Source organism: Bacteroidota bacterium (genome assembly GCA_026391695.1).
GTDB lineage: Bacteria > Bacteroidota > Bacteroidia > Bacteroidales > JAGONC01 > JAPLDP01.
Genome location: JAPLDP010000068.1, coordinates 1 through 57,671, shown reverse-complemented (window position 1 = coordinate 57,671; position 57,671 = coordinate 1). Strand labels below are relative to the sequence as shown.

At 40.4% G+C, this 57,671-nt stretch carries 39 protein-coding genes and 1 pseudogene (1 of these 40 running past the window's edge); 18 read left to right on the top strand and 22 right to left on the bottom strand.

The features are described 5' to 3' along the window. Window positions 1–281, bottom strand: partial view of a hypothetical protein gene (locus NT175_09155; protein MCX6234871.1) — the 5' portion only. 199 nt of this gene lie to the left of the window's left edge; the window shows 281 of its 480 coding nt (coding positions 1–281); it begins with the start codon at window positions 279–281; the stop codon falls past the left edge of the window. A gap of 176 nt (window positions 282–457) precedes the next feature. On the opposite strand from NT175_09155, the gene NT175_09150 reads away from it, so the two are divergent. The 7 genes from NT175_09150 (at window position 458) to NT175_09120 (ending at window position 14,988) form a co-directional block, all read left to right on the top strand. Next, window positions 458–3,646 (top strand): histidine kinase, encoded by a 3,189-nt coding sequence (locus NT175_09150; GenBank protein MCX6234870.1) that lies wholly within the window; start codon window positions 458–460, stop codon window positions 3,644–3,646. Between the two features lie 83 nt (window positions 3,647–3,729). After that, the gene (locus tag NT175_09145) at window positions 3,730–4,479 is read left to right on the top strand and encodes a LytTR family DNA-binding domain-containing protein (GenBank protein MCX6234869.1); all 750 of its coding nucleotides are present in this window, start codon (window positions 3,730–3,732) and stop codon (window positions 4,477–4,479) included. 310 nt (window positions 4,480–4,789) lie between these two features. Beyond that, complete coding sequence (locus tag NT175_09140; GenBank protein MCX6234868.1) at window positions 4,790–8,485, top strand: carboxypeptidase-like regulatory domain-containing protein; 3,696 nt, start codon at window positions 4,790–4,792, stop codon at window positions 8,483–8,485. Between the two features lie 35 nt (window positions 8,486–8,520). After that, on the top strand, window positions 8,521–12,840 hold the full coding sequence (locus NT175_09135) for a T9SS type A sorting domain-containing protein (GenBank protein MCX6234867.1): 4,320 nt from the start codon (window positions 8,521–8,523) through the stop codon (window positions 12,838–12,840). Between the two features lie 65 nt (window positions 12,841–12,905). Continuing rightward, window positions 12,906–13,964 (top strand): PorV/PorQ family protein, encoded by a 1,059-nt coding sequence (locus tag NT175_09130; protein ID MCX6234866.1) that lies wholly within the window; start codon window positions 12,906–12,908, stop codon window positions 13,962–13,964. Window positions 13,965–14,071: 107 nt separating this feature from the next. Further along, window positions 14,072–14,545: a transcription elongation factor GreA gene (greA, locus tag NT175_09125; protein ID MCX6234865.1), complete on the top strand. Its 474-nt coding sequence runs from the start codon at window positions 14,072–14,074 to the stop codon at window positions 14,543–14,545. 38 nt (window positions 14,546–14,583) lie between these two features. Further along, entirely contained in the window at window positions 14,584–14,988 is a 405-nt protein-coding gene (locus NT175_09120) for an HIT family protein (GenBank protein ID MCX6234864.1), read from the top strand. A 23-nt stretch (window positions 14,989–15,011) separates the two neighbouring features. Here the strand turns inward: NT175_09120 and NT175_09115 are convergent, their stop codons facing one another. Next, on the bottom strand, window positions 15,012–16,913 hold the full coding sequence (locus tag NT175_09115; protein ID MCX6234863.1) for an amidophosphoribosyltransferase: 1,902 nt from the start codon (window positions 16,911–16,913) through the stop codon (window positions 15,012–15,014). Window positions 16,914–17,070: 157 nt separating this feature from the next. Between NT175_09115 and NT175_09110 the strand changes: the two genes are divergently transcribed. The 3 genes from NT175_09110 (at window position 17,071) to NT175_09100 (ending at window position 20,455) form a co-directional block, all read left to right on the top strand. Then, a complete protein-coding gene (locus NT175_09110) occupies window positions 17,071–18,669 on the top strand; it encodes a C69 family dipeptidase (protein ID MCX6234862.1) in 1,599 nt (532 codons plus the stop codon). A 140-nt stretch (window positions 18,670–18,809) separates the two neighbouring features. Continuing rightward, entirely contained in the window at window positions 18,810–19,964 is a 1,155-nt protein-coding gene (locus NT175_09105) for a metallophosphoesterase (protein MCX6234861.1), read from the top strand. Between the two features lie 17 nt (window positions 19,965–19,981). After that, window positions 19,982–20,455 carry a methylated-DNA--[protein]-cysteine S-methyltransferase gene (locus tag NT175_09100; GenBank protein ID MCX6234860.1) on the top strand — a complete coding sequence of 158 codons (474 nt, stop codon included), beginning with the start codon at window positions 19,982–19,984 and terminating at the stop codon, window positions 20,453–20,455. Here NT175_09100 and NT175_09095 read toward each other — a convergent pair. The 6 genes from NT175_09095 to NT175_09070 all read right to left on the bottom strand — a co-directional run bounded on the left by NT175_09095 (window position 20,448) and on the right by NT175_09070 (window position 29,640). Further along, window positions 20,448–22,217 carry a M14 family metallopeptidase gene (locus NT175_09095; GenBank protein MCX6234859.1) on the bottom strand — a complete coding sequence of 590 codons (1,770 nt, stop codon included), beginning with the start codon at window positions 22,215–22,217 and terminating at the stop codon, window positions 20,448–20,450. The genes NT175_09100 and NT175_09095 overlap by 8 nt on opposite strands. A 20-nt stretch (window positions 22,218–22,237) precedes the next feature. Beyond that, entirely contained in the window at window positions 22,238–24,421 is a 2,184-nt protein-coding gene (gene scpA, locus NT175_09090) for a methylmalonyl-CoA mutase (protein ID MCX6234858.1), read from the bottom strand. An 18-nt stretch (window positions 24,422–24,439) separates the two neighbouring features. Then, entirely contained in the window at window positions 24,440–26,335 is a 1,896-nt protein-coding gene (locus NT175_09085) for a methylmalonyl-CoA mutase family protein (GenBank protein ID MCX6234857.1), read from the bottom strand. A 56-nt stretch (window positions 26,336–26,391) separates the two neighbouring features. Continuing rightward, complete coding sequence (locus NT175_09080; protein MCX6234856.1) at window positions 26,392–26,865, bottom strand: hypothetical protein; 474 nt, start codon at window positions 26,863–26,865, stop codon at window positions 26,392–26,394. A gap of 124 nt (window positions 26,866–26,989) precedes the next feature. Further along, window positions 26,990–29,161 carry a S46 family peptidase gene (locus NT175_09075; protein MCX6234855.1) on the bottom strand — a complete coding sequence of 724 codons (2,172 nt, stop codon included), beginning with the start codon at window positions 29,159–29,161 and terminating at the stop codon, window positions 26,990–26,992. 98 nt (window positions 29,162–29,259) lie between these two features. Next, a complete protein-coding gene (locus NT175_09070; protein MCX6234854.1) occupies window positions 29,260–29,640 on the bottom strand; it encodes a Rid family detoxifying hydrolase in 381 nt (126 codons plus the stop codon). Between the two features lie 195 nt (window positions 29,641–29,835). Here NT175_09070 and NT175_09065 point away from each other — a divergent pair, with 195 nt between their 5' ends. Further along, window positions 29,836–30,813: an ornithine cyclodeaminase family protein gene (locus NT175_09065; protein ID MCX6234853.1), complete on the top strand. Its 978-nt coding sequence runs from the start codon at window positions 29,836–29,838 to the stop codon at window positions 30,811–30,813. A gap of 77 nt (window positions 30,814–30,890) precedes the next feature. On the opposite strand, the gene NT175_09060 is transcribed toward NT175_09065, so the two are convergent. After that, entirely contained in the window at window positions 30,891–33,458 is a 2,568-nt protein-coding gene (locus tag NT175_09060; protein MCX6234852.1) for a putative LPS assembly protein LptD, read from the bottom strand. A gap of 229 nt (window positions 33,459–33,687) precedes the next feature. Between NT175_09060 and NT175_09055 the strand changes: the two genes are divergently transcribed. Continuing rightward, window positions 33,688–34,782, top strand: a complete 1,095-nt coding sequence (locus NT175_09055) for an N-acetylmuramoyl-L-alanine amidase (protein ID MCX6234851.1) — start codon at window positions 33,688–33,690, stop codon at window positions 34,780–34,782. Between the two features lie 103 nt (window positions 34,783–34,885). Further along, window positions 34,886–35,878, top strand: coding sequence for an MlaD family protein (locus NT175_09050; GenBank protein MCX6234850.1), 993 nt, complete (start codon window positions 34,886–34,888; stop codon window positions 35,876–35,878). A 32-nt stretch (window positions 35,879–35,910) separates the two neighbouring features. Here the strand turns inward: NT175_09050 and NT175_09045 are convergent, their stop codons facing one another. Continuing rightward, window positions 35,911–37,437, bottom strand: coding sequence for an organic solvent tolerance protein OstA (locus NT175_09045; protein MCX6234849.1), 1,527 nt, complete (start codon window positions 37,435–37,437; stop codon window positions 35,911–35,913). A 444-nt stretch (window positions 37,438–37,881) separates the two neighbouring features. On the opposite strand from NT175_09045, the gene NT175_09040 reads away from it, so the two are divergent. Both NT175_09040 and NT175_09035 read left to right on the top strand, forming a co-directional pair. Beyond that, window positions 37,882–38,469, top strand: coding sequence for a hypothetical protein (locus NT175_09040; GenBank protein MCX6234848.1), 588 nt, complete (start codon window positions 37,882–37,884; stop codon window positions 38,467–38,469). Between the two features lie 10 nt (window positions 38,470–38,479). Beyond that, a complete protein-coding gene (locus NT175_09035; GenBank protein MCX6234847.1) occupies window positions 38,480–39,040 on the top strand; it encodes a PepSY-associated TM helix domain-containing protein in 561 nt (186 codons plus the stop codon). A gap of 14 nt (window positions 39,041–39,054) precedes the next feature. Here NT175_09035 and radA read toward each other — a convergent pair whose 3' ends face one another. The 12 genes from radA to NT175_08975 all read right to left on the bottom strand — a co-directional run bounded on the left by radA (window position 39,055) and on the right by NT175_08975 (window position 53,193). Next, window positions 39,055–40,425, bottom strand: a complete 1,371-nt coding sequence (radA, locus tag NT175_09030; GenBank protein MCX6234846.1) for a DNA repair protein RadA — start codon at window positions 40,423–40,425, stop codon at window positions 39,055–39,057. Next, window positions 40,425–40,916 carry a D-glycero-beta-D-manno-heptose 1-phosphate adenylyltransferase gene (rfaE2, locus tag NT175_09025; GenBank protein ID MCX6234845.1) on the bottom strand — a complete coding sequence of 164 codons (492 nt, stop codon included), beginning with the start codon at window positions 40,914–40,916 and terminating at the stop codon, window positions 40,425–40,427. The genes radA and rfaE2 overlap by 1 nt, the downstream gene beginning before the upstream one ends. Continuing rightward, window positions 40,903–41,919 carry a lysylphosphatidylglycerol synthase transmembrane domain-containing protein gene (locus NT175_09020; protein ID MCX6234844.1) on the bottom strand — a complete coding sequence of 339 codons (1,017 nt, stop codon included), beginning with the start codon at window positions 41,917–41,919 and terminating at the stop codon, window positions 40,903–40,905. Before NT175_09020 ends, rfaE2 begins: the two co-directional genes overlap by 14 nt. A gap of 6 nt (window positions 41,920–41,925) precedes the next feature. Next, window positions 41,926–42,273: an aspartate 1-decarboxylase gene (locus tag NT175_09015; protein ID MCX6234843.1), complete on the bottom strand. Its 348-nt coding sequence runs from the start codon at window positions 42,271–42,273 to the stop codon at window positions 41,926–41,928. 12 nt (window positions 42,274–42,285) lie between these two features. Further along, complete coding sequence (gene panC, locus NT175_09010; protein MCX6234842.1) at window positions 42,286–43,131, bottom strand: pantoate--beta-alanine ligase; 846 nt, start codon at window positions 43,129–43,131, stop codon at window positions 42,286–42,288. 22 nt (window positions 43,132–43,153) lie between these two features. Beyond that, window positions 43,154–43,678 (bottom strand): thioredoxin, encoded by a 525-nt coding sequence (locus NT175_09005; GenBank protein ID MCX6234841.1) that lies wholly within the window; start codon window positions 43,676–43,678, stop codon window positions 43,154–43,156. Between the two features lie 158 nt (window positions 43,679–43,836). Beyond that, complete coding sequence (locus NT175_09000) at window positions 43,837–44,145, bottom strand: hypothetical protein (GenBank protein MCX6234840.1); 309 nt, start codon at window positions 44,143–44,145, stop codon at window positions 43,837–43,839. Window positions 44,146–45,097: 952 nt separating this feature from the next. Next, window positions 45,098–46,174 carry an aminoglycoside phosphotransferase family protein gene (locus tag NT175_08995; protein ID MCX6234839.1) on the bottom strand — a complete coding sequence of 359 codons (1,077 nt, stop codon included), beginning with the start codon at window positions 46,172–46,174 and terminating at the stop codon, window positions 45,098–45,100. Continuing rightward, the gene (locus NT175_08990) at window positions 46,174–47,082 is read right to left on the bottom strand and encodes a sugar phosphate nucleotidyltransferase (protein ID MCX6234838.1); all 909 of its coding nucleotides are present in this window, start codon (window positions 47,080–47,082) and stop codon (window positions 46,174–46,176) included. Before NT175_08990 ends, NT175_08995 begins: the two co-directional genes overlap by 1 nt. A gap of 3 nt (window positions 47,083–47,085) precedes the next feature. Further along, window positions 47,086–48,879, bottom strand: a complete 1,794-nt coding sequence (locus NT175_08985) for a Na+:solute symporter (protein MCX6234837.1) — start codon at window positions 48,877–48,879, stop codon at window positions 47,086–47,088. Window positions 48,880–48,932: 53 nt separating this feature from the next. After that, entirely contained in the window at window positions 48,933–51,620 is a 2,688-nt protein-coding gene (locus NT175_08980; protein MCX6234836.1) for a chitobiase/beta-hexosaminidase C-terminal domain-containing protein, read from the bottom strand. Between the two features lie 637 nt (window positions 51,621–52,257). Beyond that, window positions 52,258–53,193 carry a DUF3800 domain-containing protein gene (locus NT175_08975; GenBank protein ID MCX6234835.1) on the bottom strand — a complete coding sequence of 312 codons (936 nt, stop codon included), beginning with the start codon at window positions 53,191–53,193 and terminating at the stop codon, window positions 52,258–52,260. 1,147 nt (window positions 53,194–54,340) lie between these two features. Between NT175_08975 and NT175_08970 the strand changes: the two genes are divergently transcribed. The 3 genes and pseudogenes from NT175_08970 to NT175_08960 all read left to right on the top strand — a co-directional run bounded on the left by NT175_08970 (window position 54,341) and on the right by NT175_08960 (window position 57,530). Further along, a complete protein-coding gene (locus NT175_08970) occupies window positions 54,341–55,036 on the top strand; it encodes a hypothetical protein (GenBank protein MCX6234834.1) in 696 nt (231 codons plus the stop codon). Window positions 55,037–55,038: 2 nt separating this feature from the next. Then, a complete protein-coding gene (locus NT175_08965) occupies window positions 55,039–55,557 on the top strand; it encodes a DUF4145 domain-containing protein (GenBank protein MCX6234833.1) in 519 nt (172 codons plus the stop codon). 150 nt (window positions 55,558–55,707) lie between these two features. Continuing rightward, a pseudogene (locus NT175_08960) lies at window positions 55,708–57,530 on the top strand (SNF2-related protein). Window positions 57,531–57,671 lie beyond the last annotated feature (141 nt).

Genomic DNA, 57,671 nt, shown 5'->3' with positions numbered 1-57,671 from the left:
GGATCATAAGTACAAGTTCGTTCATAAGCTTTAAAACTCTCATGAAATAACCTGTAAACTATAATACCGCGACTGGGAGTATTTGCTGTAACATATACCCATCCTCCATCCTCAATATAATCCATGCTATTGGGACGCAGATAGATATTCACATACGCTGTAGGGATATCAGGTCCGCTATTCTTATGACAAAAAGGCATCACAAGTAATATCAGAACAATGGATAACAGCACGCCTCCCGTAATTATCCTTTGCGAAATAATGAAAATGGATTTTAACATGTATTTATTTGTCAACTGCAAAAGTAATATATTGAAATGATATTATTCATTTGTCAGGTCCTCCAATCGAAAACAGTTTTTTTCCTGCAATTTTTACCTGGTTTGCAGCGCATTCAGTTACGTATCGTAATTTAGCTGTGAATAAATTTATGTTAAGATTCCCGTAAACTTCAGCTATGATACGGTGGTGGATAATTAAAATCGCTTTATCAGTTACTCTGATTGGGATTTTTTTGCTCACTGTCCCTGCCGGTTTAGCACAGATCCAGGATCTTGAAAATATTAAATTCGAAAGAATAACATCTGAAAACATTAAAATTGAAAAGGGACTTTCCCAAAATTCCATTCAGTGTATACTCCAGGATAAAACAGGATACATGTGGTTTGGCACATGGGACGGTTTAAATAAATATGACGGCTACAGGTTCATTATTTTCGACAAGGAAAATAAAATCAGCGGACAGACAGTTAATTGTATGATCGAGGATAGTGAAGGCTATCTATGGATTGGCACCGATGAAGGTTTAGACAAATACGATAGAACCATTAATGATTTCACTGAATTCAAACATAATCCATCCGACCCAGGGAGCCTTGTTAATGATTTCATCACAGCTATCATCGAAGACAGCACAGGCTGCCTTTGGATTGGTACTCAGAGTGGATTAAGTAAATTCGACAAGAAGACCGGACTGTTTGAATCCTATTTGAATAAACCGATAGATAACACGCCACTTAAAAGTAATTATATCAACAGCCTATGCTTTGACCGTCAGGGGTTTCTTTGGATTGCCACTCGCATTGGCCTTATCCGGCTTGATACACAAACCTTGATAGTGACCCGCCTCTATAATAAACAGGATGATAATCACAGTTTACCGGATAATTTTGTAAAATCTATCTTATGCGATCATAATGGAAACCTATGGACTGGCACCAACAGAGGGTTAGGAAAGCTTAATCTGACCGACTTTTCCTTTGATAACTATTTTCAGCCGGCAGAAATCGCGGAAAACCAAAATGTTTTTGTTATTAACACCCTCTATGAAGACAGTCAGCACTTCTTATGGTTAGGAACAGATGGTAAGGGATTGAAAATTTTTAATCCTTCAACTGGCGAATCCGTTCAATATGACCGCCAGGGTTATGATGTGAACAGTTTGAGCGATAATCGAGTTTTATGCATTTATGAAGACCGCGTTGGAACTATATGGATCGGTACATTTATTGGCATTAATAAATTCAACAGGCATGCCAGTAAGTTTTCGGTGTACCGGAATATTTCCAATGATGATAACTCCCTGAACAGCAATTATATCATGTCGCTTTATGAGGATAAAAACCAGAAAGTCTGGATTGCTACAAACAACGGTATTAATATACTGGATCGTAAGACCGGTCTGTTCAGGCATATTATGCACATCCCCGGCGATATCAAAAGCCTTGTCAGTGATAATCTCCGGGTAATCACCGGGGATAAATCGGGTTTGCTCTGGATAGGCACTCAAAATGATGGTCTTGAATGTTATGATCCGCTGAAAAGCAAATTTACCCACTACCAACATAATCTCAAGGATAAACATAGTCTTAGCAGTAATAATGTGCTGTCGATCTATGAAGACAGCTTTGGTTTGCTCTGGATAGGCACAGGACATGGTGGTTTGAACTTGTTCGACCGGGCAACAAACAAATTCATTTCCTTTAAAAATAATCCAGAAGATCCCACAAGCCTTAGCAGTAACCTGATATGGACTATTTATGAAGACAGGGAAAAGAACTTATGGTTAGGAACTGGCGACGGGCTTAACCTGTATAAAAGGGACACTCATGAATTCGTTTCTTTCCGTTATGAACAGGGTCATCCTAACGGACCAAATGCCAGGGAGGTTTTCTGCATGTGCCAGGATTCAGGGGGAATTTTCTGGGTAGGGACCAAAGGCGGGGGATTAAACCGTTTTGATAAAGAATCGGGTAAATTTTCATACTTTACCGAAAAAGATGGTTTGCCCAATAATGTCATATATAGCATCATGGAGGATGAAAATGGCTTCTTATGGCTGACCACCAATTGGGGATTATCCAAATTCGATCCTCGCAAAGAAACCTTTATCAATTATGACATTCAGGATGGACTCCAAAGTAATGAGTTTAATCTGGGTGCCTACTATAAGAATGACCAGGGTGAAATGTATGTGGGAGGAATGAACGGTTTTAATCTCTTTCAACCCTCAAAAATAAAAACAAACCCTTTGAAACCTAAAACCGTTATCACATCTTTCAAGGTTTTCAACCGCGAAATTGAAGGTGAATTCAATGATGGACAAAGGATCAGGCTTTCAGCCAACAACAACTTTTTCACCATCGAATTTTCAGCCCTGGATTTTACTAATCCTGCTAAAAACAAATACCAGTTCATCCTTGAAAATTACGATAAGATGTGGACTAGTGTTACCTCGGATAAACGATTTGCCGATTACACAAATGTCAGGCCCGGGATCTATTACTTCCGGGTCATGGGATCAAATAATGATGGGATTTGGGATGATAGAGGTGTTACTCTGACCATCATCATCAAACCACACTGGTATCATACATGGTTTTTCCTAATCCCGGTTTTATTAGTTGCCATATTCACCCTCTGGTATCTGATCAACAGGCGAATCAGAATCATACGCAATCGTCATGAAGTTGAGAAAAAAGTTCTGGCTATCGAAAAACAATTATATGATACAGAATTACAGGCCTTGCGCCTGCAAATGAACCCTCATTTCATTTTCAACACATTAAATTCAATACAGAGCTTCATTCTCACAAAAAATACTGATATGGCTGTGAATTATCTTGGAAAATTCTCACAGCTGATGAGGCTGATCCTCACCCATTCCACAGAAGCTACCATTTCTATAGAAGAAGAACTTAAGGCCTTACGATATTATCTGGATATCGAGATGTTACGATTTGAGCATAAATTCACCTATACAATTCATGTCGATCCTGCAATAGATGAAGAATTCACAGAGGTTCCACCGATGATTGTTCAGCCTTATGTTGAGAACGCTATCATTCATGGCCTTATGCATAAGAAAGGTGACCGACATATAAAGATTGCACTGAAATTAGAGGATAACTCGATCCTATGGATCATTGAGGATAATGGAATAGGAAGGGAGAGAGCGATGCAGATCCAGAAGGAATCAGGTTTGCAGCGCAAATCAAGAGGCATGCTGATCACCATGGAACGTCTTGAGGTTCTTCACAGGAAAAATAATGAGAACTTCTCGATTGAAGTCATCGATCTGAAGGATGAGAATGATCATCCGACCGGCACCAGAGTCGAATTACGCATGGCTTATAGAGAAAGTTAATTGATCATTGTCTGGCCAGGTCTTCAAAACATTGCTATGCTTTATTAAAAAATATTTACTTTTACACGATAAGACACATCTTCATGTTAAAAGCAATTATTATCGAGGACGAAAAGACATCACGTGATACGCTGAAAGCCCTGTTATCACGATATTGCCATCAAGTCGAGGTCATTTCGGAGGCTGATGGCGTACAAACCGGCCTGGAAGCTATATATATGGAGCATCCTGACATCGTTTTCCTGGATATACAGATGCCCGACGGCAGTGGATTTAAATTGCTGGAAGGACTTAAAAAGATTGATTTTGAGATCATCTTTGTGACCGCTTTTGATCAGTATGCCATTCAGGCTATAAAATACAGTGCACTTGATTACCTGTTGAAACCGGTTATCCCTGAAGAACTCATTAATTCGGTTGAGAAGGCTGAGAAAAAGAAAATAACAGCCCAGATCAATAAAAACATACAGGTACTGCTTGAAAACATCCGGGCTCCGGGTGAAAAACCACACAAGATTGTTTTGTCAACAGCCGACAAGATTCATGTTGTGGAAGTTGATCATATACTCCGTTGCGAATCGGATAATTATTATACACGCTTTTATTTCACCGACGGCAAGTCACTCCTGATATCCAAAACGCTTAAAGAAAATGAGGAACTGCTGCGTGATCACAATTTTATCCGTACTCATAAATCTCACCTCGTCAATACAAAATATATTTCCACTTATTTTAAACATGACGGAGGTTATATACAAATGTCGGATGGTGCTAAAATACCTGTATCGCGAAGAAAAAGGGAACAAATCATGAAAGTCATCAGTCATCTATAAGCTGTTCAAGATATTCCGATAGTAGCCGGTAACTGACCTGCTCCAACCGAAAACTTGTTAATCCTTTTATTTATTTTGCATTTATCATATCTTTACCCGCTATTTGAACGGATCTAAACAAACCTAAACATGAAGTGTTCAAGTCCTCACCAGCTGAATATAGCAGGTGAAACGAATATATTTTTCAGACAATTTGGTGGTTTTTTGAAACTCGTGACTAAAATATTTTGGTTGAAAAATATTTTTATTATTAACTTTACCGGCTCTCAATGGTTCCAAAATTTTTGCATAAAAAATAATACCAACTGATATGATGAGAAATTTACTCTTTACTTTTTGCTTTTTATTAGGTGCGAGCCTGTTAGCCTTTTCACAATCAGGGACACTAAAGGGAAAGGTTATCAACAGAGACACTAAAGAACCTATTCCTTTTTGCAATATTATTATTGAAGTTGCAGGCGCACAGAAGGGGGGTGCAACATCCGACTTTGAAGGGAATTACACGATTAAGCCCATTATCCCCGGCACTTATGATGTCAAAGCCACCTATGTCGGATTTAGACCCATGAAGATCACTGGTGTCAATGTCAGGGCTGATAAAATCACATTCAATGACATTGAGATGGAAGTAACTGCGACTACCCTTGAGACATTTGAAGTTGTCGATTACAAAGTCCCTCTTATCAACAAGGACCAGACTTCATCAGGGGCCACGGTGACGTCCGAAGAAATTGCCAAAATGCCCAACCGTTCTGCAGCCGCTGTTGCTACCACGGTGGGTGGTGTCTTCTCCAGAGACGGAGAAGTCGGAAGTATCCGTGGTCAGCGTTCCGATAATACTGTCACCTATATTGACGGTATCCGTGTAACTGGTTCATCTGCACTCCCCGAATCTGCTATCGACCAGGTATCGGTTGTCCTTGGCGGTATCTCGGCACAATATGGTGATGCTACAGGAGGTATTATCAATGTTACAACCAAGGGACCCTCCAGAATTTTCGGCATGGGCATCGAGGCGCAGACTTCACAATACCTCGACTATTATGGATCTAACCGTGTCGGATTGAATCTTAACGGACCTCTCATTAAAAGTAAAGACCCAAAAAATCCCGTTTCCCTTCTGGGTTATTTTATCGCCGGTGACGTCATATATAATAAGGACGGCGCTCCATCAACCGAAGGCCTTTATAAGGTTAACGATGACAAACAGGCCCAGCTTGAAACCAGGCCTCTCCGCCCTACAGGTTTAGGTTATGGAACATATTATGAATCACTCTTTCTTACTAAATCTGATTTAACACATATTAATACAACCCTCAATTCCTCCAATCTCGGCGCCAATGTAACTGCAAAACTGGACGTCAGGACAGGACCAAATATCAACCTGTCATTCGGAGGCACATTGAGCTATAACAGCGGCCATGGCTTCAATTATTATCATTCCCTCACCAATTACGACAGAAATGGGTCATACCAAAATATGACCTGGAGGGTCTTTGGAAAATTCACACAACGCTTCCCAACCGAAAGCGACAGTAAATCCAAAATCAAGAATGTCTTTTATACTATTCAGGCCGACTACTCTAAAGTCACTGGAAAAAGCGAAGATGCCGACCATCTGGAGAATTTCTTTAATTACGGTTACATAGGGAAATTTACAACATACAAAATCAAGTCCTATACACCTACCCTTGAATACGACTCTGTCGCGGGTCTTTACGCCCACCTGATGAATAATTTCCAGGATACCCTGTTTGCTTTTGAAAGGTCGGAAATCAACTCTATTCTGGCAAATTATACTACACAGTATTATGAAATGCATCAGAATATCTATAACCAGGAAGCAGTGGTCACCGGTGAGGGTGGCCTGATCAATGGCCGCGGACCCGATAACATTTATGGACTTTATGCAAATGTCGGTACCCTCCAGACAGGATTCGGAAAAAATGAATCAGCACAGATAGGTATTGATGTGTTAGGATCGGCCGACATCGGCAACCATGCCCTTCAATTCGGCATTCAATATCAGCAAAGAAGCTACAGTGGCTGGAATATCGGCCCTACAGGCTTATGGACAGTGATGCGCGGTTTCACCAACTGGCACATCAGGGAGCTTGACCTCGCTAATCCTATGCCCGTTTACCTTGAGGGAGTGTTCCAGGATACTATAAATTATTACCGCAGATATGACCCACAAACCCAATACTACTTCGATAAAAGCATCCGGGCTAAAATGGGATTGGCTGTCGACGGCACTGATTGGATTGACGTTGATTCTTATGATCCGAATACCAATTCAATTTATTACTATGATAAAGAAGGAAACCACCGGTTGGCATATATTGATGGTGGCCTGAATATCAACATGTTCAGCCCGGATGAACTACTTAATGACGGCGATCAGATTGTCGCCTATTATGGTTACGATGCTTATGGTAATAAACTGACTACCCGTCCCAGTTTTGAAGATTTCTTTACTAAAAAAGACGCCAATGGGAATTATTCCAGGGATATCGGTGCCTATGAACCGATTTATATGGCTGGATATCTGCAGGATGTCTTTGCATTCAAGGATCTGATTTTCAATGTTGGCGTCCGTGTTGACCGTTTCGATGCCAACCAGAAAGTGTTAAAGGATCCTTATCTGCTTTATGAAGCCAAAACGGTGAAAGAAGTCAATGACTTGGGATTACACCCGTCAAATATGGGTTCCGACTATATCGTATATGTCGACAATGTGAATAACCCGACGACTATAACGGGATACAGAAATGGTAATGTGTGGTATAATGCCCAGGGAGCTGTTGTTGTTGACCCTGAGGAATCCCTTGACGTCGGCAACGGCATATCGCCTTACCTTGTAAATCCCGACAATCAGGTTGTCAGCGGAGGGGCATTTGCCGACTATGATCCGTCAATCAATGTGATGCCCAGAATTGCTTTCTCTTTCCCTATTTCAGATGAGGCATTGTTCTATGCTCACTATGATATTTTAACACAGCGGCCAACCAGTAACTTTTTTTCCACTCCCACCGACTATTATTTCTGGCCCGTGCGGAGTAATCCAACCATTAATAATCCTAATCTCAAGCCTGAAAAAACCATTGATTATGAACTTGGATTCCAGCAGAAGCTGAGTGCCTCTTCATCCATTAACCTCTCGGCATTTTACCGTGAAGTCAGAGACCAGATACAGAGTTATCGATTCACAGGCGCTTACCCGAAGACTTATTATTCCTGGAATAATCTTGACTTCGGTACAATCAAGGGATTGACGGTAACGTATGATCTCAGACGCACAGCCAATGCCAGGTTGAGGGCCAGCTATACCTTGCAGTTTGCAGATGGCACCGGTTCCGACCCAAATACAGCTGCCGCTTTTATCCGTTCCGGACAGCCAAATCTCAGAACTCTCAATCCATTAGATATTGACCAGAGACACAGGATTAATATTTCTCTCGACTACCGCTGGGGTGAAGGGAACGAATATAACGGGCCTGTGACATCCAAAACTTCAAAAAAGACCGGTAAAACCAAGAATATTTACTGGCTCCAGAATACAGGAATTAATGTTACTATGTTTGGCGGATCCGGCACACCCTATACCAGATCAGCTACTATTTATCCGTCATTGATCAGTACTGCCGGCAGAGCCATCAAAGGCTCTATCAATGGCTCACGTCTTCCCTGGCAATTCAGGATTGATATGAGAATCGACAGAGACTTTGGCTTTGCAATGGGTAAAGGTGACAACGCTAAAAATGCCTACCTGAATGTCTTCTTCCAGATTCTGAATGTCCTGAATTCGAAGAATGTAATGGGTGTATACGCTGCTACTGGAAATCCTGATGATGATGGCTATCTCTCTGCAGCTGAATGGCAAACACAGATCAACCAGCAATTGAATGCTGAATCATACCGGGATATGTACTCCATGGCTGTAGCAAATCCTTATAATTATAGTTCACCCCGCCAGATACGGTTTGGCATTAGCTTCAACTTTTAATCGATAATAACACGAAAATCATAAAATATATAGATATGAAAAGCATACTCCGTTATCTTCTGATATGTTTGGCCGGTATCCTCATTTACGGTACTTGTTATGCTGATAAAGTGCCTGTCCCATCAGGCCAAAAACGTACAGCACAACTGAAGTCTACAGCTTCGGGATGTTTACCTGGGGCCGGTTTTAAATATATGGACATTAATAATATCAGAACACGTATTAATACCGGTGGCGACATGTGGTGGAATTTTGAAGTGGCTGATTATGAGATACCCAAAGGATCCGGTAAAATGTCCATGTTCTCGGCTTCACTCTGGCTGGGTGGTATCGACGTTAACGACCAGTTGAAACTGGCTGCTCTCCGGTATCGCCAGGGACCTAACTTCGGTGGAGGTAACGATTATTGGCCCGGACCACTTACAGTGGATGGTACAGCAGCTATTACAGCCGACGAATGCTCCAAATGGGATAAATTATTCCCAATGACACGCAAAATGATAGATGAATACCTTGCCTGGTGGGATAATAAAAAAGACTATCCAAATTATACAATCCCTCCCGAAATCAAGGATTGGCCTGCACATGGTGATGTATCCAGAAACCAGAGCTACTATCTTGCTCCCTTTTTCGACCGTGATCAGAATGGAGAATATGATCCTAACCAGGGAGACTACCCATATTATGACGTTACCAACGCTTTGTGTAAAAGCGATATTAGACCTATGGAAGGTATAGGTATCCTCGCTGACCAGGTCATCAAAGGCGACCAGACCTTGTGGTGGGTCTTTAATGATAAAGGAAATATTCATACTGAAACGGAAGGGGATCCTATTGGTGTTGAAATCCGTGGACAAGCTTTTGCATTCGCCACCAACGATCAAATCAATAACATGTCGTTCTATAGCTATGAAATCATCAATAGGTCCACTTTTGTTTTAAGGGATACATATTTCAGCCAATGGGTTGACACCGACCTGGGTTATGCAAATGACGACTATGTTGGTTGCGACGTATTACGGGGATTGGGTTATTGTTACAATGGCCGTGCTGCTGATGGCACAGGACAAGCCTGGGCTTATGGAAACCAGCCCCCGGCTATCGGCGTTGACTTTTTCCAGGGACCTTATATGGACCCGGATGGAAAAGACAATCCAAAATTTACAGGCAGCAATTGCGAAATTATTAAAAGCCCTGACACTCTTGACCAAATGGCTATTAACGGGGTGAACTTTGGCGATGGTATTGTCGACAATGAACGTTTTGGTATGCGGAGGTTTGTGTATCACAATAACAGCAACTCCGGTGTTCCCCCTTATATGTTTGACCCAGCCTATGCTCCTGAGTACTATAATTTCCTCAGAGGCATATGGAGAGATGGCACCCGAATGGAATATGGCGGCAATGCCCATAGGACAGCAGGTGCTTATGGTCCCCAATGTGACTTCATGTTCCCTGGTGATTCGGATCCCTGCTTCTGGAGCACCGCCGGAAATCCACCCAATGGACCTGTATACTGGACTGAGGTAACTGCAAATAATAATCCCCAGGACCGCCGTTTTATGCAATCGGCAGGCCCATTCCGCCTTGAACCCGGAGCGGTCAATTATATCACAGTCGGGATCCCCTGGGCCAGAGCAGGCTCCGGAGGACCCTGGGCTTCCGTGGAATTATTACGAGTCGTCGATGATCAATGCCAGTCTCTGTTTGATAACTGTTTCCAGGTCGTCAGTGGTCCGAATGCACCAGACCTGACTATCCGTGAAGTCGACAAGTCATTGATATTCTATATCACCAACCGGAAAACCAATGATGTTGGTAACAACTTCAACGAATCCTATAAAGAGATCGATCCTAACATCAAGAGCCCGGATTCGCTCGGTCCTGACGAAAGGTATGACTCGACATACAGATTCGAAGGATATCAGGTGTTTCAACTGGCCAATGCCAGTGTTTCTGTTGCAGATCTCTTCGATCCCATATTGGCCCGTCAGGTTTTTCAGTGTGATGTGCAAAATAGCGTTACTCAACTTGTTAATTTTCATTTTGACCAGGCCCTGGGAGCAAACGTTCCGGTTGAGGAGGTCAATGGCGCTGACGGAGGCATTGTTCATTCTTTCACTATCACCGAGGATGCCTTTACCGGCGAAGCTTTGGTTAATCATAAACAATATTATTATATAGCTTTGGCATATGGCTATAATCAATTTATGAAGTACTCCCAGGATCCGGGAGCACAGGATCCACCTGTCAGCGGCCTTGATGGGCAAAAAGAACCTTATCTTGCAGGACGTAAAAATATTAAAATGTATACCGCTATTCCACACATTCAGGTCGGCGATATCAAGGCCAACTCACAATATGGTGACATCCCGAAGGTTACACGTCTTGCCGGCCAGGGTAATGGAGGCAACAGACTGATCATGACCCAGGCCAGCATCGAGAAGATACTTGCTCAGCCACCATATGATATCACCGATACGATAAATCCCAATGTATATGGTAAAAGTGATTATCCGATTAATTATACACCCGAATATGAAGCGGGTTCAGGTCCTGTTGAAGTGCGTGTTATTGACCCATTGAATGTGAAAACCGGCACTTTTAAAATTTTATTTGATTCGTTATACCTTGTCAGGTTCTATAATATTACCGGCGTCCCGAATACCGATGGTGATACAGCAAGCAAATGGATCTGCCGCTGGATGCTGGTTGACGAATCATCCGGAAAAGTTTATAAATCAGATACAGTTATTTCATATCCAAATGAACAGCTTTTCCTTGATCTGGGACTTTCAGTGACCTTAAGCCAGGTATATTACCCCGGAACGTACCAGGTCGGGCAGACGACAAGTGGGAACACGCAATCTCCCATATATGTTCCTTTGGAAACAAACAATGGCTTGATTGAAGCCAGTATGATTTACGCAGATAGTTCACGGCGCTGGTTAGCCGGCGTTCCTGATGATGATTATCCGTATGCTTCTAACTGGATACGTGCCGGTGCGTTCACCGACCCTGACAACTCCGCCTATAATGACTGGAGACTTCAGGTCGGAAGCAGTGGCACACCGATCGGACAAGCATTTGACCCGGACGGCGCCTATGAAACCATATTAATGGGTACCTGGGCACCCTATAACCTGTGTGCATCCCATATCCAGAATTCTGCCGGTCCTGCCTATGGTGGTGATAATAACAGGTCGAAGGATAACATGAGAATGGCTGATCTGGCCAGCATCCAACTTGTTATTACATCCGATAAATCCAAATGGTCACGTAGCCCTGTCATTGAGATGTGCCCTGATCCTACCCTGTCAGAAAATAATGCCAGACAATTCGATATCAGGTCAGCTCCATCGGTTGATAAAGATGGCAATCCTGTTCCTCCGACAGCACTTGCTGATACAAGTAATAATCCGGATGATCCTAATTACATTTGCCCAACAGGTATGGGATGGTTCCCGGGATATGCCATTAACCTGGAAACCGGCGAACGTTTGAATATTGTATTCAGCGAAGATTCATGGCTCGTTGGTAACAATGGCCGCGACATGAAATGGAATCCTTCCTCACGCATGTGGGACTTCACTGATCCTTTGAACCTCAAGGCGATCTTCGGAGGTAAACATTATATTTATGTATTTGCCCATACCAAAGGCAAGTTTTCATTCAGTGGACAAACCGATCCAAGCTATGATGTTCCTGCCTATGATGCAGGCAGAAGACTCAGGGAAGCTATACCTATCACCACACTATTCAAAAGGGATTTCATTTACTCGAGTTGCATGTGGGTTAATATACCTTTGGCTATAGAAGGTCAGGAATGGCTGTCGAATGATGTGACGATCCGCATATTGGTAGCTAAGCCCTATTTCAGATACTTCTCAACCGATCTTCAGGACACATTATATATGCCGGATTCTTCCACATACATTCTCCCGGACGACATCAAGTATAACCGCTATTATCCGGCCTATTCTTTTAGTACTGAAGGAATTGCTACTACAGCCAACAATATGGAAAAAGCTAAAAGTGATCTTGACCTGATCAATGTAGTTCCGAATCCTTACTATGGGTATGCACCATATGAAACCGACCAGCTGGATAACCGCATTAAAATTGTCAATTTACCACAGAAATGTACGGTTACCATTTACAATATGAGTGGAACGCTGATACGGCAATTCACTAAGGATGAAACGAAGACTTCTATTGACTGGGATTTGAAGAATCATGCGGGTATTCCTATTGCCAGCGGGATTTATTTGATTCATATAAAGGCTAATGGTGTGGGTGAACGGGTGATCAAGTGGTTTGGTTCATTAAGGGCTCCCGACTTTAATGCATTCTGATAAAAGACTAATATATCATTATAAAACGTAAAGAATTCGATTATAAAATTATAAACCGTTATACGATGAAAAAATATATCAAATGTCTCGCAGTGGTTCTGTTGATTGGGTTTTTTGCCTCCACCGACCCTGATCTGTTTGCAGGGAATAAAGACAGGTCAGGAGAGGCTGGTGCATCAGAATTATTGATTAACCCATGGGGACGAAGCGCTGGATGGGGCAATGCAAGCACGTCTAATGTCCGTGGTGTGGAATCCATGTTTATCAATGTGGCTGGAACAGCATTTACACAAAGAACCGAAATCGCCTTCAACCATACTCAATGGCTCAAAGGTTCGGAAATCAATGTCTTTGCATTTGGATTAAACCAGAAGATCGGTGAATCAGGTGTTCTGGGCCTTGCTGTAATGTCGATGATGTTTGGAGATATTCCTATCACAACTGTTGATTTGCCTGAAGGTGGCATTGGAAATTTCTCTCCCAGCCTGATGAACATTTCCCTGTCATATGCCAGGATTTTCTCAAACAGCATATATGGCGGAATGCAGATCAAAATTATCTCCGAAAGTATTTCCGACATGTCAGCCCAGGGAATTGCCATTGATGCTGGCATACAGTATGTTACAGGAGAGACCGAAAATGTTCACTTCGGTATTACATTAAAAAACTGGGGACCTACGATGAAATATTCGGGTGATGGCCTATCGATCCGAACACTTCTCCCTGGCCAGGAAAGCCAGTTTACAGTAGAACAGCGTGCAGCAAAATACCAGTTGCCATCCCAACTCAATATTGGTGCGGCTTATGATATAAACTTTGCAGGTGACTACCGCCTGACTTTTGCCGGTAACTTTATATCCAATGCCTTTACAAAAGATCAGGTTACCCTTGGAATGGAATTTTCGCTCAAATCGTATCTGATGCTCAGAGGTGCTTACACATATGAAGACGGGATAACCGAGGACGCAAACAGAGACACGGTTTTTACAGGTCCCAGCGCTGGTTTTTCTGTTCAGGTACCTTTTAACAAAGAAAAAGGAACAAATTTCGCTGTTGACTATTCATATACGGATACGGAACCCTTCGAGGGAGTCCATAGAATCGGAATCCGACTCAATTTATAGTGAAAAAGATTCTTTAAAATCCGGATATTTTTTCTGAACTTTTTAAAAGACCCTTTCTGGGTCTTTTTGTTGTTTTATCCGTTTACTTAAAAATAATTCATTTTAAAATGGCTGAAATTAAATACTATACCACCCAGGGATTAAAAAAACTGAAGGATGAACTGGAACACCTGGTCACTGTTGAACGCCCTGCTATTTCCAAACTTATCGCTGAGGCAAGAGATAAAGGCGATCTCAGCGAAAACGCTGAATATGATGCAGCTAAAAATGCTCAGGAGATGCTGGAAATGAAGATAGCCAAACTTAAAGAAGTGCTACTGAACGCCAGAATTATTGATGAATCTAAAATGGATGATTCCAAAGTGCTTATCTTATCAAAAATCAAACTAAAGAACCTGAAAAACAATGCCATCATGACCTATACCCTGGTACCTGAAAATGAAGCTGATGTTAAAACAGGTAAAATTTCTATAAATTCACCAATTGCAAGGGGATTATTGGGGAAAACAGTGGGAGATAAAGTTGAAATCATCGTGCCTGCCGGTAAAATCATTTTCGAGATCATCGAAATCTCACGATAATTTCATTATATTTGGATGTACATTAAATCGGATGATATATGGCAACCATATTTTCTAAAATCGTAAATGGCGAAATCCCTTCCTATAAAGTTGCTGAGGATGACTATTTTTTTGCATTCCTCGATATTCATCCCCTGGCAAAAGGGCACACGCTGATAGTAACCAAAACTGAAATAGACTACCTCTTTGATCTCAATGACGAACTTTACAAAAAAATGCTCGTCTTTTCAAAACGTCTAGCCAAATCACTTGAAAAGGTTATTGATTGTCAAAGAGTCGGGATGGCTGTTGTCGGTTTGGAAATACCTCATGCTCATATCCATCTTATACCTTTAAATAGCATGGATGATATGGACTTTAAACGTCAACCCTTACAACTGTCAAAAGAAGAATTTATCGTTATTGCCGCACAGATCAACCAGGCGTTTGAAGAATTAGTTTAATCTCATCTTCAGGACAACAGGTTTTAATAAGCCCTGACATTCCGCCCCTCTATATAATTGATAAAGGCTGTATTGACCACTTTATTTCCTCCAGGTGTCGGATAATTACCTGTAAAATACCAGTCACCTGTGTGATTTGGACAAGCATGGTGAAGATCATCGATGGTTTGATATATGATTTGCACTTTGGCATTCAGCCCCGGTGTGGTAAGCATTCCCGATATTTTATCAGCAATTTGTTCAGCAGAAAATTGTTTGTAGATTTCCTTGACATAATTTACTATCTGTTCTTTTGGCAGCTTCTCCTGCTCCTTTGACTTTTTATATACCATATTGATAATGTTTGACATATTTTTCTCCTTGAGAAGTTCAATGGCTGCATTAAAAGCAATGAAATCACTGATCTTCGCCATGTCGATGCCATAACAATCCGGGTACCTGATCTGAGGTGCTGAAGAAGCTATGATAATCTTTTTAGGCCCCAGGCGATCTAAAATACGTATAATACTTTGTTTTAGTGTCGTCCCGCGAACAATTGAATCATCGATAACCACAAGGTTATCAATATTCTTTTTAACAGTACCATAGGTGATATCATACACATGGGTTACCAGATCATCTCTTCGCTGATCCTGGGTGATAAAGGTCCGAAGTTTAATATCTTTTACAGCCACTTTTTCAATACGAGGGCTGAGTTTAAGAATTTCATCCAGCTTTTCGGATGAAGTATTCTGTCCGAGCAAGAGAATCTGATCTTTCTTTACCTGGTTACAAAACCCGTTCAATTCTTCAATCAGGCCAATAAAAGCATCAATGGCAGTATTCGGAATGTAAGAAAAAACGGTGTTTTTCAGATCATAATCGATGGCTTTTAAAATGGCCGGGGATAGTGCTTTACCGAGATTCTTACGTTCCTGATATATCTCCGCATCGGTACCACGTGAGAAATAAATGCGCTCAAATGAGCAGGATGACTTGCGTACAGGTGTGATGCACTGAAATTCACCTATCTGCCCGCCCTTTTTGATAATCAGTGCATGCCCGGGTTGGATTTCCTGCACCTTGTCATAAGATACATTGAAAGTGGTCTGAATAGCAGGCCGCTCAGATGTAACCACTGCAACCTCATCATCATAATAATAGTATGCCGGCCGAATTCCCGCAGGATCTCTTAAAACAAAAGCATCGCCATGCCCGAACATACCGGCAATTACATAGCCCCCATCCCAAGTAACACAGGCCTTCTTAAGTATCTTTTGAATATTCAGTTGTTTAATAATCTGTTCAGTGATATCTTTTTTATCATACCCCTGCCTTTTGAATTTCCGGTAGAGATGTTCATTTTCTTCATCCAAATTATGACCGATCTTTTCAAGAATCGTGATGGTATCAGAGGTTTCGATAGGATATTGCCCATAGCTGATCAGCTTTTCAAAGAGCTCATCGACGTTAGTCAGGTTAAAATTGCCGGCCAGCACCAGGTTTTTTGTCATCCAGTTATTATAACGCTGAACCGGATGCAGGTTTTTAATGCTGTGCATGCCATAGGTTCCATAGCGAAGATGCCCCAATAATAATTCTCCCGTAAATTCTACATTCTTTTTTAACCAGTTAGTATCCTTTAACCGGTTAGGGTTCTTTTCATTAATTGAGTTTAGTTTATCATAGAACTCTTTAAAGATATCATCAACTGCACTGTCGGTATTAGAACGAATCCTGTCGATATATTTATTGCCGGGTTCAGGGTCAAATTTAACACAAGCTACGCCAGCACCATCCTGTCCACGGTTATGTTGTTTCTCCATAAGCAGGTGTAACATGTTAAATCCATATAAGGTTGTTCCATACTTGGCCAGGTAGAATTCAAGAGGTTTAAGAAGACGGATCAGTGCAATACCGCATTCATGTTTGATCTGATCACTCATGGAAGGATGGTTATGAACTTTGCAAAGTTAAATGAAATAATCAAACTGGAAATGCTTGCATTTTGAGTGATTTTTTAAAGGATAAACCATAAACATGTTAATTTAATTATATTTGTTTTTCGACTGGAAATACTCAGAAAATAAAATCCATAATAATATGAAAAAAAATTTTTGTAGTCTTTTATCATTGATTCTTGTATATTATCTGCCATTAAAGGCTCAGGTTGATAAATCTGACTGGTTGAATGGTTTTCCGGATGGCTGTACATCAATTACAGTGGGAAGATCAGCTACTATTGATGGCTCGGTTATTACTTCTCATACTGATGATAGCCATCGTACTGAGTCTTCGATTGATATCATTCCGGCAAAAAATTACGGCACTGGAAGCCTGTGCCCTGTTTATAAGCGTACTCCCTGCGATACCATGGCTATGCCGGTCTATATGTATATCAAAAACGGTGACATACCTCAGATAGCACATACCAACGGATTCATCAATACCGCATATCCCTGCCTTAATGATCATCAGCTTGCCCTAGGTGAGTCGACTTTTGGAGGAAGGGAGGTTTTACAATCCGATAATGGCCTTATTGATTGCGAATACTTGTGCCAGATCATGTTAGAGCGGTGCTCGACAGCAAGAGAAGCGATAAAACTGGCAGATGAATTGACCGCAGTATATGGCTGGATCGACGCCGGTGAGTATCTTACAATTGCCGATAAGAAGGAAGTATGGCATTTTGAGATTGTCGGCCCGGGAAAGGGAAAAAAAGGATCTATATGGGCCGCGCAACGTGTTCCGGATGATCATATCGCCGTTAATGCCAATGCCAGCAGGATCAGGATGATTAATCTGAATGATCCGGATTATTATATGGCATCAGCAAACATCTTTACGATGGCCATAGACTCCGGATGGTGCACATCAAAAAAGGAGTTTGAATTCTGCTATGCCTATGCGCCCGAAAGCCGCACATCTTTCGCCTCACGCCGAAGGGAATGGCGCGTTTTCGACCTGCTCGCCCCTTCTCTCAAACTCGATCCCAATGCCGAAAACTTTCCCTTCTCAATAAAACCCGACCAGCTTGTATCCCTTGAGAAACTCGTCACCATTTTCAAAGACTATTACGAAGGCACACCCTTCGATATGACTAAAGATATCACAGTGACCAATGAAAAAGGAATGACCGTTATTTCTCCACTGGCTAATCCTTTCATGCCCTATGACATGAATAAAATGCTTAAAATTAATGGTGGTTGGGGCTGGCTGGGTGAGCGCACCATAGCCCGCTGGTACACAATGTATGCGACCATTATACAGTGCAGGGACTGGCTGCCCGATGAAATAGGTGGCGTCGCATGGATCGCTCTTGATAATGTGGCTACATCCATTTATATTCCGATTTATTGTGGTGTGACCGATTTGCCACAATCCTATAAAACTCCCGGAAGAGCAAGGGGCTTTACCAGAGAATCGGCCTGGTGGGCATTTAATTATCTTGGAACCCTCACCGCACAACGATGGGGAGACATGCGGCATGATGTAGAAGCTGCCTGGGACCCCTGGCAAAAAGAACTATTCGACAACCAGAAAAAAATCGAACAACAGGCCCTGGACTTATATGATCAAAATAATCCGGGGAAAACAAAAAATTTCTTAACCGGTTATACCAATGATTGGGGAAATAAGGTAGTCAAAAAAGCATGGGAAACAGGTGATTTTTTATGGACCAAATATGATGAGAAATTTTAATAACATTATATATACACTATGAATTCTGGATTACAGATTATCTCAGGGGAGTTATAAACTATTGTTCAATGCCTTACTGTTGCCCAGGATTAATTAATTCGACATACATAGGATAGATTGTTTCTGATTATCCGGTTGAGATGCGCAAACAATTTCTTATATTTATTGCATTCATCATTGCCCTTTACACCCTGATCAATTATTTCCTCTTTGCACAAGGTAAGGGATTTTTTGACACAAATACGACTGTCTATCTGGTTTATGTACTGATATTCTGGACATTGGCTTTTATATACCCTGTTGCCCGTATTCTTGGAAGACTATGGTGTTCAAAATGCAGTGATGTTTTAACGGTCATCGGATCTTTCTGGTTTGCTGTTATGCTCTATTTATTCCTTGGGATAATCCTTCTCAAGCTGATTAAACTGATGAACCTGGCGACATTTGTACCTTACACTTTTGCTTATGACCTGTCGTTTGAACGGAATTTTCTTGTTGGTACGGCAGCATCCTCTCTGGTAATAATTATTTATGGCTTTATAAATGCAAGAATTCCGCGTGTAAGAAAACTTGATATTTCTATCAATAAGCCTATTATTGGTTTATCATCTCTTACTATTGCTGTTGCCTCCGATATTCACCTTGGAAATATAGTTGCCGGCAGAATGGCAAAAAAAATTGTTAAAAGCATCAATAGGCTAAATCCTGATATTATCCTTCTTGCCGGAGATGTAGTTGATGAGGATCTGGCACCGGTAATCAGGTTCGACCTTGGAGAATGCCTGAAGCAACTGAAAGCACCTCTGGGCATCTATGCAATCACCGGTAATCACGAGTACATAGGTGGTGTGACCTCTGCATGCCAATACCTACAGGAACATGGCATCAGGGTATTGAGGGATGAGTGGATCCAGCTCGAAAACGGGTTGTATATTGTAGGTCGTGATGACCGGGATAAATCCCGTTTTACAGGGGAGACACGACGACAGTTAAGCGAGATCATGATGGGCGTTGATAAAACATTCCCAGTCATCCTGCTCGATCACCAACCTTTTGAATTGGACCAGGCAGCAACCTGTGGCGCCGACCTGTCCATTTCCGGCCATACACATCATGGCCAGATGTGGCCGCTGAATTATATCACAAGAATGATTTACGAACTCAGCTGGGGTTATAAAAAAAAGGGTGACACACATTGCTATGTGTCATGTGGTGTCGGCACATGGGGGCCTCAGGTAAGGACCGGTAACAGGCCTGAAATTCTTAGTATAAAATTGAAAATATTGAAAACCTGATTTAATTAAGATGTATTATGAATGAGTATTTAACTGCATATTATCAATCCCCTGTTGGCATGGTCGAAATATCAGGTAATCAGAAAGGTATACGTTCATTGTACTTTGTAGATGTAGTGAAGAAGAATGAACCTGTACCTGATGCTTTAAGAATATGTATGCACCAGATTGATGAGTACTTCACCAGAAAGCGAAAGATCTTTGAATTACCTCTGAATTTAACCGGCACACCCTTTCAACTAAAAGTCTGGAAGGAACTTCAGAAAATTCCGTTTGGTAAGACCGTCTCCTATATGGATCTGGCTAAACAGCTTGGGGATATAAAATCCATTCGTGCAGTTGGTTCAGCCAACGGAAAGAATCCGGTCAGCATCATCATCCCCTGCCATCGTGTGATTGGCAGCGATGGCAGTTTAACAGGCTATGGAGGAGGTTTATGGAGGAAAAAGTGGCTGCTGGAATTTGAACAAGGAATGACATCCCTTATTTAAGTAATTGCTCAAGCTCAGTCCGATCGACAATTCTTCCCACCGGATACATATTTAGTTTCTGATCCCAGTAAGGTGTTTTACTGTAAAACCAATTGAGCATATCCCACTGGCTTCGGGCAAAATCCGGATCTGTGGCCTTTTTCTGATCAAATTCAGCCTTCAACTCTGGATTTTCTTCTATCATCTTACGGGCCATCTCTTCCATCACATAAGTTTCAAAATACTCCTTCTGTTCGAAGATGGCATTAAAGAATCCCCAGTATACATAAGAATCAGGTGAGGATGGTTCCAGCAAATACGCGATGACTCTGGCTGTACGCTGATTCATATCAATTATTGCCGATCCGGCAGGAAAGCTCCTCACATCGTCAATGATAACTGGCTTAACCTGAACAGATAACCTCCCTTCATAAGATGATTTACTCCATTTAATGTCAGTAAATTTATAGGATTGTATCCTGATGGTGGCATCATCTTTTAATACAGAATAGGATATACCATGCCATGCCAGCCGCTCGATGACATCTTTCCATTCAGGTGGGATGATATAAGCTTCCGGAAGTTTTACAGTGACTTTTGGCTTATGACTATTAAAATAGGGTATCAGGAATGTCTTTGGAATATTGCTGTATTTAAACCAGTCACCGCCAGTCAGGTCACTTTTGACCACCTCATATTCCAGTCCCCTGAACTCGACCATAATGCTATCATTCGTTGTTTTAAAATCGACAGGAAATTCCTGTTCACGGAATTCAGGATTTGCTACTGCCTGATCAGCCAGCAAATTCATCCTCTTCACCTCAATATAATTCCTGTTCAGTATATCACAAATAATCTTTAGTGCCTCATATGAACCGGATACCCTTGTTTTATAATTCTTAAGCATATGATTTTCGATCAGCAGGCCGATTCGGTTCTGAACGGCAGTATAGCCCTGCGAAAATCTGGGGGAACCTGCATTGTCAATAATGCCGCTGCGTGGATCGTGCCATTTACGGAAGGCGACATAAGGAAATGCCAGATATCCGGATTTATCCATTCCCTCTTCAAAAGCAGGAATGAATGACTTTTTAGTCCATTCTGTCAAAGCAACATCCATATTTCCTGATGTTTCCACATCATATGTCATAACATACTGATAATCCGCACCATCTGTCACATGAATATCCACAAAAAAGTCGGGCAGCCATTGCTGGAACAGGTCAAGCCAGGCTTTCATCTCAGGTGAATCAGCCTTCAGATAATCCCTGTTAAGGTTGAGGTTCTGCGCTGTTGTCCGCCAGCCAATCTCTTCAGGGCCATTTTGGTTAATGCGATTATAATGGCTAAAACGTTCATGACCGTCAACATTGAAAATCGGAATGAACAGGATGGTAACGTGGTCGAGTAGTCCGGCAAGTTTTTTATTGATAGCCATATCTCTGAAGAACATCAACCCGGCATCCTTACCATCAGACTCACCCGGATGTATGCAAGCCTGGACGAGCAATATTATATTTCCTGATTTCCTTACTTCCTTAGGATTAAAATGGGAGTTTTTATCTGCTATCAGCAATGGCAGTTCTCTTCCCTGCGGGCTGATACCAAAGCTGGTGTATTCGATCCATGGCGATGCATCTGCAAGTCGCCTGCAGTAATCAATGGTTTCAATATACCTGGGTGTTTCAAGATAACCTGATTTCTCATAAAAAGTAAACCAGTCTACTTCCTGAGCCAGGGTTTGTAACACGCTAAACAATAATCCAAATCCTAACCATTTCATATCTTAAGATAAATCTAGAATCAAACTTCAGACATTAACTGATCATTCTGATCCCTTTTCGCATCAATCAGTATTTCAAGCAACCTGATTCCACTTTCCGAGATAACTGTGCCGGGTCCGAAAATAGCCACGACACCTTTTTTATAGAGATATTCATAATCCTGCGGTGGTATTACACCACCGACAATGACCATGATATCTTCGCGTCCCTGATCTTTCAGGGCATCTATAACTTTAGGCACAAGGGTTTTATGTCCAGCGGCAAGACTTGAGATGCCGATGATATGGACATCGTTTTCAACTGCCTGGCGGGCAGCTTCCTCGGGGGTTTGAAATAAAGGTCCGATGTCCACATCAAAGCCTAAATCGGCAAAGCCGGTAGCAACTACCTTGGCACCACGGTCATGCCCGTCCTGACCGATTTTTGCCACCATAATACGAGGACGTCGGCCCTCTAACTCTGCGAATTTATCGGCCATTTCGGAGGCTTTGCCAAAAAATTTATGACCCTTCACTTCTGCAGAATAAACACCTGAAATTGAACGTATCACAGCCTTGTACCTTCCAAAGATCTTTTCACAGGCATAAGATATTTCACCAAGTGTTGCCCTCTTCTGAGCAGCAATAACCGACAGTTCAAGGAGATTGCCTTCGCCGGTTTCGCAAGCCTTTGTAATAGCATCAAGCGCCAATTGCACTTCTTCATCATGTCGTTCGTCTTTTAGCTTCTGCAACCGCTTTATCTGAGATTCCCTGACGGCAGTATTATCTACTTCAAGAGTATCAAAGGGCTCTTCCTTTTCAGGGCGGTACTGATTTACACCAACGATGATGTCCTGATTCGAGTCGATGCGTGCCTGCTTACGGGCAGCAGCTTCTTCAATACGCATCTTGGGAAGGCCTGTTTCAATAGCTTTAGCCATGCCACCCAAATCTTCAATCTCTTCAATAAGATCCCAGGCCCGCCGGATTATATTATGCGTGAGGTATTCCACATAATAAGATCCTGCCCATGGATCGACTGTTCTGCAGATATTCGTTTCTTCCTGCAGATATATCTGAGTATTACGTGCGATGCGAGCTGAGAAGTCGGTCGGAAGGGCTATAGCCTCATCAAGGGCATTTGTGTGTAACGACTGGGTATGCCCCAGGGCCGCGGCCAGGGCCTCAACACAGGTTCTTGTGATATTATTAAACGGGTCCTGCTCAGTCAGGCTCCAGCCTGAGGTCTGGCAATGTGTCCTTAATGCCATCGACCTGGGATTTTTTGGATTGAATCCTTTGACGATCTTTGCCCAGATCATTCGCGCTGCGCGCATCTTGGCAATCTCCATAAAGTGATTCATGCCTATACCCCAGAAGAAGGAGATCCGGGGTGCAAAATCATCAATGTCCAATCCCGCCTTAATACCAGTCCTGAGGTATTCCAGTCCATCGGCAAGGGTATAAGCCAGTTCAATGTCGGCCGTGGCTCCTGCTTCCTGCATGTGATATCCGCTGATGCTGATCGAGTTAAACCGCGGCATATTTTGGGCCGTGAATCTGAAAATATCGGCAATAATACGGAGAGAAGGCTGGGGTGGATAAATGTATGTGTTCCGCACCATGAACTCCTTTAGAATATCATTCTGAATGGTTCCGCTCATCTGATCATAGCGTACACCCTGTTCAAGTGCCGCGACAATATAAAAGGCAAGTATTGGCAACACAGCGCCATTCATGGTCATCGAAACCGACATTTGGCTCAGTGGAATATGATCAAATAGAATCTTCATATCCAGAATCGAATCAATGGCTACGCCGGCTTTGCCGACATCACCAATAACCCTGTGATGGTCAGAGTCATAACCCCTGTGGGTGGCCAGGTCAAAGGCAACAGAAAGACCTTTCTGACCTGAGGCCAGATTACGGCGGTAAAATGCATTCGACTCCTCAGCCGTTGAAAATCCGGCATATTGCCTTATGGTCCAGGGATGCATGACATACATGGTGGAATAAGGGCCTCTTAGAAAAGGAGGCAATCCGGCAGCGTAATGCAGGTGCTCCATTCCCTGAAGATCATCTTTTAAATAAACACTTTTAACAGGTATCCGTTCAGGAGTTTTCCACTCTTCCCTGATCCCAAGCTTTTCGCACCATTCTTTGCTGGATATGGCCGGCTCTTTTTGCGAAGCTATGTTTATCTGAGAAAAATCGGGTTTCATTTTGCAGATTTTCTACCTTTAGAATATATTTAACTCTTTCTGAAACCCTTCCAGAGTCTCAAGAATATTCGATCTGACATGAATAAAATGTTTTAATCCAATCATCTTAAAACGCTCAGCATAATCTTTAGGATATCCTGCCAAAACGATAATTTTATCATTTCGCAGTTGAGGGAATACCTCTGGAATGAGGGATGAATATTCCTCATCAGAACTACAGATAACGACAATTTCAGCATGGCTCGCCAGAGCGGCTTCAATACCTTCCTTCACAGTGTCAAAACCTGGATTATCTATGATCCCGAATCCTGCACAACCAAAAAAATTACCTGCAAACTGGCTGCGGGCACGACGCATGGCAAGATTTCCATAAGTAAGCATGAATACCTCAGGTCGTTTGTTTGCAATGGCAAACCTATCAGTTCTGTACCTTAATCTCTCAAATGCCATAGCTCCCCGGTATGGTTTAAGGGGCTCAGCAAGGATATTATCGGGATGCTGGCTGACCGGATTCGTGACTTCTGCAGGCAACTCTGCATCAATATGTTCAGTAAAATCCGGATATTGATTTGATCCCAGAAGGATGTCCCTTCTCTGTGCAATCGCAATATCTCTTGTACTGGCAGTTTCTTTGATCTTTGACTGGACATAACCTTCCTTAAATGCTTGCAGATATCCGCCCTTTTCTTCGATATGCAAAAATAATTTCCAAACTTCATCAGCAATGGAACTGGTCAGGTTTTCAATATAATAGGATCCGGCTGCAGGGTCGATAACCTTTTGCAGATAAGCCTCTTCCTTAAGCAGCAGTTGCTGATTTCTCGCAAGACGTTCCGAAAACTCGGATGACTCGGCATAAGCACTGTCGAAAGGTAAAACAGTCAGAGAGTCTGCTCCACCGATAATAGCCGACATAGACTCCGTTGTGGAGCGGAGAACATTCACGTATGGGTCGTATAATGTCATATTCCATCTCGACGTTTCTACATGAATATTCATTTGTGTCAGGTTTTCATTCTCAGGGCCGAATGCACGCATAATATGGGCCCAAAGCATCCGAGCTGCACGTAGTTTGGCTATTTCCAGGAAATAATCCGATCCCACACCAAATGTGAATGAAAGCCGCGGAGAAATCTGATTAACAGATAAACCCCTGTCGGTCAGTCTATGAATGTATTCGGTACCGGCCGTCAGACTAAAGGCCAGTTCTTCAACTATTGATGCACCAGCGTTATGAAAATGTTGTCCGTTTATGGAAATCATCCTGAAACCCGGCACATCTTTAGCCATCAGGATCAGCTTTTTACCCACATTGAAGTCCTCTTCTTCCGAAATGAAGAAATTACCTTTTATCGCCAGGTTGCCAAGAGGATCATAATTCAATGACCCGAAAATATTATCCCTGCGCAGATTATATTTATCCACCACAGTGAGAATGATCTTCAGAAAATCTATGAAATTCATGCCAGCCAATACATTCACTTCGGCAAAGCCCAATAGTACATTTTTGAAAAATACCTCAATATCCTCCTGTGTATAATCTTTTTTTTCATTAAAAACCAGTCCTAAGGAGGTTATACCTTTTCGCAGTAAATCAGCAGCCTTTATATCTGCTTTCTGAGGATCATCAACCTTTATATCCTGCCTGACTTTCCAGATGTTGCTTTCTTTCCCGTTACCTCTGATAAAAGGAAATTCACCAGGACACGCTGTTAAATGAACAAGTGATTCAAGATCTTCCTGCATATAATAGGGCATGATATCAAATCCCTCATATGTTTTCCAGACCAGTTTCTTTTGATAGTCCTGTCCTTTCAAATCCTGATATATCGCAGCTTCCCATTCCTCCCTTGTAACAGGTGGGAATTCATCAAAATACTTTTTATCCGGTTTTGAGATTTCTCTTTGATCCATTATAACCTGATTAATTCCTGATCAAAATTATAATCCAATTGACTATGGCAATAATTCTACCTCAGGCTCCTTGGGCTGAAACTCTTCCACGCAAACCAGTCGACCAATTCGTATCTTAGTTCTTCATTCATCCTATCAATATCAAAATGAAATTCCTGTTCATCATGGAATTTCCATGGTTCATCCGGATTGTGGTGCTTCCCCCTGAACAATGTGATATGCATTTTGCCCTTATCTTCGGAAAGAATAAACCGCAACCGCCTGAGAAATACCGGCTTTTGTGTGAAATTGACAGCTGAAAACTCCGACAGTTCATATTCAGATACACCAACATTTGACAATGTCCTGTAGGAGAACTTATAATCCTCAGTCATCACTTTTTGCAGGTCATCAAATGATGTTATCAGGGTACTAAGAAAACAGTCTATGGTTTCTTTATTAATCTGATAATTGGCAAGGATTTTATCCCTGTCAAGTTTAAGCTCATTTCCCTTTATACGGTTCAGTTCTTCTTCTAACCAATGTGACATGGCGGATAATTTAAATTAAAAATGGAAAATCAAAATGTAAAGATACAAATCAAAAATGAAAAAAATCAGATTCCAGTTTATCAGCGGTTGAATTGAAACTTGTAACCTGCAACCTGATACTTTACTATTCCACAATAGTCATCTCATCAATCAGATGACTTGCTCCGGCAACTTTATCGATCACAAAAAGGCAATACCTGATATCAAGGCAAATGTTACGACAGTGAAAAGGATCATACATAAGATCGCTCATTGTCCCTTCCCAGTTTCGGTCAAAGTTAATGCCGATTAAATAGCCATCGCCATTAAAGACCGGGCTGCCGGAATTACCCCCTGTTGTATGATTGGAGGCAGTAAAGCAGACCCGCATGGTGCCATCCTTGTCAGCGTATCGTCCATAATCCTCATTAATATATAATTCCTTCAGCCTTTTATCAACAACATAATCATACACTGTTGAATCTTCCTTTTCCATGATACCTGTCAAGGTAGTATAATAGTCATATCCGACAGCATCTCTTGGCGTGTAATCATCCACTTTTCCATAAGCCACCCTGAGGGTAGAATTGGCATCAGGATAAAACCTCCAGTCAGGCTCCATCTCTATCTGCGCTTTCATATAGATACGCATAAGGCTGTCAATAGTAATACTCATCTTCCTGGTATAGGGTTGTATGGATTTCAGGTAGTATTCTGATAAACCGGATGCCAGTTGATAGGCTTGGTCTTTTAAAAGTCTTTTATAATGAGATGGTTTGTAATTATCAAGCAATGCATTCAGGCGGACGGGGCAAACAAAAAACGATCTGCAAAATAATTCATCAGCGTACTTTGTGATATTGCCCTTATACTTCACTCTGATATCTTCAAAGACATCCGGTTGATAGCTGATATCAGTCACATTCATATAAGATGTGAAAAGAGAGAGGAACAATTTCTTATCGACATCAGCATTATAGTTTTTGAAAAATGCTTCCGACCCCCGTTTGAGTTTTTCAGTTTCTTCACTTATCTTCTTCATATCGGGCAATTTTTCTTTACTTAAAGTTACAAGGGTTTTGTAAGTATTGGCAAATCTTAGAACCTCGACACGCATACCGGCCTCAGAATAATAGGCCTGGGCTTCACGATAGGGTGTCAACTGATCATAAACAGTTTTTAAAGAAGGAAGAAGTTCGCCATAATGCGCTTTCCTGTCAGGATCGCCATCAACCCAAAGCTGAAACCGATCTTCATATGCCCGCTTTTTATCGACCACATCATACAACATGATACCCCGCTTCTCTCCCATCCATTTCTTCCAGGAGTTGGCTATTCCCACATGTTTGGAAGCATACTGTAATCGGATCAGATCATTTTGTCGCATGGCATCAAGAATGATATTAAGCGATTTGGTCCGCAGGTCAATCCGTATAGGATTCTCGGCAAAAGTGATCATCTCAATGGCATACGAAGGAAGATATTCCTGCGTGAAAGCAGGATATCCGAAAACAAAAGTGAAATCGCCTCTTTCATATCCTTTCAGCGTGATTGTCAAATGCTTTTTCGGCGTATATGGTACATTGTCGGGAGAATACTCGGCAGGCTGGTTATCCTTATTGACATAAATTCTGAAAATGGAAAAATCACCTGTATGCCGGGGCCACATCCAGTTATCGGTATCTCCACCGAAATTACCAATATTCGATGGTGGTGCGCCAACCAGTCGGATATCCCTGAATACTTCATAGATAAGCATATAGAATTCATTCCCATAATAAAATGGAATTATCTCCGCTTCATAGGGGGTTCCCTTTACAGCCGCTTCTGAAATTTTTAATGAGTTCTCTTCAATGATTTTCTTCCGGCTGGCTTCTGAAAGATCACCTGTGACGCCAGAAAGCACTTTAGCGGTAACATCTTCCATCCTCACAAGCATAGTGCAGGTCAAACCAGGGTTTGATAGCTCTTCGTCATGGCTGGCTGCCCAGAAACCATCGGTCAGATAATCCTTTTCCAATGTGCTGTGCCTCTGTATTGAACCATATCCACAGTGATGGTTAGTGAGCAAAAGACCCTCCGCGGAAATGATCTCTCCTGTACATCCACCGCCAAATATGACTATGGCATCCTTCAAACACGACTGGTTTATGCTGTAAATATCTTCGGCTGTAAGCTTCAGCCCCATGCTTTGCATCTCCTTCTCATTAAGCAAACTCAAAAGCATCGGTATCCACATACCCTCATTGGCCAGAAGAACGGAGAACGGAGATAGAAGAAAAGAGAGAACCATTAAGCGGATAAAGTGGCATTTCATATCAGGTATATTTATAATCAGGCACATAATATATTCTCTATTCGATTAAACAACAAAATATGATAATGTAACATTCGACCTTTTCTTGAAGGTACAGATTAACTTCCAACAGCAATACATGAAATTTCCACATCCACGTTCATCGGTAATCCGGCAGCCTGAAGGGCTTCACGAGCCGGTGGAGCTTCCTTAAAATAGCCTCCATATACTTCGTTTACATCCTTATAAATAGCCATATCGCTAAGGAAAATGGTGACCTTTACTACATGCGACAGATTCATGCCAACTTCCTTCAGAATGGCCGTGATATTTTCCATTATCTGTTTTGTCTGTGCCTGAACACTATCTCTGACCAGTTCACCGGTATATGGATTAATGGAAATTTGACCGGAAATATACAGTGTATGATCAGCCAGGATTGCCTGACTGTATGGCGCAATCGGCTTTGGTGCACCGGAAATATTAACAAGTGTTTTCATGGGATAAATCTGTTGTTTTAGCAAATATAAAAGAAAATCATTCAAACTTTGCGGCAGATTGAAACCTGGGTATTTATAAATCCAAACTTATGTTTATCTTTATAATCAAATAAACATTATCGAGTTAAAATGTATTTTTTCATCTTTCATTTTTCATTTTTCATTCTTCATTCTTTGTTATAAACCGGAGGTACTATGACTCTTATTTTAAATCGTAACGACGTCATGTCAGTGCTTACCATGAAAGATTGCATGGATGCTGTCGAACAGGCTTTTGCCGAACTGACAAATGGTACGGCTGTTCTGCCTCTCAGAACGAACATCTCTCCACCGGATGGGGTGTCGCTGTATATGCCTGCATACCTTAAACAGATGAAAGCATTGGCGTGCAAAGTTGTCACCGTATACAAGAATAATCCGGCCCGGTTCAACTTACCGGTAGTGATCGGTAAAGTCCTGCTGCAGGACCCGGAGTCGGGTGATGTATTATGCATCATGGATGGCGGCTACCTCACAGCTGTCAGAACCGGAGCTGCCAGCGGTGTGGCGACAAAATACCTGGCCAGAAAAGATGATGAACAAATTGCCGGCATATTTGGAACAGGTGTACAGGCACGGCAACAATTACTGGCAATTGCAGAAGCCAGAAAACTTTCAAAAGCCTTCATCTTTGATATTGCAGATAGTGCAATGGACAAGTTCATTTCTGACATTCAGAATAAAGTGAATTTCCCGATCATGAAAGCGAAAAATGCTGATGATATGGTAACAGCAGATATCATTTGTACAGCCACCTCTTCAGCCGTGCCTATTTTTAATGGCAAGAAGATCAGACCTGGTACACATATCAATGGTATCGGAAGCCACTCACCAAATGCCAGGGAACTGGATAGCGATATCATTAGACGCTCAAAATTTATTGGTGACTCCCGTGAAGCATGTTTCAGCGAAGCAGGTGATATCATCATACCTGTTAAGGAAGGCATCATTGATGAATCGCACTTCTATGCCGAACTGGGTGAAATTATAACCGGTAAAAAAATAGGCCGGATAACTTCAGGTGAAATCACTCTTTTCAAGTCCAACGGACTTGCTATTCAGGATACAGCTACTGCCAAGCTGGTATATGATAAGGCCAAAGCAGCAGGGATCGGAATCAATATCTCTATTTAAACTGACGAACGGTTATCCAGACAGATAAGCTTACGATTTTTCTTTGACCTGCAAAGTTTTACGGCTGGCTGCCGAACTCAAAAACTATCCCTGAAATCTTTCTTTTTTTGCAGTTTGAGATCTTGTAAGAGAGGTGCCTTTGCATTAATGGAGAAATTCCAGCTTTTAAGAGGGCCAATAGGTATCCAGTTAAATCTCATCTCCCAGCAATGTAAATCGCGGTAAAAATCGAACGATGTATAGGAAAATCCTCCGCCTTCAAAATCATACCCCGACCGGAATCCGATTTTCCACTTCGGTGTTATGTTTACATCCCCGTTAAACGAGAGAGTCTGAGTAATTTTATTTTTCGGTCTAAATGAATCCTTATCAAATCGCCTGATCAACTGCAGATTGTAAGAAATATTTATCCGCCATGGATTATTCCAGTCCAGAAACTGGTCAGGTGCGGCCATAATCTGGGCTATCTCGTCCTGGGTTCCGGCAGCAGATGGAGATTGTCCCAAAGGTGGATTTTTTTTGTTCTTAGAAGTCAGATTCCAGTTCAAACTGAAATTCCATGTCATATTATCAAACCTCAACAGCTTGTGATTCTTTTCCCATTGGAACGTATTGATCCTTGTGCCTGTAGAATCATCAATGGCATAGAGGTCCCATCGGCCGTTAAACTGGACATTCAGGTTACGGAAAAGCTTTGTTCGTCCACTCATGCTAATTGGTGCCCATTTTAACGAATCCCTGGCCAGATCATATGATGTGGAGATATAAAAATTATCAATCAGAACAACCTTTTTTGTTCCGGTTATGGTATCCTTTTTTGAACGTACCTTTATCTCCAGGTTATTATTAAGACTGAAAGAAAAACTTCCAGATTTTCCATCCGGGGGAGTGCCGTAAATTGAATTCTGATACAGCGAGTAATGCACACTGTCGGTTTTCGTTTCGTCGAGATAATAATATTTCCAATAACCAAATTTTTCACTGCCAAAATCAGGCCGGAGGGTAAATCCTATCGAAGGTGTCATAACGTGCCGTATAGCCCTCAGGGGTCCCTTCCTGAATTGTACCATGCCATACAATTTGGTGCTCAGTGATGAGGAGAAATTGAAATCCCGTGCAGTCTGAAAACCATAGATCGTATCACTTTTCACATAACCTGGCAGCGTATCAGTGGAGGTGATCACTGTATCATTTACCCATGCTTTTTCAACTCTCTGCGTGTACCATCGCTCTGTATAACTGATCGAATTGGTCAGGTTGAAATATTTCAAAACTTTCAGGGAGCTTGAAACAGGAATAGTATGCTTCATTCCATTCTTAAACAGGTTCATCATGCTCTTAGTAAACAATAATGAATCATAAGTATTCAGGTTATTCTGAGCATTCATGGTATAAGTCACACTGATATCTTCATACCATCGTAGCTTCCCCACTCTCACTTTTTTTCTGAATGGATAAAAGCGGTTTACACTGAAGGAGATATTGGGAAGGGAAAGAATGACGTTCTTTTGCTGTGTATTTTGAGAGTGGTTGAGGCTGACTGTAAGATGATAAAGGCCCGACCAGCTCTTCTGATAAGAAATGCTGGATTGAAAAGTATTGGATAAATAGTCATTTGTACTCACTGGATTATACCTGTTAAACGAACTGCTGACAATATTGACACTTGCCGAGAAAGTGCTGTTGGGCATGGATTTAGGGTCCTGTGTGTGACTCCATCGAATAGAAAAATCCCTTTTTTTCTGATAACCAGGAGTGCCTGCATCACCAAATTTATTGATCGCGTAGCTGAATCCAAAAGTACCACTGAATTTATATCGCTTCTTATAACTCACCAGAGGTTTGATAGCCCAACTTCCCCTCGAATAAATATCTCCTTTGACCGTCAGATCGAAATAATCACTTATCCCCCAGTAATATCCGCCATTCTCAAGGTAAAAGCCACGGTCTGGCGACTCACCCCAGGTGGGAACGATAATGCCTGATGTCCGGCCCTTAAAGATCGGAAACAGACCAAACGGAAGGGCAAGAGGTATGGGTACATCTTCGATGACCATCCACGCCGGACCAGTTATGATCTTATCATCAGGTATAATCTTGGCTTTTTTAAAATGCATCCCATAATGCGGATGAGGAAGATTGCAGGTTGTATAACTACCGGATTTTACATCAATAATATTATTTTCGAGCTTTTTGATTGTTGTCCCATGAAGATATCCGTCACCCTCCTGGGTAATAACATTTTTGATCAATCCCTTCTTCGTATCAAAATTGTATTTCATCTCTTTTGATGTAAAGCTCTGGTCCCCATCAGTAAATACAGGCACTCCGGTCTCCTTGTTCAGTGAATCAAGAAGAAAGGTAGCGTACAACATACTTTTTGAAAAATCTATTTCTACATAAGCCGCTTTAAGGTCGGTTTTTTGATAGTTTAACGCGGCATTCTGATATAAGAAGGCCTTTTGGTTTGGGATATCAAAAATGATGGAATCGTCGGACTTGTAGTCAACTTTCGCCTCCAGTGCATATTTCTTTCCCACCACACCCAGTGTGTCGGCAACTATCGAGTCGCTAGATACTTTTAAAGTGTCAGAAAGGTTCATAGGTACCGTATCCTGCCCGATTACCTGATAATCAAGGAGCATAACCAGTACCACCGTGAAAAAAAAAGCTACTGTGCGTCTTGTTAAAAAAAACATCAACAATTTGACAACAGATAAGTTACTACGTGCTTCTATCTATACTAATTTTGTCAATATACAATAGTCCCGGATTTTTTTAGTTTATACGATACAAACAGGTATCCAGAATGTCGTATGCCGGGGCCGGGAAACAGCATAATTTCCTCAAAACTAATTAAAATCTATTTCCTGATTGAAACGATTGATTTTATTTTTTGGTATGTTCTGTGCTCTGGCGTTGTCTGATTCTATCGCCTCGGCCCAGATGACCATTAATACTGTCGTTATCGATGCCGGTCATGGAGGTCATGATCCAGGTGCATTAGGGAAAAACTCCAGAGAAAAGGACATTACACTTGCCATCGCTCTTAAAACAGGTAAATATATTAAAGACAATCTCCATGACGTCAAGGTAATTTATACCAGGTCGACTGACGTTTTTGTGGAACTTTACCGACGTGCTAAAATAGCTAATGATAACCGGGCTGATCTGTTCATTTCTATTCACTGCAATTCCAACCGCTCTTCTGAACCTTCCGGTTCGGAAACCTTTATTATGGGTCTGCATAAGACACAGGATAACCTTGAAGTGGCTAAAAAAGAGAATTCTGCCATTTTTCAGGAGGAAGACTATGCTGATATGTATGAAGGTTTCAATCCTAATTCTGATGAGGATTATGTGACACTTTCACTTTTCCAGCATGCATTTCAGGAACAAAGCATCGATATGGCCATGCATGTTCAGGACCAATTCAGGGAGCATGTGAAACGTATTGACCGTGGTGTCAAACAAGCCGGATTCCTGGTACTATACCGGACAACAATGCCGGGGATTCTCATTGAAACCGGCTTTCTGAGCAATGCACAGGAAGAAAAATTTCTCCTGTCAGACCAGGGTCAGGATTATTTAGCTTCAGCAACATACAGAGCTTTTAAAGAATATAAGCTGAATTTTGAAAAAACCAATCAGAAACCACCAGTGACCATTGATAAAAAAGAACCCCCCAAACCACATCCCGAAATTTTTTTCAGGGTGCAGTTTGCCACATTCACCAAACCAAAACCTCCTGGTTATAAAAAATTCAAAGACATTAGAGATATCAGGGAATACCGTCAGGATGGACTTTATAAATATACAGCAGGGAATGATACCACACTTGAAGGCGCCAATAAATTAAAAGAGGAATTACTTAAAAAAGGTTTTAAAGATGTCTTCATCGTCCCATTTTTAAACGGCAACCGTATCACATTGGATGAAGCACAAAAACTCCTCATGGAATCAGATTGAAAAACTGCCTTTAAAATGTTTTGTGACAGAAAAAAAAGTGCTATGATTTAGTTTGAGGAGGCGTTTTTTCAACTTAGCAAAATATTTTTATCTTTGTATAATCATGTTTACACTAAAGAAAATAAAGATTTCGAGAGAAGTAAAAATCGGAATCATTTTCGTTATAACCATTGCTCTTTTCGTTTGGGGGATAAATTTCCTGAAGGGCACTGACATATTCTCCCACCATCGAATATTTTATGCCGTTTATGACAGGGTTGATGGTCTTGTCGCTGCTAATCCTGTTAATATCAATGGAATGAAAGTCGGCCAGGTGAAAAGCCTGCGCTTTGCTGATAAAACAACCGCTAAAATCATTGTTGAATTGTCCCTCAATACCGACCTGCCCGTACCTGACAACTCCGTTGCAAGAATTTACTCCGAAGACCTTTTGGGCGCAAAGGCTGTGGCTATTGTCCTTGGAAATTCCAGCACTTTTTGTACAAATGGAGATACCCTTGCAAATGAAATTGAAGAAAGCCTCAAGGATGAAGTGAACAGACAGGTTCTGCCAATAAAAAGAAAAGCTGAGAACCTTCTCCTTTCAATTGATTCAATGGTTACAATAATTCAGTATGTATTCAATGCTGAAATGAGAACCAACCTGATCGGCAGTGTAGCCAGCATCAAAAAAACCATTGACCATCTGCAGAGTACCAGCCAGTTAATTGATACACTTATGCAGTCGCAGCATTCCCGCTTTGAAGCTATCATTGCCAATATCAATTCGATTACCAGTAACCTGAAAAACAATAACAATAACATTACCAATATACTTCAGAACTTTTCTTCGATCAGCGATACACTGGCCAAGGCTAAGGTATCGGAAACACTGGCGAACACCAACCGTACAATCCATGATCTCTCGTTAGTTCTTGAAAAAATTGAAAAGGGTCAGGGGTCAATCGGCCTTCTAATCAGCGATGATAGTCTGTATAAACATCTCAATGCATCGGCGAGGGAGCTAAACCTGCTGATCGAAGATCTCCGCGTGAATCCCGGCAGATACATTCACTTCTCAGTGTTCGGCAAAAAAAATAAAGAGGAAAAAAAATAAAATACACCTGGCTTCCCACTGTATTTCACTTTTCACTCGAAGAAAATATCAAATTTATTAGAAGGCCTTCTGTTTCCAAGCCATTTGAATCCTTTTAACCTGAGATCTTCCGGTTTTACTTCATTCTCCGGATAAAGTGTAGCCGTGGGTTGATCGATATAGGTTATCTTCTGTATCTTATTGTTAGATAATTGAATTTTCATATTTCCGGAGAATACTTTGTTGATGCCGATCAACCCTCCGTCATCCTCCCTGACGAAATAAATGGTCTCTGCATTGGATGCAACAGTTATTTTTGTCAATTCATTATCAGTAAAATATCCCGTCATATTGATCCCACGAATCTGGTTATACTTATTCTCCGCATCCCGGCCAATAATAAATGCTGTATTGTGCAGGATCATCCTCGACAATTGCTTATTTCTGATCCATATCTGAATGGAATCCGCTGTTAATTGGTATTGCTCTGACCATAGGACAGGCTCTTTATATAGACTGATGACAGAATCGGTAAAATTATAATACAATGAATCACACATGCCCTGTATATCAGTTCTGTAAAACTTGGACCGGTTATAAGCATAAAGAGATCTGATGTTTTGAGTCGAATCAAAGGTTGCTCGTAAAGTGTCAGCATGGAGAAAAAGGGAATCCAATTCAGAAATTAAAATTGCTACAGCGCTGTCGGTGATCATTGAATAGCCATCCGGTTTCCTGTATTCAGCATAATTCCCTTTAATGATAATATCCTGTACAGTATCAGTCACAACTACATGATTGAACGCTTTACCGAATCCAATCTTCTGATCATAATACAAACTGTCGCCCTTCATTGATTGCTCACCATGAATGATATAGGCATTCCGGTCATATTGTGAGATATCATCTCTGGTATCATACCAGCCATTTTCACAGTAAATATAGGTGTCACTACTCTCAATCGTTGTAGGCCCAAGAAAATGTGCTGTTTCACTCTCTGTATTGTATTTCAGATTCTCTGAATTCATGATATACCTTGGATTGACAAGAATAACATTTTTCCTGAAGAGAAATTCTTTTTTTTCCGAAAAGTAATATCCGATGTCGCTGTAAAGCTCATTATCCTTATTAATAATCTTGCCTCCTGCAATATACTGTGCAGTCCGGGATAAGCGGTTATAAAACAAATGTTCGGTAGTGAGTGTTGTCTCTTTATCAATTAATTTAACATTATTTTGTATCTCGGCGATCTTTGTATTTCCATCATAAATCAAGTGATCGCCAAAAAGATGGAGCGTGTCACTGGCCTTGAAATGTACGTTGCCAAAAGCTTCAACATTATTTATCTTTTCATTCAGATAGGCACTGTCGCAATATAGGAAAATGCTGTCATGCTCAAGGATAACCTGGCCTGCCAGAACCTGTATATCACTCATTATGTATTTGTTATATTTGATTTCATCGGCCTGGATGAGCCTGATAAGCGTTGTATCCTGAGAAAAAAGATAGATTGGTGAAAGCAGGAATATTAAATGCGCTAAAACAAATAGCTTCAACCTGTATGTGCTGAAATCTGTCATATTCCTGCAAAGGTAAAAATTTGAAAGCCTGCACAGTAAAAAAGTTCTTTATTCCTTTAAAAACTGGTCTGAAATCGAAAAATATTATAATAGAGGCTCTCTCATAATCAGGGACAGTTTCTTTTTTTTACGCTCTGGCTGCCAGGCCTCGCAGTCGCGTTGCGTTGGTTCGTCCCCGCGGCCGTGGAGCAAATAAAATAAATCTAAGTAATAGGTAGATAGATGGGAATTAAAAAAGAGGGTGCCTCACTTTTAACCCAACTTGCACCCCAATACTTGTAATCTATCCTGAACCAATGGTTTGATTTTTTCGATATTCAGTTTCAGGTAACACGGATTTTTTGAGAAATCCGTTTAGGTGATCATTACAAGATTTCACAGAGGTAATTTGCGGTTGTCAGTAAAAATGATTAATTATGCAGCCTGATTTTAAAGGAGGACATTATGTTAAGATCTCTGTTTACTATCATTCTATTTTCATTTTTTTCGCTAATTATTATTTCTTGCGGAAATAAGACAGCTAATACTACAAAGGAAGCACAGGAACAAATCATGCTGAGTGTGGCTGATTTTGATTCATTGGTCCAGCAATATGTAGGAAAGGAAGTTGTTCTCTCAGGGACGGTCGTTCATGTTTGCCGGGAAAGCGGAAAACGGATGTTCCTGATGGACGGTGATTCCAGTAAAAGAGTCAAAGTCACAGTAGGAGGTAATATTTCAAGTTTTGACATCGCTCTTGAAGGCAGTGATATTGTTGTTAAAGGCATCGTTGATGAACTTAAAATAGATGAAGCTTACCTGTTGCAATGGGAAGATGAGATTAAAAAGCAGGAATCTGAAGTACAACAAGATAGTACAGCTTCATCAGGACAGGGGATGTATACAGGTTTAGGGGAAAAAATCGATCAGGGCAATCATCAGAGTCCTTATGATGTAATTAACCAGTACAGGCAAGAGGTTGACGCAAGCGGTAAAGGATTTATTGCCTTTTATTCGATCGTTTGCAACAAAATCGAAGAAAAAAAAGAATAAGCTTCGGGCCATGACCAAAATCAACTGGCGCAAATGGAACAGGGTTTTACACCGTGATTTCGGGTATTTCTTCTTTGGGATGACTTTTATTTATGGCCTTTCCGGAATAGCTCTCAACCACGTCAAAGACTGGAATCCAAATTATATTATTCATGTAACGGGATTCAATATCACAGTTCCTCCTGATATATATACCCTAAATGACAAACAAATAGCTTCACTCCTAAAGGGAATCGGTGAAGTGGATAATTATAAGAAACATTATTTTCCTGATGGAAATACCCTCAAAATCTTTTTAACCGGAGGATCAGCTACAATCCGTCTGACCGATGGTACCGGTGTCATTGAGAAGATCAAACGCAGACCATTATTAAATCAGGTTAACTTTTTACATTATAATCCGGGAAAATGGTGGAAATATTTTTCTGATATTTATGCAGCTGCCTTGATTCTTTTGGGAATAACTGGCCTTTTCATCATCAGGGGGAAAAATGGTATTTCCGGTCGTGGTGCCTGGCTTACTGCTATTGGTATTATCATCCCACTAATCTTCCTTTTCCTGTATTCCTGATTCGGTAAATGGATTTAGGAAAATATTTCCCTGACCAGATCTTCAATTTTTGTACAGGTAATGATCTTGATAGTGAATTTCTGTTTATTCAAACCCTTCAGGTTATATTTCGAAATAAGAATCCTTTCAAAACCCAATCTTTCAGCTTCAGTTATCCGTTGTTCGATGCGGTTAACGGATCTGATTTCACCTGAGAGTCCGATCTCGCCGGCGAAAGTGACCTTTTGGCCAACAGGTATATCAGCATTTGAAGATAGTATAGCAGTGACTACAGCCAGATCGATAGCCGGGTCATCAACCTGAATACCACCGGCGATGTTTAAAAATACATCTTTATATCCCAGCTTGAATCCGCTTCTTTTCTCCAGTACAGCCAGTAACATATTTAAACGTCTAACATCGAAGCCCGTAGATGAACGCTGAGGTGTACCAAACGCAGCTGAACTTACCAAAGCCTGAATTTCTATCAGCATGGGACGCAAGCCTTCAATGGTCGCCGCAATAGCAATACCGCTAAGTTCTTCATCGCGTTGTGCAATAAGAATTTCCGAAGGATCCGGCACCTCCCTGAGTCCATTGTCATGCATTTCGTATATCCCCAATTCAGAGGTTGATCCAAATCGATTCTTGGCAGCCCTGAGAATACGATATACATAATTATGATCACCTTCGAATTGAAGGACCGTATCAACCATATGCTCAAGGATTTTCGGTCCGGCCAGAAGACCTTCCTTTGTGACATGACCTATAAGAATGACAGGTATACCGCTCGCCTTGGCAAAATGTTGCATTTCAGCAGCACTCTCGCGGATTTGAGATATGCTTCCGGCCGATGAATCAATGACATCAGTATGCAATGTCTGGATTGAATCAATGATGACCAGTCCTGGTTTTATCTCATCAATATGTTTAAATATCTCCTGTGTCGATGTCACATTCAATATAAAACATTCCTTGTTCATTATTCCTAAACGATCAGCCCGTAAACGTATTTGCTGGTTACTTTCTTCTCCTGATACGAAAAGTATTCTGGTCCCTTTCATGTTCAATGCTATCTGAAGCATCAGTGTAGATTTACCAATACCAGGTTCACCTCCAATAAGAACAAGAGATCCGTTCACAAGACCACCGCCAAGTACACGGTTGAATTCCTCATCATGTGTATTGATGCGAGGATTATCTGACCAGTTAATATCTGAAATCAATTGTGGTTTTTCCGGTTTACCTGACAGCAGAATATTATGGGTGCTTCCCATGCTGTCATCCCGGTGTATAATTTCCTCCACATAAGTGTTCCATTCGTTGCATGATGGACATTTTCCGATCCAACGGGTCGATTGGGCACCACAATTCTGGCAAAAAAAAGCTGTTTTAGTCTTGTTCATCAAATGAATTTGATTTTTTCCAGCAAAGAAGATGATGAATAACCATGGAGAAAATCGATGAGGAAGACCTCACCGCCCTTAGCTTTGACAACATCGTAACCTACTATATCCGTGAGCCGGTAATCACCGCCTTTTACTAAAATATCGGGTTGAACAGTCTGTATCAACTGATAGGGAGTATCTTCATCAAACAAAACAACCGCATCTACGAAGTATAAAGATGCCAATACTGTTGCCCTCCCAATTTGATCATTCAATGGCCGGTTCGGGCCTTTTATCCGCCGTACCGAAGCATCTGAGTTTAATCCTACGATAAGCACCTCGCCGAGGTCTGCAGCTTTTGACAGGTAATCGATATGACCAAGGTGAATGATGTCGAAACATCCATTTGTGAAAACAATCCGTTTACTTTTGAAGCGCCAGATAGCTAATTGTCTTTCAAGAGCTTGTGCACCCAGAATTTTCGAATCTATTACTTCACGTTTTACCATTGTTTGTTCTGTTTAGCATTGGCAATAAAGTTAAAGAAATTAGTCCTGCAACAATGATCATGACCGTCTGTCCCGTCCAAAGTAACCATCCCATAGCATATCCTTTGGGTTCAGCGATGTTATATATAAACAACGTTTCAGCAACGATAGCCGGATATATGCCGATACCTCCCTGGACGACAATGATGCCGATACTGGCAAAGATAAAAACGGCAAATCCGGCAATGAGGCTGAGTGACTTTGTTTCAGGCAGGCATGAGAAAACAACATAGGTCATTACAAAGTATAACAGCCAGATAAAAATACTATAAAACACAAATAACCATGGGCGTTTTATTTTGGTGAGAGATTTCAATCCCTCAATAAATCCGAAGATGAACTCTTTGATTTTCAAATAAACTTTCGCGTGTGCAACTTTTCTTCTGAAGAAAAAAAGAAAAAAAATGCCAAATAAAAGAATGGCCAAAAAACCTATCAGGAAATAATTATCCACAAGAGAATTGCTGAATTTTTCAGATAATGGCCGATATATCTTCTCTTCTATATAAAGGTGCACCTTGTTGAATTGGAGGGCAAGGTTGATAAAGAAAAGAATTATAAAGGTCAGAAGGTCAACAGCGCGCTCAGTGACCACTGTTCCGAAGGATTTTTGAAATGGTATTTTTTCATATTTTGTCAATACTCCGCAGCGGCTGATCTCTCCAAGGCGGGGCAGGGCCAGGTTGGCAAAATATCCTATAAAAACAGAAAAAAAAACATTTCGGAATCTGGGATTATACCCCATGGGTTCTATGAGCATTTTCCATCGCAGAGTCCGGCCTATGTGACTGAGAATACCCAAACCCATCGAAAGGAAGATCCACCAATAGTTGGCCTGACGGAAAGATTGCAGGATTTCTTTTTTCTCCTCTGCTGTCAGATTACGCATAAAAATCCATATGAAAAATAATCCTATGGCAAGGAAAAAAAGAAATTTTCCAACAGTGATGATAGTCTTCTTCACTGGGGATCAGATTAATTTATTCCGATTATTTGGATATATGATGGTAGGAGTAAATTGCCTGGCTTCATCAAAATCCATGCTGGCATAGGAAGCTATAATTACCATATCTCCAACCATGGCTTTACGTGCCGCCGCACCGTTGATTGCAACAATTCCTGTTCCCCGTCCCTCTTTAATAATATATGTTTCCAACCGTTCTCCGTTGTTAAGATTATATACCTCTACTTTTTCATTTTCAATGAGATTCGCTGCATCCATGAGATCTTCATCAATGGCGATGCTGCCAGCATAATTCAGGTCAGCACCGGTAATAGTGGCCCGGTGTATTTTTGATTTTAAAATATCAATCCTCATAGCACTGCAAAATTACGAAAATAAAACGATATTATCTATAAGTCTGACATTACCGAGATAAACAGCTATACAGGCAATAATATTCGGGCTGTTGTCCCATTTTTCAATGGGAGTTAGAGTTTGCATCTCAACTATCGCAAAATATTCAAGCCTCATAGCCGGATATTTGTCAAACTGATTGCTGACCCAACTTTTAAGTTCTGCAACTGATTGTTTGCCTGCATTATTTTTTACGCCTTGCAGAACCTGATAAATAAATGGAGCCAATGCTCTTTCTCCAGGGGTCAGGCGAGTATTTCTTGAACTCATAGCCAGACCATCCTGTTCCCTGACTGTTGGACAGGCGACAATTTGAACAGGCTTGTCCAGTGTTTTATTCATATGCCTTACGATGGCCAGCTGCTGAAAATCTTTCTCGCCAAAATAAGCCCTATCAGGTTCAATGATTTCAAATAATTTCTTTACGACAATGGCTACTCCGTTAAAATGTCCCGGCCGGTATTGACCTTCCATCAATTTGTCGAGTTGACCAAAATCAAAAACAGTGGTCACAGGTTCAGGGTACATCTCTTCCTCAGACGGCATGAATAATAAATCACAACCATTTTTTTTGAGTTTTTCAAGGTCCGATTCAGTTTCTCTGGGATATTTTTCAAGGTCCGATTTGTTATTGAATTGTATTGGATTGACAAAAATACTGCACATCATATAATCATTTTCCCTTTTGGCTCTTTTTACCAATTCCAGATGGCCTTGGTGTAAGGCACCCATTGTGGGAACAAATCCAATTGTCATGCCCCGCTTCCGGCATAAATCAAGGGTGACTTTTGTCTCATTAATGCGTTTACTGATGATCATAGGATAGGAATTCGAATACGACCTATTTCTTTGCAGATGATTTTAAAATAATATCCAGCAAATCGTCTTCCAGGCTTATTAGAGGCGTTTCAATAATCCGGCCTATTTCGCATTTACGTTTGTAAATGATGAATGTAGGTACTTTTTCTATCTTCAGTCCGCTGATATCCATTGTACGTGCCGTTTTGGCACGATCTACACATATTAACGTCAGTTTTCTTTCTTTATATTTCAGTTGATCCATTACTTTGAAAAACCGTGGAACTTGTTCCTTGGTATCACTGCACCATGAACCCAACACCACAGTTATTTTGTATTTGTTGATGTACTTTCCAAGGGTGGCACAAATTTTAGGATTGGGATTATAATATCTATATTCAGTAGTATATGATTTGGCAAATTCCCCGGTTTGCAATCCTTCACGGGTGCAATATCCAACAAGAACTTCTTTTTGCAGTATGGAATCCATAATGATCTTATTCTTTTCCTGCGCCTCAAGAACAAAAAAAGTGGAGAAAGATAGGACCATCAAAACTATTCTTTTCATAGAAATTGATTTTAAACGAAAAGCAAAGATAGAAGAAATTCACCTGTCAGATGAACTTCAATTTCAATTGGGTAAAAAGAAAAGAGCCCTGTAATTACAGGACTCTTCTTTCCAAACTAACCTAAACTGAAACTATGAGAAAAGCGACAAGGTGTCTTCTAATGAAGCATATAATAACATTTTTTATCTATAGGTGAACATTTTACCAGGTTTTCTTCCCTGTACAATTCTTTAACGATTTTTTCAGTATCAAAAGGAATATCGTCAATATAAACTTCTTCTTCGAGAGTAAATTTATCCGCACCTGGCTTAGACATTACCTTCTTTGCGATCAGTTCAGTATTAAAAGGGATATCATCGATATAAGCTTCTTCTTCAAGGATAAAGGTCGCTGGTGGTATGTCCGAATAACTCAGGTTAACAATCATGAGGAATCCAAGAATCATTATAAGGTTGGTTGCTTTCATTTGACATGTAAATTTTTATTGTGAAATAATGTGTTTCCAAATATAGCCAATACTGTGCCATAGTATGTATTGTACTGATTTTATGTTTCTTACATAATAACATAATGTACATTTTCTGATAGGTTTGTGTCCATTTTCATACGAAAATGTACACTAGCGAACATGATCCTGGTGGTTATCAGTATCTCTTGAGGCTAAATACTATTTTGATGCGCCAGGTAAAGTAATTTGCAGAATTGAATTCGAATATATTTATTTTTTTATTGTTATGTTTTCTCGTATGTTTTAATGCGAACAGAGGTGATGTTCATTGAAAAAGAGAATTGGATTGAGAATGTTTTTCTTTTGATGTACTTTTCTTTTGCGTGTCCAAAAGAAAAGTACGAAAAGAAAAAGACAGCCTGGGTTTTCGGCGACCCACTTAGGGCTCGATTCCTAAGCCAGCCAAGCCGTTCGGTCACTTCGTTCCCTCACTTCTCCGTCTGGCTTTAACGGAATCTTCGCCCAGTGGGTACCCCGCCTGCAAACCCTAAGGCATTTTAAGGACTCCGCTCATAAAAATCACGTGAAAAAAATTGAGCACGAAGGCGTTAAAAAATTTATGCTGTTTGACCCCGATTTTAATCGGGGGAGTTCATAAATTTTAGCCTGAGTGCTCAATTTTTAGTAATTTTTATGCAGCGGTGACTTTTATTTCCTTCTTTCTTTGTGTGGCAGACAAAGAAAGAAGAAGAGAAAAATAATGAAAAAGTCTGCATCTATGAATAAAATCTTTAATTTCAGAACTACACTACTCAATCTCCAGCACATCAAAATAAGAGTTACCCTTAATATTTCGTAACTTAGTCTGAAATACCAAAATCATCTTCATATAATAAGAAGACAATGAAACGTAATCTATTATTATAGGTTTATTGCTGGAGAGCTTCAGGAAACCAGAAAAGTTATAATGTTAAGATGATTGGTATTCTTCAATACACCGGATCAATCTGAACTGTACCCTGGCTCTCTTTAAATTGTGCTCTGGGCGATGGATCTTAAAATACTTATCACCATTTAAATAGTCAGTCAGAAACCTCAGTCCGATAATAAAAGTCATATAGTTTGGTGAGAAAGGAAGCCATTTTCTTTCTTCGGGGGTAAAAAATGATTCAACTTCCTGTAAATAACTCCTGTTAAAGGCTTCATAGAATATATGATTAAAATGTACATTCTCAATATCCTCTTCATCTTCTGAAGCCGAATTGGCAAGGGTCCTGATGGCATCACCATAATCATAATGGATATATCCATGCATCACAGTATCAAGATCAATTAAACATAATGCACGTCCATCAGAATCAAACAGGATATTATTGAACTTGGTATCATTATGTGTCACTCTCACAGGTATTCCCAATGTATGTAACTCATCACTCATCTCTCTTAACTTATCGCACTGCGCTTTAACAAACGTGTATTCTTCCCTGATATTCAATAACCTGTTTAATGGATCATCCATAACAGCCTTATCAAATTCCATTTCACGTTTAAATAGATCATGGAAACCTGGAATGGTTTCATGTAAGTTGGCATCCAGGTCAGAAAGCAAAGCCTGAAATCTGCCGATAATTCTGCCTGCCTCAAAAGCCTGGTGCACATCGCTTACCTTTTGATAAGTATAACTATCATTAATATATTGATAAACTCTCCAGTAATCCGATTGAGAATCCTGATAATATAATTGACCATTATTTGCCGGGATACACATAAGTGTTTCCCTGTCGGGATTACTGCCAGGTATAGAAATCAGGCGTTTACGTATATGAGAGGTCACTATTTGGATATTTTCCATCAGAGCAGGAATGTCCCTGAAAATATGATTGTTGATCTTCTGAAGGATATAATCCGGCATCTCCTTTTGACCAGTCCTGATAAGAAATGTATCATGTATATGTCCCGAACCATAGGGTTCGCAACCTGAATAATTCCCCTTGATCAGAAAATAACTGATAATTGATGGTATTCTGTAAAGTAAGTCACTTTGCATTAGTTCCAGAGGTTTTCAGGATAACGCCCTTTTGCGACAAGATTCCTGATATTGTGAATAACCTTTTCCCTGTCTTCCTGATAGGTCATTCCAAACCATTTTTCATGACTGTCCAGGACTTTAACCTGGATTATTTCCTTACTGACAAGGTCGCCAATGACAGATGGCAATAAAAACTCAGCGCTGATGCTCCCTGCATTTATCCTGATAAATTCATTAAAGTATTTTTTGAGATAAACAAATAATAATGGTGTAAAACCCCATATATTCATCGACACAATGGTTTTTTCATCTAGTAATTTGAAATTCCCATCCTCATCCTGATACCTGATATCCTTTTTTGTTTTTGAAACATGGGTTCTTTCGACGATAGTTTTCAGATAACCATCAGCAGAAATCTGACATATTCCCCTGGAAACAAAACCATGTTCCGACAAGGTATTTTTTATGTGGTAGCCGGCAAGACAGTATGTATTTGTGTCATCCATTTGTAGACCGGAAAGAAATTTTGCGGTCATATCAAAAGAACTATAGCCATAATAATCGTCGGAATTGATAACAGCAAATGGTGTTTTTATTTTATCAGCTGCCATTAACACAGCATGCCCCGTGCCCCATGGCTTCAGGCGATCAGCAGGAACCAAGGAACCTGGAGGGATACTGGAAAGTTCCTGAAATACATAATCAAGATTGACTTTGCCTTCAAGTTTCCTCAAAACAACCTCTTTGAAATCATTTTCTATATCCCTCCGGATAATAAAAACTACCTTTTCAAATCCAGCTCTTATGGCATCGAAGACAGAATAGTCGATGATGGTTTCGCCTGATGGACCAACTCTATCCATCTGTTTCAGAGTTCCATACCTGCTACCGATACCGGCAGCCATAATCAATAATGCTGGTTTCATATATTAATCCATTTTAAGCTTCCTCCATACCCGGAACAAAAAAAATCCTGAGATTATAACGATTGCTGTTAGTATTATTGCAAGCATATATTCTTCATATATCCAGTTTCCGATTGAAAATAACATACTGTAGATGAACACGGATCCCAGCACCATGCAAAGAATTCCAATTGGCACATCCCACCCGCCTTTGTCACTTGTATCGACAGGATCATTATCTGCTCTGGCCTGTTTTACCACTTTTTTCCATCCTGGTCCTCCTGGCTGGATAAGTCGGTAAAACTTTCTAAGTGTTTTAGTATCTGCTGGTTTAGTCGTCAGAGCGACCAATATCCAGGAAAAGGATGTGACACCGACGCCCACAACCAGTTGCATTGCAGTGCTGAGTATTGGTAATCCGGTTAAGGGATGGATAAACTGAAAATATAATGCGATTACGAAGGAAACGATCATGGCCGTGATCTCGCTATATGCATTCACACGCCACCAGAACCAGCGAAGGATAAAGATAAGTCCTGTTCCTGCTCCGATCTGAAGAACGATGTTAAATGCCTGCAGTGCATTGCTTAGTAACAGGGCGAAGATTACAGTCATGATCATGAGAAATACAATAGATAGCCGTCCAACCAGAACCAGACGTTTTTCACCAGCAGCAGGGTTGATAAATCGCTTATAAAAATCGTTGACTATGTATGACGATCCCCAGTTCAGATGTGTCGAAATAGTAGACATGTAGGCTGCCAGTAAAGATGCAACAACGATGCCGATAAATCCGTTCGGTAAAAGACTTAGCATTGCCGGATAGGCAAAGTCATTTTTAACAAAATGAGGATCAGCATTAGGAAAAGCAGACTGAAGCGATGCGATGTCAGGGAATACGATGAGTGAAGCCAGAGCTACAATGATCCATGGCCAGGGTCGAAGAGCGTAATGCATTGCATTAAAAATTAATGTAGCCTTTATAGCGCCTTTTTCCGACCGGGCCGATAACATACGCTGGGCTATATAGCCTCCGCCACCCGGCTCGGAACCAGGATACCATACACTCCACCATTGAACAGCCAGAGGGAGTATTAAAAGTGTAATAAGCGCATCTCTATTCGAAAAATCAGGTAACAGGTTAAGTTTCGGCATGACAGCGACATTTGTGATCAATCCATGGATGCCATTGACCTGAGGTAACCTTACTACAATTAAAGCAGCACCAATAGCGCCTGCCATAGCAAGAAGAAACTGGAAGAAATCCGTGAATAAAACTCCTCGCAATCCACCAAGAGTGCTGTAAAGGGCAGTTATGACCAATGCGATGATCATTGTCAAGGCTGGAGGCCAGCCCATCATCACTGCCCCAATCTTAATAAGGGCCAGCGACACAAGGGCCATGATAAGGATATTAAAGAAAAAACCCAGGTATAATGCCCTGAATCCACGGACAAAAGCAGCCATTTTACCGCTGTAACGTATCTCATAAAACTCCAGGTCAGTAAGCACCTTTGAACGTCGCCATAGCTTGGCATAAATAAACACCGTCAGCATTCCGGTTAATAGGAAAGCCCACCATGCCCAGTTACCGGCAACACCATTTTGACGGACAATGTCAGTGACCAGGTTCGGTGTATCACAGGAGAATGTTGTTGCTACCATCGACACACCCAGTAACCACCAGGGCATGTTGCGTCCTGACAGAAAAAATTCGGTATAGCTTTTCCCCGATTTCTTTGAAGCTATAATACCAATAATCAACGAGAGTATGAAATAGGCAACAATTATTGACCAATCCGCAAGGTTTAGAATCATATGGATGATATTTATAAGCTGCAAGCTACAAGCTGCAAGCTTCCAGCTTGAGGCTATTCCACGGTTAATTCATCTATAAATACCCACGCTTTACCGCCCCTGCCCTTATGCCAGTCGGGACAAACACCGATGCTTTTTGCTTTTATACTTATATATTTTGCATTTACAGGTTCAAAAGAAGAAGTAAATTCCTGCCTGAAGCTGCCGCCCTTTCTTTCGGAAATAGTATCGGGTAAGTTTTTTACGATGCTGTAAGTCAAACCATCCAACGAAATAGAATATTCAACTGAAGTCGGGAGCCATATCCATACATTAATATCCTGCAGGTAACCGGAAGAAATCTTACTGATTTGTTTTTCATCACCAAGATCAATGATCAGGTCGGCATCCTGGAGGAATCCCTGCCATAGACCATCTTTGTAATTATCTGAGGCAAGTACGCCATCTACAAGTGTTATATCGCCATTGCCATCATAAAGTTTTGAACAGGAGCTGATATAGTTTACTTTCTTTCCCGTTGCCTTATTGACCAGGAAATGCTGTTCTGCAAATCCTATTTTCTGATTTTCTGAGAAAACAGCAGCCTTAAGCAATGCAGAATTACTTATGCGTATTGGCTCTGAATATAAAGGAGAATTTAAACCGGGATTTGTTGCGTCCAATGTATACCTGATGGATGCACCCTGATGGATCGTGCTTAAGTTGATCCTGATACCCTCTGTGTCCAAGCCTGGTTCCACTGTCATTTCAATGTCCGGAACGAGTTCCATCAGGTCAAACCATGCTGTTCCCTTACTGATCAATTCCAACCCCGGACACAGATGGATGTTTCCTTTCCCGGGCTGAATATCCCAGGAATTCAAAATATACTTTTCCCAATCATAGTTCAAAGTGAAGTTTCCCGATTTATTTCCCAGGGATAAAGTAAATTGCAATTGCTTATCAGGTGCCTGTTTCCTGTGAAACAACCTGTAAATAAAATTTGTCCCTTTCCAAATCGCATAATCCTGGCTTTGTTTTGCTTTTGCCCATATTGATAAGGAATAGGAACGTTTATTTTTTAAAAGCATGGGATAAAAAGAGAGGCTGACACCTTTTTCTTTTACTGGTGTGGTAAGCCGGATTGAATGGCTGCCTTGTAATGAAACACGGGAATCGGTGAAATAGGTTGCCCCTCTGTCTTTCCCGGGTTTTGCATAACATGCTGATGGGATACCGGGTACAGGACTGTTCTCAAACCCTGGATCGACAATCAAATTGTGTGGATTGACAGGCATTTTATCGGGCTCGTCAAGGATACTTAATATATATAGCCTGGTCCCAAGGCCATCAATTATATCCTCAATCCTGCCTTCTTTCACGGCAATCTTTCTATTCTCAAAAAGAACATCGGCCTTACCGGAGTAAACACTGTCAGCAATACGAATTGTAAATTGTCCGGGTTGGTTTTTTGTATTTACGGCAATGATGAGTGTCGAACCATCCTTTTCCCATGCTTTGGTCCTTATATCCCCTGACGATGAAGAAACCTCAGGTTGATCCTCAAAGGATAATAAGAAAGGTGTGAGTTCAGCCGTCTCAAGAGCAACTGTGCTGCATTCACTCCACATAATTGTGGATTTTGGAAATGCATTAAGCCCTGTCCTTATGAAATATTGAATCCCTGAAACATTATTGAGGATCGCCAGGTACGTCATTGTACGCACTTCCTGAGGTGTCGGTTCACGTGTCCACCATTCGTTGCCTCCGAAAGCCTGTGGAACGATCCAGACGGGTTTTTCAGGATAAAAATCCTTGAAAAGTGTCTTAGCCGCCTGGTCAGCTTCTGTCACAGGACCATTTGGAATGGGATATGGGTCAGCCATCACAATATCCATCACATTTTTATAAGCTTTGGCTGAAGAAGGTGTGACGAATACTATACTAACAGGATGATAGGGATCTAATTCTTTTATCAGATTATATGCTGCACGAAGTGAGTCGGCCTGAACACCCTGTCCGTCAGGTTCATCGCTGATATACCATGCCAGTAAAGCCGGATGGTCGCGGAACAATTCTATTTCTTTCCTTAATAACTTTTGTTTTTCCTGCTGTGATTTATAGGATTTCCTGCCTTCACTCTCTCCCCCGCCGCCACATACACTCAGAACATTATAATGCACTTTCATTCCAATTTCAGCACAGCGATCCATGTATGCCTTACGCTCTTTAAGGGTTTTCCTGTCAATTTTCTGATAGGGTGACATCATGTTGAATCCCTTCACATATTCTTCTTCCGGAAATGTAGGATAAACAGGTGATCCACAATAAAATCCAAAAGGGAAAAAAGGGAGGTCATCAACAATCAAACCTCCGCTGTAATGATCAATCTTTACTTCATTAGGATGTGGAGGCAGCTTAATTACAATAACATAAGCTGAATTCACCCACATATTATCCACATAAAATGAGCAAACTATCGTATCGGTACCAACCGGGAAGGCATCGAGTGGAAAATTTATTAATCCTCTGGTCTTTCCCTTTTCCACCGGAACACCTCTGACCAAATAACGGTATTTATATGCCAGGTCGATCTTTATCTCTTTATTGAGCAAATCCTCGGGGACCAAGACAAGAACCTGTCCGGCTTTTTCGGTTGTATAATAATTATACCTGGTCAGGGCTTTGAAATCTTCATAACCGGCGACAAGGCAGCTCGAAATAAATAAAGTCAGTAACAGGAACAGTAAATGTTTGATCATGGGATATATAAAAGAATTTCCTTTCTGCTAATTTAATTGACTTCAAAATTAAGCCAATTGTCATTACCAAACGACTCAAATGCCCTTTGCTTTTATAAAATGTAAATAATCTTGAGAAAAGTCATCCAACGACAAATATGGGAAGTATATTATCTGTTACGGATCATGATCTTCAGCCATTCGACCTCATTCTTCATTCGTATTTGAGTGCATTCAGGGGGTTGCGTGTTGATACCCGGAGGGTCTGAAAACTCACGGTACCCAATGCTATCAGGATGGATAGCAAGGCCGCGGCCAGGAAAAGCCCTACGGATAAACGGGTGTGATATTATTCCTGAACATAAGAAACGTTTTGATGGGGGACAGGTAAAAGACGCTTCAGATGTAATTTATTTTGTTTAGCCTGGTTAGGTCAGTGTGTTCAATGAATATTCCCCTATAAGAAATATGCTTGTTTATGGCGCATATATTGCCCATTTATCAAATTTCTGAAGAAAGATGAGGTTGATGCATTAATTGAGAAATATATATTAAAGTCATCATCAAACAAAAGAAGGTTTGAAGCTAATATTAAAAGGATGATGGGGAAAAATATCAGGGAGATATTTTTGAGGATCAATAAAAATATATAAATAATTTATTCTTCGATTTTTGAATGATGTTTACAGATAATACATTTACATGTGGGTACAGAATAATGCCTAATACCAACCACAGCATCATCTTTCCTGTCAGCCCTTTTATATATTTCTTTGAATAATTCTTCCTCACCCTTTTCAACATATCGTCTAAGTAAATAACAACATAGATCAGCTATTTGAACCATGCTTGTCAATTGAGAATTTACAAACAATGGTGTCTCAATTATGTTTTTAATTTTTGTCCATAAAGTTCCCTTTTTATGAAATTCTTTCATTAATTGCGTATGCTTTTTGGCTATTGTTTCGTTATTATCATGAATAATTAATCCATAATTTAAGATGTCTCTCTTTGGAGAACTGAGTTCTGTTTTTTGACTGGCATCCAATATTTGTAAAAAATGTTCAAATCTGGAAACAATCTGATCAAACGCTTGTTCATCAATTGATTGTTTGGCGACTGAAGGGTTCCAGTATAATTTGTCAATACATTCAGCAAACAATCTTGCGAATCCCCATTTACCAATACATGTCACAAGTTCTGTTATGTATTCCTTCCTTTCTTTTAAAGTCAAATGAATATAATCACGAGTGTGTATATAATTCTTTTTTGTTTGTTTATAAGCTTTATTATATTTAGGATTTGATTGTAATTTATGCAAATAGATATTTCTATATTTTTCAACTTCGCTTTTCCTTTGAAAATTGGGAAGTTTCTCAAAATCCTTTATTAATTCTTGCTCATGATAATTTCTTAATATCCATGAAGTATGTATCTCCGTGTTTTCTAAGCTATACTTCTTTTTAATTCTGTTAATATCGATTTCACACGTTTTCCATTTCCAAACAGGAATAGTAAATCCGGTTAATACAAAATGAGTTGAGGCGTCACTCATATCAGGAGTCCCCGCCTCATCAATGTAACAGAAATACATAAAAAGGAATTTGCAGAAATAAAAAAAGCGACTGGTGATGGGGAACATGTCCCCTCCTTGAGACGCTATGCGACTCTTTCCAGACGCACAACAAAGTTATAATAAAAATATATACGAATGCAAGTTTTAAATAAAAAAAATTTCAATCCCATTGATTATGTTTGTTTTACAAGTAAAAAATAAAGAAAATTATCAACGATTAATCAAAACAATTAAATTATTATTACTACCTTCATCTATAACATTGCCTTATTCTTTCGTATTTTGCAGATGAAATCCTAAATAGTTGGCAGTAATTTAAGAAAAGAGACAAAAATGAACGGTATGAAGGATGCACGTTCAGTTGAATCTCTTATTACTATTTATTTGCGTCTCTTGAAAAGGAAGAACTGGATATAGTAGCAGGGGCATATTATTTTTTTATTCGAAAGGGCAAATCCGGTACAGAAGCGACGCTTATCAAGGCATTGAATAAATATGGAAATGAGTATATGGCTACGACTTTTCTAAACAGTGGGAATAGTCAGTTAAAAGAAGCAGCAACAATTTAGGCAAAGGAAAATAATTATATTATTACTTTTAAACCTGGTGAGGGTGGCATTAATTGGGGAAGCAGTAACTGAATCCAATTTCCCCAAATATTTTGAGCCTACGTGAGTAAATGTATCGTTACAGGTGATACTTCAGGCGGAGTATCAGACATTGACACCAGACGAAAAACTATTACGAAGCATACTGAAACAACATCTCGATATGACGCTGGAGAAGGCGATAGAAGCATTGGACGAGCTATCGTAGAAGAACATTCTCTCTCCTATAATGTAAAATGCCCTTAGTTACCTACCATTATGCCAATACACGAATGATCTATCTCAGAGGTATTCTGATACCACTCACAGTGAGATTGTGCGTAAAACATGGGTATAGAGGAGTAAATATGGACATTTTTTGGCCAGTCGGTATAGGACTTCAAAAGGGTCATTGTGCCAGAGCAAATTTTTGTCTTCTTGTTCACAAATTATAAAAGACTACGTCATATCATTTTTCTCTGAATATTTGTACCTTTACTCCTTGACCGCAAAACGACGGGGAAGTTATTAGACGGACTCTCATTAGGCGACATTTATAAACCTAAAAATCATACATCATGACAAATGAAATTAAAATTTTTCCGAACATTCCAGTATCACACTGGATAAAACTTAGACAACAGTTTAAAAGGAGTATTCCCGGATCAGTTTCGATTAATTATCTTAGTACAGTTCTTGGAATCTCAGAAACTTCAGCAAAGGTTAATACTTTACCGACATTAAAACTTATTAACCTCGTTGATGAAAAGGGAAATACCAATCAAGAATTAGCAAAAAAATTTCGAGATGATTTACAATACAAATCTTTTTGTAAAGATTTGCTTGAAGCAAATTATCCGCTAGAAGTTAGAGATGTATTTCCTGATACTAATGTAGAAAGAGATAAAGTCAAATCTTGGTTTATGAATCACTCTGGTGTTGGAGATTCAGCAGCTCAAAGATTTGTAGCATTCTATTTTATTTTGTTAGAGGCCAACCCTAATCCTGAATCATCTGGGCTAACAACACATCCTCCTGATTCAAAAAAAATACCATCTATTGTAAAAAAGGCAGAAAAAAAAGCCGTGACAGCTAAACAAGAGAAACCAAGGGATGAAGAATCACATGAAAAAATAGAGGAAGGAAAAGGGAAAGATCATAATTTCCCTGGTTTAAATATTAATATCCAAATTCATATTTCCTCTGATGCTACACCAGACCAGATTGAGAAAATTTTTGAAGCTATGTCTAAACACATTTACAAGAATAAATAGCAATGCCAATAGATATTTTAGAAAAAGCATTAACAATAACTGCTGACATCGTTAAAGTTGCCCCTAAACACTGGTTACCTCCTTCGGAAGGAAGTCCTGCTCAAAGTGAGATGGTCATATATAAGCCTTTATATAACGGAACAAGAGGATATATTGAAAAAATTGCTAACCAAATTAATGGCTGCTATGAAAAAGGTTGGTTCGATGCCTGTGCGGTTATGATTCGAAGATTGCTTGAGACATTGATTATTGAAGTATTTGAATCGAAGAATATTGAAAATAAAATTCAAAAAGGTGGAGATTTTATTTATTTACGTGATCTGATTAATGTCATATTATCAGAAACATCTTTTAACCTTGGAAGAAATACCAAAAAGGCATTACCAAAACTTAAAGATATTGGGGATAAATCTGCACATAGTAGACGGTTTATTGCAATTCGTCAAGATATTGATGATATTAAATCAGATTTAAGAGTAGTTATTCAAGAATTATTAATATTATCCGGAATTAAAATATAAACACCACCCAATGATGTGCGCAACGCCAATGGAGAAAGGTTAACTACTCCATCTTTTTCAGACCACAAAGCAGCACTTGCAAGAGAGAGTAATTTTACTAACCTACAACAAGGATTTATGACTATATTTATATTTTGAATAACGAAAATAATGGATGACTTAATAAATAAGCTAAAACCTAACACCATCGTTAAAGGCAATCTGTTCCCGGAACAAGTTCATGTTATTATAACTATGCCATTCGGCAACTCCATTAGACTTATTGGTCGTGGTGACAGCAACCAAGTTTATGATTTAGTGATACCCGAAGACAAATTTTCGGAAATTGAATTTGTTGAGCAAGGTTCATACAATGGGGATGCTCATAAATTTAGTTAGCGGTGGAAGCTATTCGGCTAGGATTGGCATACGAATATGATCCTTTTTTCTCCCTTTCAATAGCGCGCATCGACCCATTACCGCACCAATTGGAAGCAGTTTATGAGTATTTTCTTAAACTGCCGCGAATTCGATTTTTATTAGCTGATGACCCGAGTGCAGGTAAAACTATTATGGCAGGTTTGTTAATTAAAGAACTCAAAGCACGTGGTTTGATTAATAGAATATTGATAGTTACTCCTGCAAACTTAACCTTTCAATGGCAACGTGAACTGAAAGATAAGTTCCGTGAAAACTTTAGCATTGTTAGAGGCGATGTCCTCAGAGCAAATTATGGAAGCAACCCTTGGCAAGAAATGAACCAATTGATTACATCTGTTTCATGGGTATCATTACAGGAGGATGCTAACCAAAGTTTGCTCAGGGCAACATGGGACTTAGTAATAGTGGATGAAGCTCATAAAATGAGTGCTGTTGACGAGGAACACAAAACTTATGCCTATCAGTTAGGTGAGGCTTTATCAGAAAGAACAGATCATTTTCTCTTAATGACAGCTACTCCTCACAAAGGTAATCCCGATCATTTTCAATTATTTCTTAAATTACTGGACAAAGATGTTTATGCAGATATTGCATCACTCGAAGAAGCTATTAAACAACATGAAGCACCATTCTATTTACGAAGAGTTAAAGAAGCATTAGTAACATTTCCTGATCCAGAAACCGGTATAGTAAAATCACTGTTTACTAAACGTACCGTTCAAACTATTGGTTTTAAAATTGAAGATGAAGAATGGGATTTTTACAATGAACTCACAAAGTATGTTGAAGACCAATCCATAAGGGCAGCTGCTGATAATACTGCTCGTGGCAGGGCTGTCGGTTTCATTATGGCTATGTTGCAAAGACGTTTTGCTTCCAGCTTATATGCTGTTCGCAGAAGTTTGGAAAGAATGAGAGATAGAAGGGATGAAATTCTTAGAGATCCTGATGCATATCGTCAAAAACAAATTCAAAACCGTTTACCGGAAAATTTTGAAGACTTGACTGATGAAGAACAACAAAATATTATTGAATCTTTAGAGGATGCTGTTATTACTTATGATCCTATTGAATTACGTCAGGATATCGATCGTCTGAATCGTTTGATTACTCAAGCTAAACAACTCGAATCACTGGAAATTGAGAATAAAATTGTAGAACTTAAAAAAACCCTTACTAGACAAGGTATTTTTACTGATCCTAAAATGAAATTGCTCGTATTCACAGAACATAAGGATACTTTGGACTATTTAGTAGGTGATGGTAAAGATGGTAGGCCATTAGGCAAATTGGTTGAATGGGATTTGAAAACCACACAGATACATGGTGGGATGAAAGTTGGCGACCGCAATACACCTGGATCCCGTATTTATGCCGAAAAGGAATTTAAAGAAACTGCACAAATTTTAGTAGCCACCGAAGCAGCTGGTGAAGGTATCAATTTGCAGTTTTGCTGGCTTATGATTAATTATGATATTCCTTGGAATCCAAACCGATTAGAACAACGTATGGGACGTATTCATCGATACGGTCAGGAGAAAGACTGCCTAATTTGTAAGCCTTCGGCCTGATGCATATTGACCGGTAATGCAAAATTAGTTTTATTTCCGGGCGATTTTATTTCAGATTATGCGGAAGCAGTTCCTCCAGGCGTTGGATGGATTGATCCGGGATGCGGGTGAGGACTTTGGTGA

Coding starts and splice junctions, on each gene's coding strand:
- rfaE2 (MCX6234845.1), bottom strand. CDS start 40,916: ATGGTAAAACGTGAAGTAATAGATTCGAAAATTCTGGGTGCACAAGCT.
- NT175_09035 (MCX6234847.1), top strand. CDS start 38,480: ATGACCAAAATCAACTGGCGCAAATGGAACAGGGTTTTACACCGTGAT.
- radA (MCX6234846.1), bottom strand. CDS start 40,425: ATGAACAAGACTAAAACAGCTTTTTTTTGCCAGAATTGTGGTGCCCAA.
- NT175_08975 (MCX6234835.1), bottom strand. CDS start 53,193: ATGTATTTCTGTTACATTGATGAGGCGGGGACTCCTGATATGAGTGAC.
- NT175_09110 (MCX6234862.1), top strand. CDS start 17,071: ATGAAAAAAAATTTTTGTAGTCTTTTATCATTGATTCTTGTATATTAT.
- NT175_08970 (MCX6234834.1), top strand. CDS start 54,341: ATGACAAATGAAATTAAAATTTTTCCGAACATTCCAGTATCACACTGG.
- NT175_09135 (MCX6234867.1), top strand. CDS start 8,521: ATGAAAAGCATACTCCGTTATCTTCTGATATGTTTGGCCGGTATCCTC.
- NT175_09050 (MCX6234850.1), top strand. CDS start 34,886: ATGTTTACACTAAAGAAAATAAAGATTTCGAGAGAAGTAAAAATCGGA.
- NT175_08980 (MCX6234836.1), bottom strand. CDS start 51,620: ATGATCAAACATTTACTGTTCCTGTTACTGACTTTATTTATTTCGAGC.
- NT175_09140 (MCX6234868.1), top strand. CDS start 4,790: ATGATGAGAAATTTACTCTTTACTTTTTGCTTTTTATTAGGTGCGAGC.
- NT175_08995 (MCX6234839.1), bottom strand. CDS start 46,174: ATGCAAAGTGACTTACTTTACAGAATACCATCAATTATCAGTTATTTT.
- NT175_09015 (MCX6234843.1), bottom strand. CDS start 42,273: ATGAGGATTGATATTTTAAAATCAAAAATACACCGGGCCACTATTACC.
- greA (MCX6234865.1), top strand. CDS start 14,072: ATGGCTGAAATTAAATACTATACCACCCAGGGATTAAAAAAACTGAAG.
- NT175_09070 (MCX6234854.1), bottom strand. CDS start 29,640: ATGAAAACACTTGTTAATATTTCCGGTGCACCAAAGCCGATTGCGCCA.
- NT175_09150 (MCX6234870.1), top strand. CDS start 458: ATGATACGGTGGTGGATAATTAAAATCGCTTTATCAGTTACTCTGATT.
- NT175_09080 (MCX6234856.1), bottom strand. CDS start 26,865: ATGTCACATTGGTTAGAAGAAGAACTGAACCGTATAAAGGGAAATGAG.
- NT175_09040 (MCX6234848.1), top strand. CDS start 37,882: ATGTTAAGATCTCTGTTTACTATCATTCTATTTTCATTTTTTTCGCTA.
- panC (MCX6234842.1), bottom strand. CDS start 43,131: ATGATCATCAGTAAACGCATTAATGAGACAAAAGTCACCCTTGATTTA.
- NT175_09095 (MCX6234859.1), bottom strand. CDS start 22,217: ATGAAATGGTTAGGATTTGGATTATTGTTTAGCGTGTTACAAACCCTG.
- NT175_09005 (MCX6234841.1), bottom strand. CDS start 43,678: ATGAAAAGAATAGTTTTGATGGTCCTATCTTTCTCCACTTTTTTTGTT.
- NT175_09075 (MCX6234855.1), bottom strand. CDS start 29,161: ATGAAATGCCACTTTATCCGCTTAATGGTTCTCTCTTTTCTTCTATCT.
- NT175_09145 (MCX6234869.1), top strand. CDS start 3,730: ATGTTAAAAGCAATTATTATCGAGGACGAAAAGACATCACGTGATACG.
- NT175_09000 (MCX6234840.1), bottom strand. CDS start 44,145: ATGAAAGCAACCAACCTTATAATGATTCTTGGATTCCTCATGATTGTT.
- NT175_08990 (MCX6234838.1), bottom strand. CDS start 47,082: ATGAAACCAGCATTATTGATTATGGCTGCCGGTATCGGTAGCAGGTAT.
- NT175_09100 (MCX6234860.1), top strand. CDS start 19,982: ATGAATGAGTATTTAACTGCATATTATCAATCCCCTGTTGGCATGGTC.
- NT175_09065 (MCX6234853.1), top strand. CDS start 29,836: ATGACTCTTATTTTAAATCGTAACGACGTCATGTCAGTGCTTACCATG.
- scpA (MCX6234858.1), bottom strand. CDS start 24,421: ATGAAACCCGATTTTTCTCAGATAAACATAGCTTCGCAAAAAGAGCCG.
- NT175_08985 (MCX6234837.1), bottom strand. CDS start 48,879: ATGATTCTAAACCTTGCGGATTGGTCAATAATTGTTGCCTATTTCATA.
- NT175_08965 (MCX6234833.1), top strand. CDS start 55,039: ATGCCAATAGATATTTTAGAAAAAGCATTAACAATAACTGCTGACATC.
- NT175_09130 (MCX6234866.1), top strand. CDS start 12,906: ATGAAAAAATATATCAAATGTCTCGCAGTGGTTCTGTTGATTGGGTTT.
- NT175_09120 (MCX6234864.1), top strand. CDS start 14,584: ATGGCAACCATATTTTCTAAAATCGTAAATGGCGAAATCCCTTCCTAT.
- NT175_09045 (MCX6234849.1), bottom strand. CDS start 37,437: ATGACAGATTTCAGCACATACAGGTTGAAGCTATTTGTTTTAGCGCAT.
- NT175_09105 (MCX6234861.1), top strand. CDS start 18,810: ATGCGCAAACAATTTCTTATATTTATTGCATTCATCATTGCCCTTTAC.
- NT175_09060 (MCX6234852.1), bottom strand. CDS start 33,458: ATGCTCCTTGATTATCAGGTAATCGGGCAGGATACGGTACCTATGAAC.
- NT175_09085 (MCX6234857.1), bottom strand. CDS start 26,335: ATGGATCAAAGAGAAATCTCAAAACCGGATAAAAAGTATTTTGATGAA.
- NT175_09115 (MCX6234863.1), bottom strand. CDS start 16,913: ATGAGTGATCAGATCAAACATGAATGCGGTATTGCACTGATCCGTCTT.